This window comes from Burkholderia humptydooensis (assembly GCF_001513745.1).
GTDB lineage: Bacteria > Pseudomonadota > Gammaproteobacteria > Burkholderiales > Burkholderiaceae > Burkholderia > Burkholderia humptydooensis.
In genome coordinates this window covers 2,454,921-2,512,591 of the sequence record NZ_CP013380.1, presented here as the reverse complement: position 1 = coordinate 2,512,591, position 57,671 = coordinate 2,454,921, and the positions used below count along the sequence as shown (strand labels likewise).

At 69.4% G+C, this 57,671-nt stretch carries 46 protein-coding genes (1 of these 46 only partly in view); 26 read left to right on the top strand and 20 right to left on the bottom strand.

Going from position 1 to position 57,671, the window contains the following annotated elements:
• Positions 1-205: 205 nt before the first annotated feature.
• Positions 206-448: a YMGG-like glycine zipper-containing protein gene (locus tag AQ610_RS11245; RefSeq protein ID WP_006026448.1), complete on the top strand. Its 243-nt coding sequence runs from the start codon at positions 206-208 to the stop codon at positions 446-448.
• Between the two features lie 325 nt (positions 449-773).
• On the opposite strand, the gene AQ610_RS11240 is transcribed toward AQ610_RS11245, so the two are convergent.
• From AQ610_RS11240 to AQ610_RS11225, 3 genes are all read right to left on the bottom strand, one after another.
• Positions 774-1,580 (bottom strand): hypothetical protein, encoded by an 807-nt coding sequence (locus AQ610_RS11240; RefSeq protein ID WP_006026449.1) that lies wholly within the window; start codon positions 1,578-1,580, stop codon positions 774-776.
• A 194-nt stretch (positions 1,581-1,774) separates the two neighbouring features.
• Positions 1,775-2,995, bottom strand: a complete 1,221-nt coding sequence (locus tag AQ610_RS11230) for a CaiB/BaiF CoA transferase family protein (RefSeq protein ID WP_043282559.1) — start codon at positions 2,993-2,995, stop codon at positions 1,775-1,777.
• A gap of 379 nt (positions 2,996-3,374) precedes the next feature.
• Positions 3,375-4,490, bottom strand: coding sequence for an ISAs1 family transposase (locus AQ610_RS11225; protein ID WP_006029871.1), 1,116 nt, complete (start codon positions 4,488-4,490; stop codon positions 3,375-3,377).
• A gap of 238 nt (positions 4,491-4,728) precedes the next feature.
• Between AQ610_RS11225 and alaS the strand changes: the two genes are divergently transcribed.
• Complete coding sequence (alaS, locus tag AQ610_RS11220) at positions 4,729-7,353, top strand: alanine--tRNA ligase (protein ID WP_006026452.1); 2,625 nt, start codon at positions 4,729-4,731, stop codon at positions 7,351-7,353.
• A 236-nt stretch (positions 7,354-7,589) separates the two neighbouring features.
• Here alaS and AQ610_RS11215 read toward each other — a convergent pair whose 3' ends face one another.
• A complete protein-coding gene (locus AQ610_RS11215) occupies positions 7,590-8,555 on the bottom strand; it encodes a LysR substrate-binding domain-containing protein (RefSeq protein WP_043282561.1) in 966 nt (321 codons plus the stop codon).
• Positions 8,556-8,703: 148 nt separating this feature from the next.
• Here AQ610_RS11215 and AQ610_RS11210 point away from each other — a divergent pair, with 148 nt between their 5' ends.
• The 3 genes from AQ610_RS11210 to AQ610_RS11200 all read left to right on the top strand — a co-directional run bounded on the left by AQ610_RS11210 (position 8,704) and on the right by AQ610_RS11200 (position 12,844).
• Positions 8,704-10,104 carry a YbfB/YjiJ family MFS transporter gene (locus AQ610_RS11210; protein ID WP_043282659.1) on the top strand — a complete coding sequence of 467 codons (1,401 nt, stop codon included), beginning with the start codon at positions 8,704-8,706 and terminating at the stop codon, positions 10,102-10,104.
• A gap of 413 nt (positions 10,105-10,517) precedes the next feature.
• Entirely contained in the window at positions 10,518-12,071 is a 1,554-nt protein-coding gene (locus tag AQ610_RS11205) for a trypsin-like peptidase domain-containing protein (protein WP_043282563.1), read from the top strand.
• Positions 12,072-12,292: 221 nt separating this feature from the next.
• On the top strand, positions 12,293-12,844 hold the full coding sequence (locus tag AQ610_RS11200) for an NUDIX domain-containing protein (RefSeq protein ID WP_006026456.1): 552 nt from the start codon (positions 12,293-12,295) through the stop codon (positions 12,842-12,844).
• A gap of 81 nt (positions 12,845-12,925) precedes the next feature.
• Here AQ610_RS11200 and AQ610_RS11195 read toward each other — a convergent pair whose 3' ends face one another.
• The gene (locus AQ610_RS11195) at positions 12,926-13,261 is read right to left on the bottom strand and encodes a YbjQ family protein (protein WP_006026457.1); all 336 of its coding nucleotides are present in this window, start codon (positions 13,259-13,261) and stop codon (positions 12,926-12,928) included.
• A gap of 214 nt (positions 13,262-13,475) precedes the next feature.
• Here AQ610_RS11195 and gbd point away from each other — a divergent pair, with 214 nt between their 5' ends.
• The 5 genes from gbd (at position 13,476) to AQ610_RS11170 (ending at position 19,014) form a co-directional block, all read left to right on the top strand.
• Positions 13,476-14,624, top strand: coding sequence for a 4-hydroxybutyrate dehydrogenase (gene gbd, locus AQ610_RS11190; protein ID WP_006026458.1), 1,149 nt, complete (start codon positions 13,476-13,478; stop codon positions 14,622-14,624).
• A gap of 111 nt (positions 14,625-14,735) precedes the next feature.
• Positions 14,736-15,185: an acyl-CoA thioesterase gene (locus AQ610_RS11185; protein WP_006026459.1), complete on the top strand. Its 450-nt coding sequence runs from the start codon at positions 14,736-14,738 to the stop codon at positions 15,183-15,185.
• A 4-nt stretch (positions 15,186-15,189) separates the two neighbouring features.
• Positions 15,190-16,125 carry a branched-chain amino acid ABC transporter permease gene (locus tag AQ610_RS11180; protein WP_015601720.1) on the top strand — a complete coding sequence of 312 codons (936 nt, stop codon included), beginning with the start codon at positions 15,190-15,192 and terminating at the stop codon, positions 16,123-16,125.
• Positions 16,118-18,313, top strand: coding sequence for a branched-chain amino acid ABC transporter ATP-binding protein/permease (locus AQ610_RS11175; RefSeq protein ID WP_045554853.1), 2,196 nt, complete (start codon positions 16,118-16,120; stop codon positions 18,311-18,313). Before AQ610_RS11180 ends, AQ610_RS11175 begins: the two co-directional genes overlap by 8 nt.
• The gene (locus AQ610_RS11170) at positions 18,310-19,014 is read left to right on the top strand and encodes an ABC transporter ATP-binding protein (protein ID WP_006026462.1); all 705 of its coding nucleotides are present in this window, start codon (positions 18,310-18,312) and stop codon (positions 19,012-19,014) included. Before AQ610_RS11175 ends, AQ610_RS11170 begins: the two co-directional genes overlap by 4 nt.
• A 39-nt stretch (positions 19,015-19,053) precedes the next feature.
• Here the strand turns inward: AQ610_RS11170 and iolB are convergent, their stop codons facing one another.
• From iolB to AQ610_RS11135, 7 genes are all read right to left on the bottom strand, one after another.
• Positions 19,054-19,857 carry a 5-deoxy-glucuronate isomerase gene (gene iolB, locus AQ610_RS11165; protein WP_006026463.1) on the bottom strand — a complete coding sequence of 268 codons (804 nt, stop codon included), beginning with the start codon at positions 19,855-19,857 and terminating at the stop codon, positions 19,054-19,056.
• A complete protein-coding gene (gene iolE / locus AQ610_RS11160; RefSeq protein WP_006026464.1) occupies positions 19,858-20,778 on the bottom strand; it encodes a myo-inosose-2 dehydratase in 921 nt (306 codons plus the stop codon).
• Positions 20,775-22,781: a 3D-(3,5/4)-trihydroxycyclohexane-1,2-dione acylhydrolase (decyclizing) gene (gene iolD / locus AQ610_RS11155; protein ID WP_006026465.1), complete on the bottom strand. Its 2,007-nt coding sequence runs from the start codon at positions 22,779-22,781 to the stop codon at positions 20,775-20,777. Before iolD ends, iolE begins: the two co-directional genes overlap by 4 nt.
• A gap of 10 nt (positions 22,782-22,791) precedes the next feature.
• The gene (locus tag AQ610_RS11150) at positions 22,792-24,789 is read right to left on the bottom strand and encodes a bifunctional 5-dehydro-2-deoxygluconokinase/5-dehydro-2-deoxyphosphogluconate aldolase (protein WP_043282566.1); all 1,998 of its coding nucleotides are present in this window, start codon (positions 24,787-24,789) and stop codon (positions 22,792-22,794) included.
• A gap of 13 nt (positions 24,790-24,802) precedes the next feature.
• Positions 24,803-25,603, bottom strand: coding sequence for an ATP-binding cassette domain-containing protein (locus AQ610_RS11145; RefSeq protein WP_006026467.1), 801 nt, complete (start codon positions 25,601-25,603; stop codon positions 24,803-24,805).
• Positions 25,604-25,615: 12 nt separating this feature from the next.
• Positions 25,616-26,761 (bottom strand): ABC transporter permease, encoded by a 1,146-nt coding sequence (locus AQ610_RS11140; protein ID WP_006026468.1) that lies wholly within the window; start codon positions 26,759-26,761, stop codon positions 25,616-25,618.
• 101 nt (positions 26,762-26,862) lie between these two features.
• Entirely contained in the window at positions 26,863-27,912 is a 1,050-nt protein-coding gene (locus tag AQ610_RS11135; protein WP_006026469.1) for a sugar ABC transporter substrate-binding protein, read from the bottom strand.
• 247 nt (positions 27,913-28,159) lie between these two features.
• On the opposite strand from AQ610_RS11135, the gene AQ610_RS11130 reads away from it, so the two are divergent.
• The 11 genes from AQ610_RS11130 to AQ610_RS11080 all read left to right on the top strand — a co-directional run bounded on the left by AQ610_RS11130 (position 28,160) and on the right by AQ610_RS11080 (position 40,312).
• A complete protein-coding gene (locus tag AQ610_RS11130; protein ID WP_006026470.1) occupies positions 28,160-29,041 on the top strand; it encodes a MurR/RpiR family transcriptional regulator in 882 nt (293 codons plus the stop codon).
• Entirely contained in the window at positions 29,034-30,053 is a 1,020-nt protein-coding gene (iolG, locus tag AQ610_RS11125; protein ID WP_043282567.1) for an inositol 2-dehydrogenase, read from the top strand. Before AQ610_RS11130 ends, iolG begins: the two co-directional genes overlap by 8 nt.
• 12 nt (positions 30,054-30,065) lie before the next feature.
• Positions 30,066-31,103, top strand: a complete 1,038-nt coding sequence (locus AQ610_RS11120) for a Gfo/Idh/MocA family oxidoreductase (RefSeq protein ID WP_006026472.1) — start codon at positions 30,066-30,068, stop codon at positions 31,101-31,103.
• A 128-nt stretch (positions 31,104-31,231) separates the two neighbouring features.
• Positions 31,232-31,462: a sulfurtransferase TusA family protein gene (locus tag AQ610_RS11115; protein ID WP_006026473.1), complete on the top strand. Its 231-nt coding sequence runs from the start codon at positions 31,232-31,234 to the stop codon at positions 31,460-31,462.
• Positions 31,463-32,039: 577 nt separating this feature from the next.
• Positions 32,040-32,240: an ISAs1 family transposase gene (locus AQ610_RS37295; RefSeq protein ID WP_006026474.1), complete on the top strand. Its 201-nt coding sequence runs from the start codon at positions 32,040-32,042 to the stop codon at positions 32,238-32,240.
• Between the two features lie 192 nt (positions 32,241-32,432).
• Entirely contained in the window at positions 32,433-32,819 is a 387-nt protein-coding gene (locus AQ610_RS11105) for a hypothetical protein (protein WP_006026475.1), read from the top strand.
• Positions 32,820-33,139: 320 nt separating this feature from the next.
• On the top strand, positions 33,140-33,844 hold the full coding sequence (locus AQ610_RS11100; RefSeq protein WP_004193573.1) for a response regulator transcription factor: 705 nt from the start codon (positions 33,140-33,142) through the stop codon (positions 33,842-33,844).
• On the top strand, positions 33,841-35,205 hold the full coding sequence (locus tag AQ610_RS11095) for a FecR family protein (RefSeq protein WP_009912703.1): 1,365 nt from the start codon (positions 33,841-33,843) through the stop codon (positions 35,203-35,205). Before AQ610_RS11100 ends, AQ610_RS11095 begins: the two co-directional genes overlap by 4 nt.
• A 10-nt stretch (positions 35,206-35,215) precedes the next feature.
• Entirely contained in the window at positions 35,216-37,609 is a 2,394-nt protein-coding gene (locus AQ610_RS11090; RefSeq protein ID WP_006026477.1) for a CHASE2 domain-containing protein, read from the top strand.
• A gap of 89 nt (positions 37,610-37,698) precedes the next feature.
• Entirely contained in the window at positions 37,699-38,316 is a 618-nt protein-coding gene (locus tag AQ610_RS11085) for a DUF4136 domain-containing protein (RefSeq protein WP_009912702.1), read from the top strand.
• Positions 38,317-38,647: 331 nt separating this feature from the next.
• Positions 38,648-40,312 (top strand): hypothetical protein, encoded by a 1,665-nt coding sequence (locus AQ610_RS11080; RefSeq protein WP_231748911.1) that lies wholly within the window; start codon positions 38,648-38,650, stop codon positions 40,310-40,312.
• A gap of 82 nt (positions 40,313-40,394) precedes the next feature.
• Here the strand turns inward: AQ610_RS11080 and galU are convergent, their stop codons facing one another.
• Both galU and AQ610_RS11070 read right to left on the bottom strand, forming a co-directional pair.
• Positions 40,395-41,279: a UTP--glucose-1-phosphate uridylyltransferase GalU gene (gene galU / locus AQ610_RS11075; RefSeq protein WP_006026480.1), complete on the bottom strand. Its 885-nt coding sequence runs from the start codon at positions 41,277-41,279 to the stop codon at positions 40,395-40,397.
• Between the two features lie 86 nt (positions 41,280-41,365).
• Positions 41,366-44,233: a valine--tRNA ligase gene (locus AQ610_RS11070; protein WP_006026481.1), complete on the bottom strand. Its 2,868-nt coding sequence runs from the start codon at positions 44,231-44,233 to the stop codon at positions 41,366-41,368.
• 140 nt (positions 44,234-44,373) lie between these two features.
• Here AQ610_RS11070 and AQ610_RS11065 point away from each other — a divergent pair, with 140 nt between their 5' ends.
• Positions 44,374-46,746 (top strand): UvrD-helicase domain-containing protein, encoded by a 2,373-nt coding sequence (locus tag AQ610_RS11065; protein ID WP_006026482.1) that lies wholly within the window; start codon positions 44,374-44,376, stop codon positions 46,744-46,746.
• On the top strand, positions 46,743-47,531 hold the full coding sequence (locus tag AQ610_RS11060; protein WP_006026483.1) for a 5'-methylthioadenosine/adenosylhomocysteine nucleosidase: 789 nt from the start codon (positions 46,743-46,745) through the stop codon (positions 47,529-47,531). The genes AQ610_RS11065 and AQ610_RS11060 overlap by 4 nt, the downstream gene beginning before the upstream one ends.
• A gap of 75 nt (positions 47,532-47,606) precedes the next feature.
• Here the strand turns inward: AQ610_RS11060 and AQ610_RS11055 are convergent, their stop codons facing one another.
• The gene (locus AQ610_RS11055; protein WP_006026484.1) at positions 47,607-48,860 is read right to left on the bottom strand and encodes an MFS transporter; all 1,254 of its coding nucleotides are present in this window, start codon (positions 48,858-48,860) and stop codon (positions 47,607-47,609) included.
• Positions 48,861-49,205: 345 nt separating this feature from the next.
• Here AQ610_RS11055 and AQ610_RS11050 point away from each other — a divergent pair, with 345 nt between their 5' ends.
• Positions 49,206-50,891, top strand: a complete 1,686-nt coding sequence (locus tag AQ610_RS11050) for a methyl-accepting chemotaxis protein (protein WP_043282568.1) — start codon at positions 49,206-49,208, stop codon at positions 50,889-50,891.
• A 71-nt stretch (positions 50,892-50,962) separates the two neighbouring features.
• On the opposite strand, the gene AQ610_RS11045 is transcribed toward AQ610_RS11050, so the two are convergent.
• From AQ610_RS11045 to AQ610_RS11030, 4 genes are read right to left on the bottom strand one after another with little or no spacing between them, the layout of a single operon-like run.
• The gene (locus tag AQ610_RS11045; protein ID WP_009912687.1) at positions 50,963-51,841 is read right to left on the bottom strand and encodes an efflux RND transporter periplasmic adaptor subunit; all 879 of its coding nucleotides are present in this window, start codon (positions 51,839-51,841) and stop codon (positions 50,963-50,965) included.
• 13 nt (positions 51,842-51,854) lie between these two features.
• Positions 51,855-52,058, bottom strand: coding sequence for a DUF1656 domain-containing protein (locus AQ610_RS11040; protein WP_004191885.1), 204 nt, complete (start codon positions 52,056-52,058; stop codon positions 51,855-51,857).
• Complete coding sequence (locus tag AQ610_RS11035) at positions 52,055-54,256, bottom strand: FUSC family protein (protein WP_006026487.1); 2,202 nt, start codon at positions 54,254-54,256, stop codon at positions 52,055-52,057. Before AQ610_RS11035 ends, AQ610_RS11040 begins: the two co-directional genes overlap by 4 nt.
• Positions 54,257-54,270: 14 nt before the next feature.
• Entirely contained in the window at positions 54,271-55,749 is a 1,479-nt protein-coding gene (locus AQ610_RS11030) for an efflux transporter outer membrane subunit (RefSeq protein WP_144411942.1), read from the bottom strand.
• A gap of 218 nt (positions 55,750-55,967) precedes the next feature.
• Between AQ610_RS11030 and AQ610_RS11025 the strand changes: the two genes are divergently transcribed.
• Complete coding sequence (locus AQ610_RS11025) at positions 55,968-56,909, top strand: LysR family transcriptional regulator (RefSeq protein ID WP_009912680.1); 942 nt, start codon at positions 55,968-55,970, stop codon at positions 56,907-56,909.
• A 134-nt stretch (positions 56,910-57,043) separates the two neighbouring features.
• Entirely contained in the window at positions 57,044-57,217 is a 174-nt protein-coding gene (locus AQ610_RS36805) for a hypothetical protein (RefSeq protein WP_009912679.1), read from the top strand.
• Between the two features lie 49 nt (positions 57,218-57,266).
• On the opposite strand, the gene AQ610_RS11020 is transcribed toward AQ610_RS36805, so the two are convergent.
• Positions 57,267-57,671 carry the 3' portion of a metallophosphoesterase gene (locus tag AQ610_RS11020; RefSeq protein ID WP_009912678.1) on the bottom strand. The gene runs 480 nt beyond the window's last position, so the window shows 405 of its 885 coding nt (coding positions 481-885); its start codon lies off the right edge, out of view — the gene reads right to left on this strand; it ends in the stop codon at positions 57,267-57,269.

The window sequence follows — 57,671 nt, the reverse complement described above, 5'->3', positions numbered from 1 at the left end:
CCCGAATTCGTCAATTCTACCTGACGGACGACCGTCCTGAGGAGCGCCGCCCCTTGCGGCGGGCGGTGCGGCGCGTTTTTCCGGCATTTGTGCGGCATGTGTTGCCGCTGTAACGGGAGGTAAATCGCCTTGCCGGCCCGATTGCGCTTTTTTAAGATGCGCTCACCCGGATTCTTGCCCGGATTTCATGCCGCCGCGCCGTGCCATGCGCGGCAACGCTCTCGAAGACTGCATCATGATGATGAAGAAGACCCGCTTTCTCGTTCGCACCACCGTCATCGCCGTCGCGCTCGCCAGCCTCAGCGCGTGCGCGATGACCCATACGCAGCGCAACGCCGGCATCGGCGCGGCGGCGGGCGGCGCGCTCGGCTACCTGATCACGGGCGGGCCGATCGGCACGGTCGCGGGTGCGGCGGCAGGCGGCCTCGTCGGCGCCGGCGTGCGCTGAAGCGGCGCGTCGGTTGCGTTTTCGCCGCTCCGCCGCTTCACTGCTTCGCCGTTCGCTGCGTCCTTTGCGAACCTGACTCGTCATTCCGTCCGCTACGGTCGGGCAGCGGGGCGCGCCACAGGCGCGCCCCGTTTCGTTTTACGGCAGGGCGTGTTCGTCCGGCCGCCTGGCTTCACGGCGGGGCGCTCGCCGTCGCGTCGGCGTCCTCGTGAGCCGGGTTTCAGGACGTTGCGTTTTGGGCGCATGACGGTCCTGAGTGCGTTCGAGCGTCTTGATGCCTTGACTCCCTTGGTGCCCCCCGCGCGTTCGGGCGAGCGCTGAAGAATCAGCCGTTCGGGTAGGCCGCCGCGATCAGGTTCGCGCGCAGCGTCGCGAGCTGCGCATACATGTCGTGGACGAGGTAGAGGTCGCGGCGGCGCGTCCAGGCCTGGCCGGACTGCGGATCGTACAGCGTCGGCAGCGGGACTTCCGCGGCCGCAGCCGCCTTCATGCCGCGCGCCCGCGAGGTCTGGATGCAGCGCTTCGCATGATCGCGGTGGCCGACGACCGCGACGTTGCCCATCGCCGCGCCGCTTCCTTCCAGCGCGACGATCGCGGCGGCGACGCCGTCGGTGCTCAGGTACGTGATCGAGCCGTTCGCGGCGACGACGGGCTCGATCGAGCGGACGTCGGCCATCTGATACTTCGACGCGAGAAAGCGCGCGATTTCCCACTGCGCGTAGACCTTGACGGGCTTCAACTGGCGAATCCGGTAGACCGCATCCGCGAGCGCCTCGTTGACGGGGCCGGGGTCGGGCAGCGCGGTCTGGTTCGTGCCGTTCGTCGGCGTGTTGCCGCTCGCCGCGTTCGCGCGGTTGCCGAAGCTGTATGCGACGATGCGGTCGATCTGCGCGGCGGCGATCGTCGGCAGATCCCACGTGAAGCCGACGTCCATCAGGTACGGCTCGACGGCGGCGGCGGTCGACGCGTCGTTCAGCTCGGCCGTCAGCTTGCCGACCATCTGGCGCGCGAGTTCGGCATCGCCGATCGCGGGCTCGGCGATGCTGTCGTTGCAAGCGGTGAGGACTGCGCTGACGAGCGGCAGCGTCGCGGCGGCGGATGTGGACAGCAGGAACTTGCGACGTGACGGCATGCGCAACCTCGGCGGAAAAAAGCGGGAAAGCCCACTTTGTACCGTTTGGTGATGACAGCGCGATGTCGTCGCGCGTTCGCGCGACAGGCCGCGGATCGCCGGATCGGCGAAGAGGGCGCCGCGGGGCGCCGCGACAACCTCGGCACGGCAAGCGGACGTGCGGCCGAACGCAGCCGCGCGCCCGCTTGTCGCGTTCAGACGATGCGCTTGTCCCTGAGCGCCGCGATCGCCGCGTCGCCGTAGCCGAGCATGTCGCGCAGCACCGCTTCCGTATGCTCGCCGAGCAGCGGCGGCGCGCTGCGCGCATCGGGCGGCGTCTCGCTCATCCGGATCGGGTTGCGCACGAGCTTCACGGTCGCCCCGCTCGGATGCGGCAGCTCGACCTGCATGCCGCGCGCGCGCACCTGCTCGTCGTCGAACACTTCGGCGAGATCGTTGATCGGCCCGCACGGCACGCCGAGCGCCTCGAGCGCGTCGAGCCACTCGCGCTTCGTGCGCGTCTTCGTCATCTCGGCGATGATCGGCACGAGCGTGTCGCGGTGGCGCACGCGCGCCGGATTCGTCGCGAAGCGCGCATCGTCGGCGAGCGCCGCCCGCCCGCCCGCCTCGACGAACTTGCGGAACTGGCCGTCGTTGCCGACCGCGACGATGATCCAGCCGTCGCTCGTCTCGAACGTCTGGTACGGCACGATGTTCGGATGCGCGTTGCCCCAGCGCACGGGCGGCTTGCCGCTCGCGAGGAAGTTCGTGTTCATGTTCGCGAGGAGCGCGACCTGCACGTCGAGGAGCGCCATGTCGATGTGCTGGCCTTCGCCCGTGCGGTCGCGGTGCGCGAGCGCGGCGAGGATCGCGATCGTCGAGTAGAGGCCCGTCGCGAGATCAGCGATCGCGACGCCCGCCTTCTGCGGGCCGCCGCCCGGCAGGCCGTAGCGCTCGCCCGTGATGCTCATGAAGCCGCCCATCCCCTGGATGATGAAGTCGTAGCCGGCGCGGTGCGCATACGGGCCCGTCTGGCCGAAGCCCGTCACCGAGCAGTAGACGAGGCCGGGCTTCACGGCCGCGAGCGACGCATAGTCGAGCCCGTATTTCGCGAGCTGGCCGACCTTGTAGTTCTCGAGCACGACGTCGCATTGCGCGGCGAGCTCGCGAACGATCCGCTGGCCCTCGGGCGTCGCGATGTCGACCGTCACCGAGCGCTTGTTGCGGTTCGCGGCGAGGTAGTACGCGGCCTCGCGGGTGTCGGCGCCGTCCGGCGTCTTCAGGTAGGGCGGGCCCCAGTGCCGGGTGTCGTCGCCGAGCTCCGGGCGCTCGACCTTGATCACGTCGGCGCCGAGATCGGCAAGCGTCTGCGCGCACCACGGGCCCGCGAGCACGCGGCTCAGGTCCAGGACGCGGATATGGCTGAGGGCTCCCATCTTCGATCAGTCTCCTCTGTTGGCTGCGCTGTCGGCCGGCCTGCGCCCGCGGGCGTCGCGCCGGGCATGGCGCGATCGCGCGGGGCGAGGCCCGGTTGTGTCTCCCGCCGCATCTTAAAGCGATTCGTGCGCGGCTGTCGCGCGAGCGGGGCGGCGCAGGCGCGGCGGCGGTTCGACACAGGCGCGCGGATCGCGGCGCGATCCGCGCGAATTGATCGGATCGGGCGGAACCTGCGCGGCGCGACGACGTGAGCGCGACGTGCTCCGACGAAATGCCGGCGAGACGTTTCTCAGAAGTCTCGCTGAACCGCCGCCCGGCCCGTCGCCCCGGGCGGGCCGCCGTCCGCCCGGGACCAGGGCTTCCGCATGAAGAGGCATGTCAGGCAAGGCCGAGGATGGAGTCACGCATAGCGGTATCCCATGCGGCGAGGTTACGGATGTTCTTCAGGCTCACCTTCTTGGGCTGCCGACTCTGAGCCAGCCGGGCGAGATTGAGTGTGATCTTGCGCAGACTGGCCATGTTGCGGGCGGCCAGGGTGTCGCGGATCAGGCTGGCATCCTCGCCCCACGAGACATCGAGGACCCAGTGCAGTTGGTTTTCGATGCCCCAATGAGCACGGATGATCGGAGCCATCTCAGTTGCTTTCACCGCTTTCGAGCTGATGTAGTAACAGCGCTCGGTCGTCACTTTCTCGCCAATCTGGCGTGTGCGCTCAAGCATCACCAGCCGCTGGAGACCCGCCCAGTGCTGTCCTGTCCCGCTCAGCCACGCCACATCATCGCTGACCCGGCAAACCCGGGTCTCCAGCCGCCCGTGGCCTTTGTCATGTTCGGTGTGCTCCCAGTACGAGCTTTCGAGCTTGCCGTCCTGGGCAGCCGCAAACCACTGGCGCACGCCTTCGGCCAGTCGCGGCTGATTGTCCTTGACCGCCAGAACGTAGTCGGCCCCGGCCTCCACGATCGTGCGTGCGATCTCGTGCTGCGTGCCGATCGCGTCGATCGTTATCGTCGCGCCCTGCAAATCGAGCGCGGCCAGCAATTCCGGGATCGCCGTGATCTCATTGCTCTTATCGGCCGTGCTCACTTGCCCGAGGCTCAAGCCGTTGTTCGAGCACCATGCCGACACCAAATGCAGCGCCGCATGCGTGCCGCTACGGTTGCCGCGCACCGCCTTGCCGTCAATCGCCACATGCTGGCCAGCCAGCGCCGGACACAGTTGCCCGACCCAGTCGATGAAGCAGCGCTCAAACGCTTTCGCACTGAGCGCGCCGAATACCCGCCGGAACGTATCGGGCGACGGCACGCCGTTCTCATACGCCAGATGGCTACGCAGCCAAGCAAGCTGCGTGCGGCCCCACAGTGTCATCGTTTCCCAGTCCTCGACGCCGCATAAAACCGCGCACAGGGCGGCAAACAGGATTTCCTGCAACGGATAACGGCAGGCGCGGCAGCGCGGGTCTCGCAGTTCGGCAAACGCGTCCATGATCGTTGGCATCTCTCGTCCGGCAAAAATCGAGAGTAAACCTGAGACGCCAAATGTTTACAACAACCTTTTCCGCTCTCAGCCTTGATTCATGGGGGCCTTCATGCGGAAGCCCTGCGCCCGGGACGCCCGCCGGCCGCGACGGCGGATCTATCCCGTATAATCGATCGTTTCAGAAACCCGCCGCCGCCCGCTTGAGCCGGAGCGGCCGGCGCTCAACCCAGTTTTGGCCCGACCGTCCCCGCACGCTATGAAAGCCGCCGAAATCCGCGAGAAATTCCTCAAGTTCTTCGAATCGAAGGGCCACACGATCGTCCGCTCGTCGAGCCTCGTGCCCGGCAACGACCCCACGCTGCTCTTCACCAATTCGGGGATGGTGCAGTTCAAGGACGTGTTCCTCGGCGCGGAGACGCGCCCGTACTCCCGCGCCACCACCGCGCAGCGCAGCGTGCGCGCGGGCGGCAAGCACAACGATCTCGAGAACGTGGGCTACACCGCGCGCCACCACACGTTCTTCGAGATGCTCGGCAACTTCTCGTTCGGCGATTACTTCAAGCGCGACGCGATCCACTACGCCTGGGAGCTGCTGACGGCCGTCTACAAGCTGCCCGCCGACAAGCTCTGGGTCACCGTCTACCACGACGACGACGAGGCCTACGACATCTGGGCGAAGGAAGTCGGCGTGCCCGCCGAGCGGATCATCCGGATCGGCGACAACAAGGGCGCGCGCTACGCGTCGGACAACTTCTGGCAGATGGGCGACACGGGCCCCTGCGGCCCGTGCTCGGAAATCTTCTACGATCACGGCCCGGACGTGTGGGGCGGCCCGCCGGGGTCGCCGCAGGAAGACGGCGACCGCTACATCGAGATCTGGAACCTCGTGTTCATGCAGTTCAACCGCGACGCGCAGGGCAACATGACGCGCCTGCCGAAGCCGTGCGTCGACACCGGCATGGGCCTCGAGCGGATCGCGGCCGTGCTGCAGCACGTGCACAGCAACTACGAGATCGACCTGTTCCAGAACCTGATCAAGGCGTCGGCGCGCGAAACGGGCGTCGCCGACCTCGCGAACAACTCGCTGAAGGTGATCGCCGATCACATCCGCGCGTGCTCGTTCCTGATCGTCGACGGCGTGATTCCCGGCAACGAGGGCCGCGGCTACGTGCTGCGCCGGATCGTGCGCCGCGCGATCCGCCACGGCTACAAGCTCGGCCGCAAGGGGCCGTTCTTCCACCGGCTCGTGGCGGACCTCGTCGCCGAGATGGGCGCCGCCTATCCGGAGCTGAAGGAAGCCGAGCCGCGCGTGACCGACGTGCTGCGCCAGGAGGAAGAGCGCTTCTTCGAGACGATCGAGCACGGGATGTCGATCCTCGAGGCGGCGCTGGCCGATCTCGAGGCCGCGGGCGGCAAGACGCTCGACGGCGAACTCGCGTTCAAGCTGCACGACACGTACGGCTTCCCGCTCGATCTGACGGCTGACGTGTGCCGCGAGCGCGGCGTGACGGTCGACGAGCCCGCGTTCGACGACGCGATGGCGCGCCAGCGCGAGCAGGCGCGCGCGGCGGGCAAGTTCAGGGCGACGCAGGGCCTCGAATACACGGGCGCGAAGACGACGTTCCACGGCTACGAGGAAATCGCGTTCGACGACGCGAAGGTCGTCGCGCTGTATGTCGAAGGCGCGTCGGTCGGCGAGGTGAAGGCGGGCGAGAGCGCGGTCGTCGTGCTCGACCACACGCCGTTCTACGCGGAATCGGGCGGCCAGGTCGGCGATCAGGGCGTGCTCGCGAACGCGGCCACGCGTTTCGCGGTCGCCGATACGCTGAAGGTCCAGGCCGACGTGATCGGCCACCACGGCGAGCTCGAGCAGGGCGTGCTGAAGGTCGGCGACGTGGTTCGCGGGGAGATCGACGCCGGGCGCCGCGCGCGCACCGCGCGCAACCATTCGGCGACGCACCTGATGCACAAGGCGCTGCGCGACGTGCTCGGCTCGCACGTGCAGCAGAAGGGCTCGCTCGTCGACGCGGACAAGACCCGCTTCGACTTCGCGCACAACGCGCCGTTGACCGACGATGAAATCCGCCGCGTCGAGGACATCGTCAACGAGCAGGTGCTCGCGAACGCGCCGGGCATCGTGCGCGTGATGCCGTACGACGACGCGGTGAAGGGCGGCGCGATGGCGCTCTTCGGCGAGAAGTACGGCGACGAGGTGCGCGTGCTCGATCTCGGCTTCTCGCGCGAGCTGTGCGGCGGCACGCACGTGCACCGCACGGGCGATATCGGCCTCTTCAAGATCGTCGCCGAAGGCGGCGTGGCGGCGGGCATTCGCCGCGTCGAGGCGATCACGGGCGACAACGCGGTGCGCTACGTGCAGGCGCTCGACGCGCGCGTGAACGCGGCGGCGGCCGCGCTGAAGGCGCAGCCGTCCGAGCTGCTGCAGCGGATCGGCCAGGTGCAGGATCAGGTCAAGTCGCTAGAGAAGGAGCTTGCCGCGCTGAAATCGAAGCTCGCGTCGAGCCAGGGCGACGAGCTCGCGCAGCAGGCGGTCGAGGTGGGCGGCGTGCATGTGCTCGCCGCGACGCTCGACGGCGCCGATGCGAAGACGCTGCGCGAAACCGTCGACAAGCTGAAGGACAAGCTCAAGAGCGCGGCGATCGTGCTCGCGGCGGTCGACGGCGGCAAGGTGAGCCTGATCGCCGGCGTCACCGCGGACGCAAGCAAGAAGGTGAAGGCGGGCGAACTCGTCAACTTCGTCGCGCAGCAGGTGGGCGGCAAGGGCGGCGGCCGGCCGGACATGGCGCAGGCGGGCGGCACGGAGCCGGCGAACCTGCCGGCGGCGCTCGCGGGCGTCAAGGGCTGGGTCGAGGCGCGGCTGTAACGCGGCCGGGCGGCGCGCCGGGAATCGGCGTGCCGTTTTCGTGCCGTTCGCGGCGGGGGCACGGCATCGCGTGGCCCGCGGCGCGCTTCGCAGGCCGCGCGTTTGCGCCACAGGAGGGCCGAATCGATCGGCGCGGCGGTGACAGGCCGACCGCACGCAGTGGTCTCGGCGATTTTTGCTTCGACGAGGTTTGCGGCGATTCGCGACGCGAACGATGCATCCGCGCATGCCGCGCGTCAGGCGGGCAGCGCCTCGTGCGCCGTGCCGCGCCGCGCGCGCCGGCGCGCGACCTTCGCCGCTTCGTTCGCCGTGACGTCGGTCGCGTTCGCCGCCGCGGCGGCGTCGCGCAGTGCGTCGCGCAGCGCGGCGAGCGCCGCCGAGAAATGCCCTTGACGCCAGACGAGCATCGTATCGATCGGCGGCATGCCGACGATCGGATGCACGCCGAGGCTGGCCGGCTCGCGCTGGACGGCGAGCACCGAGCGCGGCGCGACCGCGACGCCCGCGCCCGCCGCGACGCACGCGACGATCGCGTGGTACGAGCCGAGTTCGAGCACGCGCTCGGGCTTCAAGCCGTATGCCGCGTACCAGCGCTCGACGCAGCCGCGGTACGCGCAGCCGCGCTCGAACGCGACGAGCGTCGGCAGCAGCACGTCGCGCGGCGTGCGCACGCGCGGGTGGCCGCGCGGCGTCAGCAGCACGAGTTCCTCGGTGAACGCGGCAGCGGTCTCGAACGGCTCGCCGAACGCTTCGGAGCCGGCCGGCGTCGCGACGAGCGCGGCATCGAGCTCGAAATCGCGCACGAGACTGATCAGCTTGCCGGTCGTGCCGGTGACGAGCTCGAGCGTGACGTCGGGCCATGCCTGGTGGTAGCGGGCGAGAAAAGCGGGCAGGCGGCTTGCCGCGGTGCTTTCCATCGCGCCGAGCCGCAGCCGGCCGCGCGGCCTGTTTTCGGTGACCGCATGGCGCGCCTCGTCGGCGAGCGCGAGCAGGCGCTCCGCGTACGGCAGCAGCGTCTCGCCGGCGGGCGTGAGCACGAGCCGGCGGCCGTCGCGCACGAAAAGCGGCGCGCCGAGCTGTTCCTCCAGTTGCTTGATGCGGGTCGTGACGTTCGATTGCACGCGATTGAGCTTCGCCGCCGCGCGCGTCACGCCGTTCTCGCGCACGACCGCGCGAAAGATCGCCAGGGCCGCCAGATCCATGATTCTCTCCGTGGGATGAATCGAATCTGAATTATTCATTTTTCGAGAACGGTTGGTCAAGTTAGCATCGAGTCGACTTTGGCCATGACCTTGACCTTGCCGCGACGCTTCCGGCCCGATGGGGGGCGGCCGCATCGCCCTCGAAACGATGAGCTCCCTTCCTTCTTCCCGCGGCGAGGCCGGTGCGCCGAACCATCCGTTGTCCGGCGAACGCGCGGCGCGCGACGCGGCGCTTGCGGGCGCGGCGGCGCTCGCGGTCGCGCTCGGCGTCGGGCGTTTTGCATTCACGCCGCTGCTGCCGCTGATGCTCGCGGGCGGCGAGCTCGACATCCGGCACGGCGGCTGGCTCGCGTCTGCGAATTACGCCGGCTATTTCGTCGGCGCGATGGCATGCGCGCGCATCGCCGTCGATCCGGCGCGGATGGTGCGCATCGGGCTCGCGGCGACGGTCGCGCTGACGCTCGCGATGGGAATCGCAAGCCCGTTCTGGCTGTGGGCGCTCGTGCGCTTCGTCGGCGGCGCGGTCAGCGCGTGCACGTTCGTATTCGCGTCGCAGTGGGGGTTGCGGCGCGTCGTCGAGCACGGCGCGCCCGCGTGGGGCGGCGTGATCTATACCGGGCCGGGGATCGGGATCGTCGCGACCGGGCTGATCGGCTTCGCATTGGCGGGGCGGCATGCGGCGCTCGGGTGGATCGGGTTCGCGGCGGCGTCGGCGGTGCTGTCGGTGCTCGTGTGGCGCGCATTCGCGCCGGCGGCGCGCGAGTGGAGGCGAGATGCGGGCGGCCCGCATGCCGGCGGCGATGCGGGTGCCGCAGCCGGTGGGCGCGGCGCGGCAAATGCGGGGCGTGCGGCGGACTCGGCCAACGCAGTCGACGAAGCGACAGCGGCAACCCCAAGAAATTCCACGCCGGCGGGCATCGGCGGCCAGCGCGGAGCGGTCGCCGCGCCGGACGCATCGCCGGCCGCCAGCCGTCGCGATGCGTTCTGGCTCGTGCTCCTCTACGGCCTGCCGGGCTTCGGCTACATCATCACCGCGACTTTCCTGCCGGTGATCGCCCGCGCGGCGCTGCCCGCGCATTCGCCTTGGCCCGATCTGTTCTGGCCGATGTTCGGCGCGGCGCTGATCGTCGGCGCGCTGGCCGGCGCGCGGCTGCCGAGCCGCTGGGACAACCGTCTGCTGCTCGCCGCATGTTGCGTCGTGCAGGCGGTTGGCGTCGCGCTCGGCATCGTCTGGCCGACGGCGCCCGGATTCGCGCTCGGCAGCGCGCTCGTCGGCTTGCCGTTCAACGCGATCACGCTGTTCGCGATGCGCGAAGCGCGCCGCCTGCGCGGCGAGCGCGCAGCGGGCCTGATGGGCTATGCGACGGCGTCATACGGCGTCGGACAGATCGTCGGGCCGCTCGCGGCCGTACCGCTCGCCGCGCACGCGGGATCGTTCACGCCGGCGCTCTGGCTTGCATCGGCGGTGCTGGCGGCGGGGGCGGCGGGGTTCGCAGCCGTTGCGTCGAGCGCCTCGCGTACGGCGACGCGCGACCGCGGGATCGGATGAGCGCTCGACGGACGGCCGGATCGCGAAGCGGCCGCGGGCTGTGAGCGTGCCGGCCGAGTCGATGCCGACTGCACGTCGACGTGTCGAACTTTGCGTCGGGCGAGCCGACACGCCGCACGCGCCGCCGCGCTTTCGTTTCGAATGCGCGGATCGCCGACACGGCACGGCGGCGTTTCGCGATCCTCCACGATGACGATGCCGGCCGACCTCCGGCGCGGACCGCCAGGTCGTCGCCGGGCGCGCGCCGTGTCGGTCGACGCGCGCCGCGCGCACCGAAGCGATGCGGCGTATTTCGTGAAAGCACGGACTTCCGGTCGTCGGCCGCTATGCAATAATTGATTCATCAGTGCGTGCTAGTCCTTCGCGCGTCGCGCGACGAGCCCCTGGCATAACGACTGCCTTGGAGGTGCACTGTGTTTCGTCAAACGCTTGGCCGCGCCCTGATTCACGCTGCAGCGCTCGGGGCAGTGCTTGCCGGCTTCGCCTGCCTGCAGCCGACGCAGATCGCAGCGGGCACGCTGTCGCCGTCCGCGAAGGCGAAGCGAATCGCGCAGACCGGTCCCGCGGGGCCGATCGATTTTCCCACGCTCGTCGAACGATACGGACCCGCGGTCGTCAGCGTGAGCGTGCCTGCGCAGGAGCCGCAGATGTCGGCGTCCGGTCTCGAGGCGCTCGATCCCGACGATCCGTTCTTCGCGTACTTCAAGTTCGCCGCGCAGCCGCCCGTGTCGCTGGACAACGGGCCGCGCGCGATGGCGGGCGCCGGGTCCGGTTTCATCGTCAGCGCCGACGGGATCATCCTGACGACCGCCTACGTGGTCGGCCAGGCGAGCGAAGCGACGGTCCGGCTGATCGACCGGCGCGAATTCAAGGCGCGGGTGCTCGCAGTTGACGACCAGAGCGACGTGGCCGTCCTGCAGATCGACGCGACGAGGCTGCCGACCGTGCGGCTCGGCAATTCGTCCCGGGTGCGCGCGGGCGAGCCGGTGCTGACGATCGGCACGCCAGCCGGCTCGGCGAACACGGTGACGACGGGCATCGTCAGCGCGACGTCGCGCACGCTGCCCGACGGCGGCAGCTTCCCGTTCTTCCAGACCGACGTGACCGGCAACCTCGATAACTCGGGGGGGCCGGTGTTCAACCGCGCGGGCGAGGTGGTCGGCATCGACGTGCAAATCTACGGAAGCGGCGATCGCAATCCGGCCGTGACGTTCGCGATTCCGATCGACATGGCGGCCAAGGTGCGCGCGCAGGTGCTGCAAGCACAGCAACAAGCGCAGCAACAAGCGCGGCAGCAGGCGCAGCCGCCGGTTCCGCCGGCGCCGCGGACGCAGCCGGCGCAGCGCGCGGCGGCGCAGAACGGGCTCGGCGTCGACGTGCAGGACGTCGGCCCCGGGCTCGCGGCGGCGTTCGGCTTGCCGCGGCCGGCGGGCGCGCTCGTCAACGCGGTCGAGCCGGGGTCGCCCGCGGCCGTGGCCGGCCTGAAGCCGGGCGACGTGATCGTGCAGATCGGCGACAGGCCCGTCGGCGGCTCGTCCGAGCTCACCGGCGACGTGGCGGCGCTGCCGCCCGCGGCGAGCACGCCGATCACGCTGATCCGCAACCGGATGCCGATGACGGTGATGCTCGGTGCGAGTGCGGCGGCGGGCGTGTCGTCGGCGGCGGGGAACGCGCGCGCGGGCCGCAGCGAGGCGGGTGGCGCGGACCGCCTCGGCCTGACGATGCATCCGCTGACGGACGACGAGCGCCGCTCGACGGGATTGCCTGTCGGCATGGTGGTCGACGCGGTGCGCGGGCCGGCGGCGAGCGCGGGCATTCGGCCGGGCGACGTCGTGCTGGAATTCGACGATACGCTGATCGAGACGCCGGACATGGTGCCGGCGTTGGAGGCGAAGGCGGGGAAAACAGTCGCGGTGTTGATTCAGCGGGGGAGCGAGCGGAAGTTCGTATCGGTGAAGGCGCGCTGAAGAGGGGGCGCGAGTGGGCGCCGGCGGGGAGCGATCGCGCGATGGTCGGCGCCGGGTTGCCGGGTTGCCGGGCTGTGGCCGGGGGCGCCGTCAAGGCCGGAACGCGGTTCGCCGCCCGCGTCCGTGCCGTTCGAACTCGCTAGAATGAGGTCTTCACGACCCGAACAGCCGGCCGGATTCGCCCGACGCGTTCGGAAGAACGAATCGACTCGTCCCCGACAATGACCACCGCAGACTACCGTTTCTGTCCTCGCTGCGCGCGAGCGCTCGCCGAGCGCGCCGATCCCGTCGAGGAGGGCGGCCGCGTGCGCCGCGCGTGTCCCGACGCAACCTGCGGCTACGTCCACTGGAACAACCCGGTGCCCGTCGTCGCGGCGATCGTCGAGTACGAAGGCAGGATTCTGCTCGCGCGCAACGCCGCATGGCCCGAGGGAATGTTCGCGCTCATCACCGGCTTCCTCGAGCACAGCGAGACGCCCGAGGCGGGCATCGCGCGCGAAGTGCGCGAGGAGACGTCGCTCGAGGCCGAATCGGTGACGCTCGTCGGCGTCTACGAATTCATCCGCAAGAACGAACTGATCATCGCGTATCACGTGCGTGCGAACGGGACGATTCGCCTGTCGCCCGAGTTGCTCGAGTATCGGCTCATCGACCCGCCGAAGCTGCGCCCGTGGCGCGCGGGCACCGGCCAGGCGGTCGCCGACTGGATGCGCGCGCGCGGCCTCGAGTTCGAATTCGTCGATTTCCCTGGGGCCGCCGCGAACAACGGATAACGAACGATAACGGATGACGGCGGGAACCCGCCATGACGACGTAGCAACGCGTCGCGCCGCCCGCTGCCCGCGATGCCCGCGTCAGCCGGCGCGCGCCGCCTGCACTGCGGTGCCGTAGCACAGCACCTCGGTCACGCCTGACGCGATCTCGGTCGCGTCGTAGCGCATCCCGACGATCGCGTTGCCGCCCAGCCGCCGCGCCTCGTCGACCATCCGCTCGTAAGCGTCCTGCCGCGCGCGCTCGCACAGCGACGTGTAGAGCGAGATGTTGCCGCCGAACAGCGTTTGAATCGATGCGCCGAACGTGCCGACGATCGAGCGCGAACGCACGACGATGCCGCGCGCGACGCCGAGCGAGCGTTCGATCCGGTAGCCCGGGAGGTCGAAAGCGGTCGTGATGAGCTGCGGATCTGCCATGATGTGTCCTCGTCGATGTGAAAATGTCCTTGCGCCGCGCCTCTTGGAATTTGCCGCAATCTATGCTTTTCTGTGCGGCACGCCCCGCGTGCGCCGCGCCCGGCGTCGCATGTTCGCCCGGACGGCGGCCGCTTGTCCAGCGCCGGGCCGCGCGCCGGCCGCGCTTGCGCGGCGGCGGGGCGATTCGAACGAGCGCGATCGAAGGAGACTTCCCGTGGCCTACATCCATTACCTGACGCACATCCATCTCGGCGACGACGCGCTCGCGATGCTCGGCGCCGAGTGCGCGCGCAGCGGCATCGCGCGGCCGCTCGTCGTGACGGACAAGGGCGTCGCGGCGGCGGGGCTCGTCGATCGCGCGCTCGAGGCGCTCGGGGCGGGCGCGCTGCCGGTGTTCGACGACACGCCGTCGAACCCGACGGAGGCGGCCGTGCTCGCCGCCGCGGCGCGCTATCGCGACGAAGGCTGCGACGGGCTCGTCGCGGTCGGCGGCGGCTCGGCGATCGATCTTGCGAAGGGCGTCGCGATCGCGGCGACGCATCCGGCGCCGCTCACGCAATACGCGACGATCGAGGGCGGCAGCGACCGGATCGGCGCGGGCGTCGCGCCGCTCATCGCGGTGCCGACGACATCGGGCACGGGCAGCGAGGTCGCGCGCGGCGCGATCCTGATCCTTACCGACGGCCGCAAGCTCGGCTTCCATTCGTGGCATCTGCTGCCGAAGGCGGCGATCTGCGATCCGTCGCTCACGCTCGGCCTGCCGCCGGGGCTCACGGCCGCGACCGGCATGGACGCGATTGCGCACTGCATCGAGACCTTCCTCGCGCCGGCGTTCAATCCGCCCGCCGACGGCATCGCGCTCGACGGTCTCGAGCGCGCGTGGGCGCACATCGAGCGCGCGACGCGCGACGGGGGCGACCGCGCCGCGCGCCTCGCGATGATGAGCGCATCGATGCAGGGCGCGATGGCGTTCCAGAAAGGGCTCGGCTGCGTGCATTCGCTGTCGCATCCGCTGGGCGGCGTGAAGGTGAACGGCAGGACGTCGCTGCATCACGGCACGCTGAACGCGGTCGTGCTGCCCGCGGTGCTGCGCTTCAACGAAAGCGCGCCGACCGTCGTCGCCGAGCGCCGCTATGCGCGGATGCGCCGCGTGATGAACCTGCCGGAGAATGCGGACCTGCCGCAGGCGCTGCACGACATGACCGCGCGCCTCGGCCTGCCGACGGGCCTCGCGCAAATGGGCGTCGACGCGCGCGTGTTCGACCACGTGATCGAAGGCGCGCTCGCCGATCATTGCCACAAGACGAATCCGCGCATCGCGTCGGCCGACGATTATCGGCGCATGCTCGTCGAATCGCTGTGACGGCGGCGGGCGCGCCGCCGCCATCGCCGCTATCATCGTCGCCATCGCCGCGCGACCGGCCGGCCATTCTCAACCCATCGTCAAGCAACCGTTTCTTCGCATCGCGCCGACATGTCCTCGACCAAACCCGTTCCGCTGCCGCGCAGCGCCTATCGCCACTTCCTGCCGATCACGACGCGCTGGATGGACAACGATGTCTACGGGCACGTGAACAACGTCGTCTACTACAGCTACTTCGATACGGTCGTCAACGAATACCTGATCCGCCGCGGCGTGCTCGACGTCGAGCGCGGCGAGACGATCGGCCTCGTCGTCGAGACGCAGTGCAGCTACTTCGCGCCGCTCGTGTTCCCGCAGCGCGTCGAGGCGGGGCTGCGGGTCGCGCGGCTCGGCTCGTCGAGCGTGCGCTACGAGGTCGGCCTCTTTGCCCACGGCGAAGCGTCGGCCGCCGCGCAAGGGCACTTCGTGCACGTATACGTCGATCGCGCGACGCGCCGTCCGGTGCCGCTGCCCGAGCCGTTGCGGGCCGCGCTCGCGCCGCTCGCCGGGCAGGCGGCCTGACGCGGTGCAGTCGATCGTTCTCGATTTGCTGAACGGCCTGAGCTACGGGCTGTTGCTGTTCATGCTCTGCGCGGGGCTCACGCTCATCTTCAGCATGCTCGGCGTGCTCAATTTCGCGCATGCGAGCTTCTACATGCTCGGCGCATACGCAGGCTACGCGATCGCCGCGCGCACGAGCTTCTGGGTCGCGCTCGTCGCCGCGCCGCTCGTCGTCGGCGCGTTCGGCGCGCTGTGCGAGCGCACGCTGCTCAGGCGGGTGAGGGCGAGCGGCCATCTCGACGAATTGCTGCTCACGTTCGGGCTCGCGTATCTGATCGCCGAAGGCGTGAAGCTCGTCTGGGGGCTCGCGCCGCTCGCCGCGCCCGTGCCCGCCGTGCTCGACGGCGCGGCGTTCACCGTCTACGGCGCCGTTTTCCCGCGTTATCGCGCGTTCATGATGATCGTGTCGATCGCGATGCTCGGCGCGCTGTGGGCGGTGCTGCGCGTGTCGCAGACGGGGCTCGTCGTGCGCGCGGCGCTCACGCATCGCGCGGCCGTCGAGGCGCTCGGCCATGACGTGCCGCGCGTGATGACGCTCGTGTTCGCCGCGGGCACCGCGCTCGCCGCGCTCGCCGGCGTGATCGGCGCGCCGCTCGCGGTGATCGAGCCCGCGATGGCGCAGACGCTCGGCTCGGTCGTGTTCGCGGTGGTCGTGATCGGCGGGCTCGGCTCGCTCGCGGGCGCGCTCGTCGCGTCGCTCGCGGTCGGCTGCGCGCAGACGTTCGCGACGGCGAGCCGCGCATCGCTCGGCGACGCGGCGCAGTGGGCGGGCATCGCGCTGCCCGGCGCGTGGCGCGCGCTGACGCTCGCACAGCTCGCGCCGCTGATTCCGTATCTGCTGCTCGTCGCGGTGCTCGCGTGCCGCGCGCGCGGCCTGCTCGGCGAGCGCGCCGATGTCTAGCGGCGCGCTCGCCGTGAGAAGCCGCTTGCCGGAAGCGCTGTCGTGGCTCGCGCTCGTCGCGCTGCTCGTCGTGCCCGCGCTCGCGTGGCCGCACGGCTGGATGCTCGGCTATCTCGCGCAGACGGCCGCGATGATCGTGCTCGCGCTGTCGTACAACCTGCTGCTCGGCACGACGGGGCTGCTGTCGTTCGGGCACGCGGCGTTTGCGGGGCTCGGCGCGTTCGCCGCCGCGCACGGCTTCAATCGCTACGGCCTGCCGCTGCCGTTCGTGCCGCTCGCGGGCGGCGTCGCGGGCGCGGCGTTCGGCGCGCTGCTCGGCTTCGTCGCGACGCGCCGCGCGGGCACCGCGTTCGCGATGATCACGCTCGGGCTCGGCGAGCTCGTCGCGGCCGCCGCGTGGAGCATGCCCGACTGGTTCGGCGGCGCGGGCGGCGTGTCGATCGACCGCGCGGCCGGCCCCGCGCTTGCCGCGTGGGATTTCGGCAAGCCGATGCATGCGTATGCGTTGATCGCCGCCTGGTGCGTCGCGGCGGCGGTCGCGATGCGCATGCTCGTGCGCACGCCATTCGCGCGGCTCGCGAACGCGGTGCGCGACAATCCGGCGCGCGTCGCCGCGCTCGGCACCGATCCGCGCCGCGTGCGCTACGCGATGGCGATCGCGGCCGCGTTCTTCGCCGGCGTGTCGGGCGCGCTGACGCTGATCGACGTCGAGGTCGCGACGTCGGAGAGCGTCGGGATGCTGCGCTCGGGCGCGGTGCTGTTCGCAACGGTGATCGGCGGCGCGACGGCGTTCTTCGGGCCCGTCGTCGGCGCGGTGCTGCTGACCTTCTTCAGCGTGTTCGTCGCGAGCGTGTCGCGCGCGTGGCTGCTGTATCTCGGGCTGCTGTTCGTCGCCGTCGTGCTCGCCGCGCCGGGCGGCGCGAGCGGCTGGTGGCGCGCGCGACGGCGGCGCGCGGCGCGCCTCGGCGGGCGATGCGAGCCTGTCGGCGCGCTCTTCGGCGCGGGCGCGGCGCTCGCCGGCGGCGTCGCGATCGTGTTCGTCGTCGAGCTCGCGTATGCGTTGCAGTTCGCGCAGGACGACGGGCGGCGCGCCGTGATCGGACCTTGGCGATTCGATGCGCTCGCGCCGCTCGGCTGGGGGATCGCGGCGGTCGCGGCGGCGCTCGCCGCAGGCCTCGCTTATGCGGCGCGGCGGCGCGGCGCGCATCGCGCGAATCCGTCGGCCGCCGATGGGACGGACACGAGCGGCGTGTCAGGCGGATCGGTTGCGCCGGGCGCATGCAACAGGGCCGATGCGGCAAGTGCGGCCGACGTGACGAGCGCGCGTCGTGCGGCGGGCGTGCGCGACGACGCGTCATCGCCATCGTTCGCGACGATCGCCGCCGCGGGAGCCGCCGCAGCCGTTCCCGGCCGCGACGGCGTGCACGCGGCGAGCGCGCCGCCCGCGTTGCGCGTGACGAACGTCGGCAAGTCGTTCGGCGCGACGCGGGTGCTCGCCGGCATCGATCTGACGATCCGCTGCGGCGAGCGCCATGCGCTGATCGGCCCGAACGGCGCCGGCAAGTCGACGCTCTTCAATCTGATCGCGGGCGCGCTTGCGCCGACGCGCGGCCGCATCGCGCTGAACGGCGTCGAGCTCGGGCGGCGGCCGCCGCACGCGGTCGCGCGCCTCGGGCTTGCGCGCAGCTTCCAGCAGACGAGCGTGTTCGCGCGGATGACCGTGCTCGACAACCTGCGATGCGCGGCGCTGCACGCGCCGCGCGAGCGCCGCCGCTGGCGCAGCCGGCTTGCCGGCGCCGCCGCGCTCGATTGCGCGGCCGACGCGGCGCTTGCGTCGATCGGCCTCGCCGCGCGCCGCGACGCGCTCGCGGGCAGTCTGAGCTACGCGGAGCAGCGCGCGCTCGACGTCGGGCTCGCGCTCGCGAGCGGCGCGTCGGTGTTCCTGTTCGACGAGCCGACGGCGGGAATGAGCCGCGAGCAGGCGCGCGAGACGATCGAGCTGATCCGCCGCGCGACGGCGGGCAAGACGGTGCTGATGATCGAGCACGACATGGACGCGGTGTTCGGCTTCGCCGATCGCGTATCGGTGCTCGTGCGCGGCGAGCTGGTCGCGACCGGCTCGCCCGCGGCGATCCGCGCGAACGCGGCCGTGCGCGCCGCGTATCTCGGCGAGGCGTTCGAGCGATGAGCGCGCTCCTCGAATTGCGCGGCGTGCGCGCCGGATACGGCGCGCTGCCGGTGCTCGACGGCGTGGACTTGCGGATCGCGGCGGGCGAGGCCGTCGCGCTCGTCGGCCGCAACGGCTCGGGCCGCTCGACGCTCGCGAAGGCGATCATGGGAATGGTGCCGGTGGCGGGGACGGTGCGCATCGACGGCATCGACGTCGCGGGCGCGCCGACGTTCGCGATCGCGCGGCGTCGCGTCGGCTATGTGGCCGAGAGCCGCGACGTGTTCGCGCTCCTGAGCGTCGAGGACAATCTGCGGCTCGGCCTGCGCGGCGTGTCGGGCGCGGCCGCGCGCGCGGCGCTCGCCGCCGCGCGCGAGCGCCATCCGATGCTCGCCGAGCGCTGGCGCACGAAGGCGGGCGTGCTGTCGGGCGGCGAGCAGCAGATGCTCGCGCTCGCGCGCGCGTTGATCGGCGCGCCGCGCGTGCTGATCGTCGACGAGCCGGCCGAAGGGCTCGCGCCGCTCGCCGTCGAGCAGATCCGCGCGTGTCTCGCCGGCGCGAAGGCGCAAGGCGTCGCGCTGCTGCTGATCGAGCAGCGGATGCGGCTCGCGCCGGCGCTGGCGTCGCGGGTCGCGGTAATGGGGCGGGGGAGGATCGTCTACGACGGCGCGGCGAACGCGCTCGATGCGGGCGTCGTCGAGCGTTGGCTCAGCGTCGGCTGACGGGCGAGCCGGCCTCCGCCGTCGCCGCCATGACTGCCATTACCGCCCGCCGCTCAGCATCCACTCGTGCGCCGGATCGTTCTTGAAGTGCCACACGCGGGTCGGCCCGGCCATCACGTTCAGATAGTACGACTCATACCCGTAAGGCACGACGACCGGGTGATAGCCGCGCGGCACGAGCACGACGTCGTGGTCGCAGGCGGCCATCGATTCGTCGAGGTCGCGCGAATCGGTGTACACGCGCTGGAACACGAAGCCCTGCGGCGGATGCACGCGATGGTAGTACGTCTCCTCGAGCGAGCTTTCGGCGGGCACGTTGTCGGTGTCGTGCTTGTGCGGCGGATAGCTCGACGAGTGTCCGGACGGCGTGCGCACCTCGACGACGAGCAGCGACTCCGCGGGCTCGGTCTGCGGCAGGATATCGCAGACGTAGCGCGTGTTCGCGCCGCTGCCGCGCACCGAGCGCTGCATCTGCGACGGCTTGATGAGCCGCGCCGGGTAGCGGCCGGTCGCGGGCGCGCTCGCGACGCCGAGCTCCGCGTCGCGCGACGCGCGCACGGTAACGGCGAGCTTCGGCGGCAGGTACAGCGCATACGGCGCGACGCCGTCGAACACGCTGTCGCGCGAGCCGAGCCCGGTCCAGCGCGTGCCGTCGCCCGCTTCGATATCGACGGTGCCCGTCAGCACGACGATGCACATTTCGCGCGCGGCCTCGGCGAGCTCGAGCGCCTCGCCTGCCTTCAGCCGATACGCGGCGAAGCCGACGTGTTTCCAGTGCGCCGATTCCGGCGTGACGCGCGCGATCGACGTGCCGTCGCCCGCGCCCTTGACGAGCAGACTCATTTAAGCCGCCTCCTGATGACCGACGGGCGAAAGCGGCGCGTCGACGAGCGCGCGCAGCGTCCGGTAGCCCTTTTGCGCATACGCGTAGCTCGGCGCGACGGCCGGGTCCTGCTCGGCCTCGACGACGAGCCAGCCGCGATAGCCGTGGCGCTTGAGCATGTCGACGATCGTCGGGAAATCGATCGAGCCGTCGCCCGGCACCGTGAACGCACCCGCGATCACCGCGTCGAGAAAGCTCCAGTTGCGGTTGCGCGCGAGCCGGATCACGGCCGGGCGCACGTCCTTGCAGTGGACGTGGCACACGCGGCCGATGTGCTTCGCGAGCTCGGCCGCCGGATCGCCGCCGCCGAACGTCATGTGGCCGGCGTCGAACAGCAGGCCCACCGCATCGCTCGTGCTCGCCATCAGGCGGTCGACGTCGGCGGGGGATTCGACGTACGCGCCCATGTGATGGTGATAGGCGAGCCGCACGCCCCGCGCGAGCGTATGGCGCGCGAACGCATCGACGCGCTCGGCGTATGCGTCCCATTGCGCGCCGTCGACGAAGCGCGGGCGCTGGTAGAGCGGCGCGGGCGAGCCCTGGATCGATCCGGCCACTTCGCCGTAGACCATCACCGTCGCGCCGTTCTTCGCGAGCAGCTCGAGATGCGGGCCGACCGCGTCGATCTCTTCCTGTACGCCGCGCTCGGCGAGCCGGCCCGAGTACCAGCCGGACACGAGCGACAGATCGTATTGCGCGAGGAGCGCCTTCAGCGCCTGAGGCTCGCGCGGGAATTTGTTGCCGAGCTCGAAGCCTTCGTAGCCGATCTCGCGGCCCTCGGTCAGCGCGACGGCGAGCGGCGTCTCGCCGCCGAGCGACGGCAGGTCGTCGTTCATCCACGACAGCGGATTGATGCCGATACGGATCTCGGGTGCGCTCATGTCGATGATTCCGGGGTAGAGGTTGAAGACGAAGCGGAAGCGGCGCCCGCGCGCGCGGCGACGTGCCGCTCGTAGTCCGCGCGCGCGCCGCGCACCGCGTCGCGCGGCGAGACTTCGGGCACCGCGACTTCCCACCACCAGCCGCCGTCGGGCGTCGTGCGGGCGGGATCGGTGTCGATGCAGATCACGTACGTGCGATCGGACGCGCGGGCGCGCGCCATCGCCGCTTCGAGCGCGGCGACGTCGGCGACGTGCTCCGCGTGCGCGCCGAGCGCGCGCGCGTGCGCGGCGAAATCGATGCGCGGCGCGCCGAGCGGGCCTTGCGCGCAATCGTCGAACAGGTTGTTGAACGGCGCGCCGCCGCACGCCTGCTGCAGCCGGTTGATGCAGCCGTAGCCGCGGTTGTCGAGCACGACGACGATCAGCTTCGCGCCGAGCATCACCGACGTCGCGATCTCGCTGTTCATCATCAGATAGCTGCCGTCGCCGACCATCACGATCACGTCGCGTTCGGGCTTCGCGAGCTTCGCGCCGAGCCCGCCCGCGATCTCGTAGCCCATGCACGAATAGCCGTATTCGACGTGGTAGCCGCCCGGCACCGCCGCGCGCCAGAGCTTGTGCAACTCGGCGGGCAGTGTGCCCGCCGCGCACACGGCGATGTCGCGCGCGGCCGAATCGGGCGCCGAGCGCTGGACGGCGCCGATCACGTCGGCGTCGTACGGCAGCGCGCCCGCGCGCGGCGGCGCGTGCGTGACGGCCGTCACGGCGTCGCGCCAGTTGCCGGCGAGCGCCTGCGCACGCGCGGTCCACGCGGCGTCGGCGCGCCAGCCTTCGAGGCGTGCGCCCAGCGCGTCGAGCGCGAGCCGCGCGTCGGCCTGCACGACCGACGCGCGGTGTTTCAGCGCGTCGAACGCATTCGCATTGATGCCGACGACGCGCGCGTGCGCGAACAGCGTGTTCGAGCCCGTCGTGAAATCCTGCAACCGCGTGCCGACCGCGATCACGCAGTCGGCGTCGTGCGCGAGCGCGTTCGCGGCGGGCGAGCCCGTCACGCCGATCGCGCCCGCGTTCAGCGGATGATCCCACGGCAGCGCGCTCTTGCCGGCCTGCGTCTCGCCGACCGGAATGCCGTGGCGCGCGGCGAACGCGGCGAGCGCGGCCGCGCCGCCTTCGCTGTACAGCGCGCCGCCGCCCGCGACGATGAACGGCCGCCTGGCCGCGCGCAACCGCGCGAGCGCCGCGTCGAGCTCCGCCTCGACGGGCGCGGGCGCATGAAACGTGACGACGCGCGGCGCGAAGAACTCGGCCGGGTAGTCGTGCGCCATCGCCTGCACGTCCTGCGGCAGCGCGAGCGTGACGGGGCCGCAGAGCGCCGCGTCGGTGAGCACGCGCAGCGCGCGCGGCAGCGCGGTGAGCAACTGCGCCGGATGCACGATCCGGTCGAAGTAGCGCGATACGGCCTTGAACGCGTCGTTCGCCGAGATCCCGCCGTCGTGGAAATCCTCGATCTGCTGCAGCACCGGGTCCGGCGCGCGCGACACGAACACGTCGCCCGGCAGCAGCAGCACCGGCAGCCGGTTCACGTGCGCGAGCGCGGCCGCGGTGACGAGGTTCGTCGCGCCGGGGCCGATCGACGTCGTCACGGCCATCATCCGGCGGCGCATGTGCGCCTTCGCGTACGCGATCGCGCTGTGCGCCATCGCCTGCTCGTTGTGCGCGCGGTAGGTCGGCAGCGCGTCGCGGTATTGATGCAGCGCTTCGCCCAGGCCCGCGACATTGCCGTGCCCGAAGATCGCGAACACGCCGCCGAACAGGGGCGCGCTGCTGTCGGCTGTGTCGCTGCCGCCGCCGCCCGCCGCGACGCGCTGCGCGGCCAGATAGCGCACGAGCGCCTGCGCGGCGGTCAGGCGGACGGTGCCGCGGATGTTCGCGGCCGGATCGTCGATGAGGTCGTTCACGCTCGGGTTCCGTAGGATTTCGTCATCCATTGCTCTGCGGTTCATGCGCGCGCTCCTAGGCGGCCACGCGCGGCGCGGCCGCGTGCCGGCCGTGCGCGCGGGCGTCCGCGCGGGCCGCGCGCCACGCGCCGATCAGCGTCTCGAACGTCTGCCGCACGCGCGCGATCAGCCCGGCGTCGTCGATCTCGCCCGCGAGCCACGCGCGGCTCGGCTCGTGAAAGATCGTGCGGCCGACCGTGAAGCCGCGGCACGTCGCGGACGCGGCCGCCGCCCTGAAGCCGTCGGCGAGCTCGCCGACGGGCGCCGACAGCCCGAGCAGCACGACGCCGCGGCAGTACGGATCGCGCTCGGCGATCAGCGCGTCGATCGCCTGCCATTGGGCCGCGTCGAGCGGCGCGAGCTTCCACCATTCCGGATGGATGCCGAGGTTGTACAGGCGCTTGAGCGCGCGGTACACGGTGTCGGCCGCCTGCGGCAGATCCGCGCGGTGCGGCGGAATCACTTCGAGCAGCAGCTCGTGACCGCTCGCCTGCACCGCGTCATACAGCGCGCGCAACTGCGTTTCCTGCTCGATCCGCGGCTCGGCGGCCTCGTCCGGATGGTATTGGACGAGGCACTTCGCGACGTGCTCCTGCGGCCACGACACGAGCGTCGTGCCGATCGAGCGGCCGTGATCGAATTCGAGCGGGAGCGACCCCGGCAGTTCGACCGGTCGGCCGATCCACCAGCCGCGGCCCGTCGCGTCGTTGAGCGCGTCCTGGCCGTAGCGGTCGTCGATCAGCACGCCGATCCGGCCGGCGAGTCCGAGCTGCGCCTCCGTCTGCGCGACCGCCTCGACGAACAGGCGCTTGAGCGCATCGATGCGCGCGACGCTCGCGCCCGTTTGCCGCGCGAGCTCGAAGAACTGGTTGCGGTGATCGAACGCGAAGCCGAGCACCTCGTCGCGCGGCGTGCGCGCGGGCGTCACCCGATGCAGCCGCGCGAGCGTCGGGTCGAGATCGGGGCGGCGCATCCGCGCGGGATCGCGCCTCGCCTCGGCGAGGAAATACGCGAGCTCGGCGGGCGTCGGCATCGCGGGCGAGCAGCCGTGCCGCGACACGACGAGCGCGCCGCACGCGTTCGCCGCGCGCGCGGCGTCGGCGAACGGCCGGCCGCGCAGCCATTGCGACAGGAATCCCGACGCGAACGCATCGCCCGCGCCGAGCACGTTCATCACGTCGACCTCGACGCCGCCGATGATCGGCAGCGCGCCGAGCGCCGCGGGCGCGTCGCCGTCGACGATCGAGCAGCCGAGCGGCCCGCGCTTGACGATGAGCGTCGCGCTCGTCGCCGCGCGCACCATCGCGAGCGCATCGGGGAGCGCGTCCTTGCCGCCTGCGATGCGGAATTCCTCCTCGGTGCCGATCACCAGGTCGAAGAGCGGCAGGATCCGCTGCAGGTGCGCGGTCACGCCTTCGTTCGCGATGAAGCGCGTCTCGCCGTCGGCCTTGCCGGTCAGGCCCCACAGCACGGGGCGATAGTCGATGTCGAGCACCGTGCGCACCTGGTTGCGGCGCGCGTAGTCGAGCGCTCGGCGGCTCGCCCGCATCACCTGCTCGGTCGAGAAGTGCGTGCCGGTGATGAGGAGCGCCTTCGACGACGCGATGAACGCCTCGTCGAAATCGTCTTCGTCGAGCGCCATGTCCGCGCAGTTCTCGCGATGGAAGACGAGCGGGAACGTGTCGCGGTCCTTCAGGCCGAGCAGCACGAGCGCGGTCAGGCGCTCGGGATCGGTGCGCAGGCGGCTCGTGTCGCAGCCTTCGCGCGCGAGCGTCTCGCGCACGAAGCGGCCCATGTGGTCGTGGCCGACGCGCGAGAGCATCGCCGATTTCAGGCCGAGCCGCGCGCAGCCGAACGCGATGTTGCCCGAGGAGCCGCCGAGATATTTCGCGAAGCTCGACGCATCCTCGAGCCGCGCGCCGATCTGCTGCGCGTAGAGATCGACGGCGACGCGGCCGATGCAGATCACGTCGAGCGGGCGGTTCTGCGCAAAGGGGAGAGTAGGGAAAGTCATCGCGAGTCCTGGATCAAATGGTCGCGCCGTCGAGTTCGGCGATCATCTTCTGCATCTCGGCGCCGCCCGCCATCATGTCGAGCACCTCGTTCTTGCTGATCGTGTCCTTCGTGAACGTGCCGAGCGAGCGGCCGCGGTTGAGCAGCGTGAACGAATCGCCGATCGGGTACGCGTGATGCACGTTGTGCGTGATGAAGATCACCGAGATTCCCTTCGCGCGCGCGGTGTGGATCAGCTTCAGCACGTTGAAGCTCTGCTTGACGCCGAGCGCGGCGGTCGGCTCGTCGAGGATCAGCACGCGCGCGCCGAAGTGGATCGCGCGCGCGATCGCGAGGCACTGGCGCTCGCCGCCCGACATCGTGCCGATCGGCTGGTGCGCGTCGCGCACATTGATGCCCATCTCGGCGAGCTTCGTGCGGGCGATCTGCGCGCTCGAATCGAGATCCATCACGTTCACGAGGCCGAACAGCTTCTTCTGCGGCTCGCGGCCCATGAAGAAGTTGCGCGCGACGGACAAAAGCGGCACGAGCGCGAGGTCCTGGTAGACGGTCGCGATGCCGAGGTCGAGCGCGTCCTTCGGCGAATCGAACAGCACCGGCTTGCCGTCGACGAGATACTGCCCGTCGGACGGCTGGTGCACGCCCGCGAGCGTCTTGATGAGCGTCGACTTGCCGGCGCCGTTGTCGCCGAGCAGGCAATGCACCTCGCCGCGCTTGACGCGCAGCGTGACGCCCGACAGCGCGATCACCTTGCCGAAATACTTGCTGACGTTCTCGAGCGAGAGAATCGTATCGTTGGATGCTGGCGTGGACATGCTTGAACTCCGTTACGACTGCGACACGCGGCGGCGCACGTAGTGGTTGAACAGCACGGCGACGAGCAGCATCACGCCGAGGAACACGCGGAACCAGTCCGAGCTGATGTTCGTGTAGGTGATGCCGATCTGCACGACGCCGAAGATCAGCGCGCCGAACGCGGCGCCGATCACCGAGCCGTAGCCGCCCGTGAGCAGCGTGCCGCCGATCACCGCGGCGATGATCGCCTCGAATTCCTTCTGCAGCCCGCGGTCGGCCGCGGCCGAGCCGATGTCGGCCACCTGCAGCACGGCGAACAGGCACGCGCAGAACGCGGTCAGCACGAACAGCGAGATCTTCACGCGGCGCACCGGCACGCCGACGTTCTTCGCCGCGTGCGCGTCGCCGCCCGCCGCGAGGATCCAGTTGCCGTAGCGCGTCTTCGCGAGCACGAACGCGCCGATCGCGGTGACGGCGAACCACCACAGGATCACCTTCGGCACGCCGGGCACGAGCGGCTCGCCGTTGTCGAGCAACTGGCCGACGCCTGCGTGCGCGAGCCAGCGGAACAGCTCGTGGAACGCGACGCCCTGAAACAGGAAGTGCACGACGGCGTCGGCGTGCGCGTAGTCGCCGAGGCCCGAGACGATCGTGCGGTCGGCGAACATGATGGACAGCGCGAGCGTCAGGCCGCGCAGGATGAACAGGAACGCGAGCGTGACGATGAACGACGGCAGCTTCGTGCGCATCACGAGATAGCCGTTCAGCGCGCCGAGCGCCATCGAGCCCGCGAACGCGAACAGCACCGCGAGCCAGATCGGCCAGTGGAAGTAGACGGTCGGGATCGCGACCATCATCCCGGCGAAGCCGATCATCGAGCCGATCGACAGGTCGAACTCGCCCGCGACCATCAGCAGGCACGCGCCGACGGCGAGAATGCCGAGGTAGGCCGCGACCTGCGACCAGTTCATGATCCCGTCGAGGTTGAACATCCCGGAGCCGCCCGCGCCGAACGCGAACACCGCGAACACGAGCACGGCGCCGGAAATCGCGGCGAACTCGGGACGGTTGAGAAAGCGCTGGAACCACGCTTCGCCGCGCAGCCGCTCGTCGGACGCCGCGCCCGGCTGCGGTTTTTCGTGTGCGTGCGCTGACATGTGCTTGCCGACTACACCCATGATGTCTCCTTGATGCCCGGCGCGCGGCGCGTTCGGCTCCGCTTCGCCGGTAAAGCGCGCGGGCGTGCGCCCGCGCGTCGTGCGAATCGATGCGATGGACGTTAGCGGTACTGGCCCGCGTACTTGATCACCTTGTCGAGGTTCTCCTTCGTGATGAAGCCCGGGCCCGAGCGGATGTTCTTCGGCCCGTACGACGGCTGCAGCCCGTAGGTCGAGAGCCGCGCCTGGAATTTCGGGTTCGCCTCGAGGATCTGGCGGATCTTCGCGGGATCGGTGGTCTTGTTCTGCTTCGCGATCGCGAGCACGGCCACCGGGATGTAGCCCTGCAGGTACGGCTGCTGGTCGATCGCGAACTTGATCGCGCCGCTCTGGATCGCCTTCGCGATGTCGTCGGAGAAGTCGAACGTCGCGAAGAACAGCTTGTTCGCGAGGCCCATCTGCTGGACCGCCTTCAGCGACGCCGCGGCGGGCACCGGGCCGAGCGTGAGGATCGCCTGCGTGTTCGGGTGGTTGCGCAGATACGCGCTCACCTTCGACTGGATCTCGGTCGGGTCCTGGCCGGAGTCGATCGTCGAGCTCTTGTAGTCGGCGCCGATCGCGTCGGCGAAGCCGCGGCAGCGGTCGAACGACACGCTGTTGGTCGCGATGTGGTTCACGCAGACGAAGCTCTTCACGCCGGCCGCCTTCGCCTTCTCGCCCGCCGCGCGGCCCGCGACGTACTCGGGCTGGCCGACGTGCATGATCGCGCCCAGTTGCGCGCTCTGTTCCTCGGTGCCGGAGTTGATCGTCACGAGCGGGATCTTCTTCGCGGTGACTTTCTTCAGCGAATTCTTCAGCACGTCGTAATCGGCGATCGTCGTGATCACGCCGTCGTAGTCGCGCGCGGCCGATTGCTCGATCAGGCGCGCCATGTCGGCGATGTCGCCGTTCGGCGGATTGCGGTAGTCGGTCGTGACGTCGAAGTCCTCGTCCGCCTGCTTGATCGCGTTCTTGATCGTGTTCCACCACGAATCGGAATCGGGCGCGTGGCTGATCAGCGCGAAGCGCGCGCCTGCCGCCTGGGCGGCCGGGGCCGCGCCGCCCACGCCCGCCGCGACGGCGATCGCGGCGACGCATGCGCGCAGGACGGCCTTGCCGGTGCAAAGTCTCATGTCTCCACCTTTCTCTATCTGTCGTTTTCGGGCGAACGCAGATCGGGCCGCGTTCACGAGCAAGGTTAGGTCAACTCGCCGTGAATTGCAAAGAAAATTTTATTTATTGGTATGTTGGAAAATTTGTTCCATTTTGTGGGCGCAGTGCCTATACTCGGTGCACGACGACAAGACAACGGACAAGGCGTCCGGCGCCTGGCCGCCACGCGCGCGATGCGCGTGGCCGGGCGCGCCGGACGGAACGCACATGGACGATACGACACAACCGGAGACGCCCGCCGTCGACGATCTGCTGCAACGGATCGCCGACGCCTTCGACACGCTGCCGCGCCAGTTGAAGCGCATCGCGTCGTATATCGACGAGCACCGCTCGAGCGTGATGATGGACCGCACGAGCGACATCGCCGAGCGCTGCGGCGTGCATCCGTCCGCCGTCGTGCGCTTCGCGCAGCGCTTCGGCTTTTCGGGTTTTTCCGATTTGCAGGCGGTGTTCAAGGATGCCTATACGGGCCAGAACCCGACCGTGCAGAGCTACCAGCAGCGCATTCGCAACCTGATCGACGGCAAGTCGGGCCAGATGACGGGCGGCGCGGTCGCGCGGCAGTTCATCGACGCGTCGCGCGCGGGGCTCGACGAACTCGCGGCGGGCCTCGACGACGACCAGTTCGACGCGGCCGTCACGATGCTCGAGCGCGCGGAGAACATCTACGTGGTTGGCGTGCGCCGTTCGTTTCCGGTCGCGAGCTACATCGTCTACGCGCTCCAGCATACGGCCAAGCGCGTGCATCTCGTGTCCGGCCTCGGCGGGATGTACCGCGAGCAGATTCGCAGCGTGAAGAAGGGCGACGTCGTGATCGCGATCAGCTTCGCGCCGTACGGCAAGGAAACGCAGTACTGCCTGCGCGCCGCGCGCCACAACCATGCGCAGACGCTCGTCATCACCGACAGCCGTCTGTCGCCGCTCGCGCGCGACGCGAGCGCCCATTTGCTCGTGAAGGAGGGGAGTGCGTTCGCGTTCCGCTCGCTCACGAGCACGATCTGCCTGTGCCAGGCGCTCTTCATCGCGCTCGCGTACCGGCTGGAGTTGAACGTGGAAGAAGTCAAGGACACTGGAGGATACGATGACTAATGCAGTACCGACGATCGACGTCGCCGTGTTCGGCGCCGGGCGCATCGGCCGCATTCATGCGGGCAATCTCGCGCGCCGGCCCGGCGTGCGGCTGAAGTACGTGGTCGACGTGAACCGCGACGCGGCGGCCGCGCTCGCCGCGCAGCACGGCGCGCAGGTTGCCGACGTCGAGGGCGCGCTCGGCGACGCGTCGATCGGCGCATCGGTGATCTGCTCGAGCACCGACACGCACGCCGATCTGATCGTCGGCTCCGCGCGCGCGGGCAAGCACGTGTTCTGCGAGAAGCCCGTCGACCTGACGCTCGCGCGGGCGCGCGTATGCGAGGCGGCCGTCGCGCGGGCGGGCGTCGTCTGCATGATCGGCTTCCAGCGCCGTTTCGATCCGACGTTCGAGGCACTCAAGCGCCGCGTCGACGCGGGCGAGATCGGCACGCCGGAGATGCTCGTCGTGACGAGCCGCGATCCGGGCGCGCCGCCTCTCGACTACATCAGGCATTCGGGCGGGATCTTCAAGGACATGCTGATCCACGATTTCGACATCTTCCGCTGGGTCCTCGGCGACGACGCCGACACGCTGCACGCGACGGGCAGTTGCCTCACCGACCCGGCGATCGCGGACGCGGGCGACGTCGATTCGACCGCGGTCACGATCCGCACGAAGCGCGGCCGGCTCTGCCAGATCAACACGTCGCGCCGCGCCGCGTACGGCTACGACCAGCGCTTCGAAGTGCTCGGCAGCGCCGGGATGCTGCAGGCGGGCAACGTGCGGCCGACCGAGGTGACGGGCTACTCGGCGCAGGCGGTGTCGACGGACCTGCCCGAGGCGTTCTTCCTCGAACGCTATCGCGCGGCGTACGCGCGTGAGATCGAGCACTTCTTCGCGGCGGTGACGAGCGGCGAGCCGGTGCGCACGACGATCGCCGACGGCGTGAAGGCGCTCGAGCTCGCCGAGGCGGCGACGCTGTCGTGGCGGGAAGGGCGCGCGGTGAAGCTCGATGAAACGGCGGCCTGAAGGAGCGATGCGATGACAATCAGCCACCGCGCCGCACCCGTGCGGATCGGCATCGCGGGGCTCGGGCGGCTCGGCCGGCGCCATGCGGAGAACCTCGCGCGGCGTGTCGCGGGCGCGCGGCTCGCGGCCGCGTGCAGTCCCGTCGCCGACGAATGCGCGTGGGCGCGCGATGCGCTCGGCGTGCCGCGCGTCTACGAGGATTTCGATGCGCTCGCGGCCGACCCCGAGCTCGACGCGCTCTGGCTCGTCACGCCGTCGGCGCTGCATGCGGACCAGATCGTCGCGGCGCTCGTCGCGGGCAAGCACGTGTTCTGCGAGAAGCCGCTGTCGCTCGATCTCGGCGAATGCGAGCGGGTGCTCGCCGAGGCGCGCGCGCGGCCGCATCTCGTCGCGACGATCGGCTTCATGCGCCGCTTCGATCCGAGCTATCGCGACGCATACGCGCGCGTTGCGGCGGGCGAGATCGGCCGGCCGTTCCTCGTGCGCTCGCAGACTTGCGACCGGAACGATCCGGAAGGCTTCTTCGTGCGCTTCGCGCCGACCTCGGGCGGCATCTTCCTCGACTGCACGGTGCATGACATCGACGTCGCGCGCTGGCTCCTCGGCGCGCCGCGCGCGACGCGCGTGTACGCGGCGGGCGCGGTCGCGCTGCACGAGGGCCTGCGCGCGTGCGGCGACGTCGACAACGGCGTCGCGATCTGCGAGTTCGAAGGCGGCCGGCTTGCGATGTTCTACGCATCGCGCACGATGGCGCACGGCAACGACACGCACTCGGAAGTGATCGGCACGGCGGGCGGGCTCGCGATCGGCCGCAACCCGCGCGCGAACCGCGTCGAGATCTACGATGCGGCGGGCATTCGCAACACCTGCACGCCGACGTTCTTCGACCGCTTCGAGGAGGCGTTCCTGATCGAGGCGCAGGCGTTCGTCGCGGCGGTGCGCGGCGAGGGCGGCACGGGCGGCGCGACGCTCGCGGACGCGCTCGAGGCGACGAGAATCGGCCATGCGCTGCGCGAATCGCTGCGGACCGGGCGGGCGATCGAGCTGTAGCCCGACGCACGCGCGCCGCATGGCGGGCGGCGCGCGTGCGCTCGCGCGGGGGCGGACGGGAGCGCATGCGGTAGAATCTGTCGTTCCGATAGCGCCGCGACGGCGCGCCATTCGAAGGTCGAAAGCCGATGCTCATTCACAAGGAAGTGGACGCGCGCGGGCTCAATTGCCCGCTGCCGATCCTGCGCGCGAAGAAAGCGCTCGCCGACATGGAAAGCGGCCAGATTCTGAAGGTGCTCGCCACCGATCCCGGCTCGCAGCGCGATTTCGCCGCGTTTGCGAAGCAGACGGGCAACGAAATCGTCGAATCGTCGACGACGCAGGACAGGACGTTCGTCTTCCTGATGCGCCGCCGCTGACGCGCGCGGGCGCCGGAAGCGGCCGTCCGCCGGCTCGCGCCGCGCAGGGCAATCGCATGAATGGGCGTTAACAATCAAGGAGTGACGAGCGGGGTTGTAAACCGAGGCGAATCAAGCGTTTACTACCATCTTTTGCGGAGGCATCAGATGACGGAAACGCAAGCCTTGAGCATCGAAGACGCGTTCGGCGAGTTGCGCGATCCGCGTAGCCGGACGCCGGCCCACGATTGTTGGCGGTCAAGGAGAACCAGCCGACGCTGCTCGTGGAGATTCGCACAACGCTCGACGCGCTCGACCGTCTTCCGCCCGGCGAGCGCTGGGACGGTTCGAATGAGCATCGAGCCGTCGAAAAGGACCACGGCCGGATCGAAACGCGTCGCTGCCTCGTCAGCGACGTGATGAGCACATGGCGCGCGGCGGCGCTGTGGCCGGGCATGCGCTCGATCGCAATGGTCGAGGCCACACGCGAGATCGGCGGCACGGTGTCGGTTGAACGCCGGTATTACGTGACGAGCTACCGCCCGATGCGGTGCGCGTGGCGCACGCCGTGCGTTCCCACTGGGGCATCGAGAATTCGATGCATTGGGCGCTCGACGTGGCATTCGGTGAAGACCAGTGCCGGGTGCGGGTCGAGAATGCGGCGCAGAACTTTGCCATCCTGCGGCGCATCACGATGAACCTGCTGCGCAAAGATACTCAGACCAAGGCCGGCCTCAAAATCCGTCGACTCAAGGCCGCCACCAGCGACAACTACCGGGCTCAACTCCTTGGCTGGTAAGGACCTTCATGCGATTGCCCTGGCGCGCCGCGTCGTGTCTGACAATCCTTAAACCACCTTCCTGCGCGCGTTGCCTATACTGCGCTGTCGAGTCTCGTCTGCGGAATCGCGCCGTGTCGCACGGCGGCTGCGAGCGGGACGTATCGCAAAGAACAGGCTCGTGCGTGTCGCCGCGGCTAACTGGGGGAGGTCATGCTGTTCAGGTCGGGAACGATTCGAATACCGTTCGAGCCGAACGGCAGGGCGCGCGAGCGGGCGCGGCCGATCCAGCGCGTCGAGCTCGATCCCGAGCATGACCGCCATGCGCGCGCCGCGCTGGAAGCGTATGCGGATTCGAGCGCGAACGAGATGCCGTGGCTCGCCGAATGGATGCGCGAAGCGCTCGGCGGCCCGCAGCCGGATCTGACGCGGTGCGCCGCCACCATCGAGCGCGTGTTCGACCTCGCGCACGCGTGGGCGGCCGGACAGCCGGATTACGCGGGCGCCTCATGGGAGCACGTGCGCGGCCGTCTGCATGAAGCATTGCAGCACGCGCCGCGTGCGATCGCACCCGATGCGCTCGAAACCGATCCTGTCTGACGATTGTTTCGTTTCGCCGCGCTGCCGGCCGCGCGTGCGGCCGGCAGCGCGGTCATCGCGTTGACATAATTACGCGGCGATACGCACATTTCTCCGGGCGTTTTCATACTACCATCATGAAAACGCCGATCAGGCGTGCCCCGTTTTTGAGATATGGGGTGATCGATCACATAGAATACCGGTTCGCGTGTGGCGCGCCGGACAACCTTCACCATTCAGCCGATAATGGCGAGTTACAACGAATCGGGGGCTCGTGCGGGCCTGCCCATTGCCGCTCGGCGGTTGCGGGAGCCTGAATGGATTTCGTTTTGCGGGGTGCTATGAGAATTGCTGTACTGGATGACGATCAGGCTCAGACGGACTTTGTCAGTCAGACGCTGACGGCCGCGGGCCATACATGCTATGCCTTCAAGGAAGGCAAGGCGCTGAAGAAGCGGCTGCAGCGCGAGACCTTCGACCTGCTCGTGCTCGACTGGAACGTGCCGGACATGTCCGGCGAGGAAGTGCTCAAGTGGGTGCGGGCGAACCAGGTCGAACATCGCCTGCCGATCATCTTCATGACGAGCCGCGACGACGAGGCGGGCATCACGCAGATCCTGAACGCGGGCGCCGACGACTACGTCGTGAAGCCCGTGTCCGGTCCGATCCTGCGCGCGCGGATCGGCTCGCTGCTGCGCCGCGCGTATCCTGTCAACGCGGAGTCGTCGATCCGCGAGTTCGACAACTACAAGTTCGACGCGAACCTGAAGCAGGCATACGTCGGCGACAAGCCGGTGAGCCTCACGCAGAAGGAGTTCGAGCTCGCGCTGCTGCTGTTCCAGCATCTCGACCGGCCGCTGTCGCGCGCGCACATCCTCGATCTCGTCTGGAAGCAGGCGACCGACATCCCGTCGCGCACGATGGACACGCACATCTCGATGCTGCGCACGAAGCTCGGCCTGCGTCCGGAGAACGGCTACCGGCTCGCGCCGATCTACGGCTACGGCTACCGCCTCGAGCGCGTGATGCAGGGGGACGCCGAGTGAGCGCACGCGGGATCGTGACGCAGTCCGTGCTGACGGCGTGCTGCGCCGCAGCCGCGGCTCTCGCGGCGCAGCACGCCGCCGCGCAGTCGCCGAAGAATCCGTCCGCGCAGACCGTCGATTACACGACGCGCGGCGGCGACACGCTGTACGACGTCGCGGCCCGCTATCTGCAAGGGTCGGACGACTGGCCGCTCGTCGCGCAACTGAACGACGTGCCGGTGCCGAAGCACCTGCGGCCGGGCATCGTGCTGAAGCTGCCCGCCGCGCGGCTGCGCAAGGAGCCGCTGTCGGCGCGCGTGATCGCCGCGCACGGCGCGGTCGAGAGCGCGGGGCGCGGTGCCGTGCAATTCGCGCCCGTGGCCGTCGATGCGACGCTGACGGAAGGCGACCGCCTGCGCACGGGCGCGAACGCGTTCGTCACGCTCGAGCTCTCGGACGGCACGCACCTGAGCCTGCCGCCCGACAGCCAGATCGATCTCGCGACGCTGCGCCGCACGGTGCTCACGGGCACGCTCGAGCGCGTGATCGATCTGCGCCGCGGCTCGGTCGACAGTGAAGTCACCCATCTGAAGAAGAAGGACGACCGCTTCCAGATCCGCTCGCCGTCGGTCGTCGCCGGCGTGCGCGGCACGCGCTTTCGCGTGAATTACGACAAGGACGGCCATGCGTCGACGACGGTCGAAGTGCTCGACGGCACCGTCGGCGTCGCGCCGAGCGCGAAGCGCGCGACCGACACGCTCGTCCACGCGAACTTCGGCAACGTGACGAGTGCGAGCGGCGTCGTCGGCAACCCGATCGCGCTGCTCGACGCGCCGCGGCTCGTCAACCCGGCGAAGGTCCAGGACGATCCGCAGGTCGCGTTCGATCTCGTGCCGCTCGGCGGCGCACAGTACTACCACGTGCAGATCGCGCGCGACGCGGGCCTGTACGACCTCTTCAAGGAAGTGCAAGTGACGGCGCCGCACGCGACGTTCGCCGACGTGCCGGACGGCACCTATTTCGTGCGGATCTCGGCGACCGATTCGCATGGCCTCGAAGGCCAGCCGCGCATCTATGCGTTCGAGCGGCGCCGCTTCGGCATCGATGCGTCGGCGGCGCCCGCCGACGGCGGCTATGCGTTCCGTTGGTCGACGACGGAAGGCGGCCCGTCGGCCGGCAAGACGCGCTTTCGCTTCGTGTTGTCGCGCTCGAAGGACCTGGGCAACCCGATCGTCGACCAGGTCGACGCGCAGGGCGGGCGGATCGCCGTGGCGAACCTGAAGCCGGGCGACTACTACTGGACCGTGATCGCAGAGCGCTACGAAGGCGGCCGTTTCTACGAAAAGGCCGGCGCGGTCAACACGTTCACGATCGCGCGCTGATGGGCGGCGGATGAGATTCGACCGCGCGCAACGGCGGCGGCTGCTCGGCCGCCGCTTTCTCGTCGAGTGGATCGCGATCGGTTGTCTCGGGGTCGCGGTGATCCTCTCGGGCGTCGCGGGGCAGATGACGGCGAGCGTCGACCGGATCATCTACGACCGTCTGCTCACGCTGCGCAAGCTGCCGATCGAGTCGAACATCGTGATCGTCGAGATCGACAATCGCAGCCTCGACACGCTCGGCCGCTGGCCGTGGCAGCGCAGCATCCACGCGGAATTCCTCGACGCGCTCGCGAAGACGCATCCGGCGGCCGTCGTCTACGACGTGCTGTTCACCGAGCCGTCCGCCGACGACCGGGCGCTCGCGAAGGCGCTCGACCTCGCGCCGACGTTCCTTCCCGTGCTGCTGAGCCCGGAGGAGCGCGACGGCACGCGCACCGTCAATCTGCCCGTGCCGGTGCTCGCGCGGCATGTCGCGGGCGCGGGCCACATCAATCTCGAAGTCGATCCGGACGGCATCGTGCGCAGCGTCGCGCTCTTCGAGAGCGACGGCCGGCACCGCTGGCCGCAGTTGATGGTGCACGTGTTTCACGCGCTCGAGAACGGCCAGTTGAAGCTCGCGCAGCCGGCGCCGATCGCGCGACGCGCGCACGACATCGCACAGGACGACAACGGCGAGTCCCGCTATTTCATCCCGTTCAGCCGCGCGTCGCAGAACTATCCGGCGATCTCGTTTGTCGACGTGCTCGCGGGCCGCGTGAACCCCGACGAGCTGCGCGGCAAGATCGTGATCGTCGGCGCGACCGCGTCGGGGCTCTACGACCGTTTCGCGACGCCGATCTCGGGCGAGTTCGGCCCGCTGCCGGGCGTCTACATCCATGCGAGCGTGCTCGACACGCTGATGACGGGCCGCGCGATCTCGCCCGTGTCCGGCTGGCTCGTGTTCAGCGCGTCGCTGCTGCCGCTCGTCGTGCTGCTCGCGGGCTTCCTGATGCTGTCGCCGTGGCGCTCGCTGCTCCTCACGCTGAGCCTCGCCGGGCTCGCGGTGGCGTCGAGCGCGGCGCTCCTCTACGAGGCGCGGCTGTGGCTGTCGCCCGCGCCGGCGATTTTCGGGCTGATCGCCGCGTATCCGATCTGGAACTGGCGGCGTCTCGAGATGACGATGTCGTACCTGCGCTACGAACTGCAGCGCCTTGCCGACGAGCCGCATCTGCTGCCCGAGGCGCCGCGCGAGCGCAACGAATTCGGCGGCGACGTGCTCGAGCGGCAGATGGCGCTGATGGCGCAGGCCGCGCAGCGCGTGCAGGACATGAAGCGCTTCGTCTGGGACAGCCTCGACAGCATGCCGGAGCCCGTCGTCGTGACCGATCTCGCTGGCACCGTGCTGATCGCCAATCACGCGGCGAAGCGCTACTGCGCGCGGCTGAACGCGCCCGCGCCGGAAGGGCGGCCGCTGCGCGTCGCGTTCGGCGAGCTGGCGTTCACGAAAACGGTCGACGGCAACGCCGAGCAGGACGTCGAGATCCGCACGCACTGGCCGGCCGCGCTCGACCCGACGCGCGACTACGGGAACGACGTGATGGAGCGCGGCATCGAGGTCCGCGACCGCAGCGGCCTCGACCATCTGCTACGCTACGCGCCGTGCACGAACGCGCAGGGCAACGTGACGGGCTGGATCGCCGGCCTCGTCGACGTGACCGCGCTGCACGCGGCCGAGCGGCAGCGCGAGGAGGCGCTGCATCTGCTGTCGCACGACATGCGCTCGCCGCAGTCGTCGATTCTCGCGCTCGTCGAGATCGAGCGGCAGCGGGCCGAATCCGAGCACACGCGCGGGCTGCTCGCGCGCATCGAGCGCTACGCGCAGCGCGCGCTGATGCTCGCCGACGAGTTCGTTCAGCTCGCGCGCGCGGAATCGCAGACGTATCAGCTCGAAGCGGTGAGCTTCGCCGACCTACTGATCGACGCGAGCGACGAAGTCTGGCCGCAGGCGCAGGCGAAGCGCATCCGCATCGACACGTTGTTCGGCGACGAGCCGTGCTGGGTCGGCGCCGACCGCTCGCTGATGACCCGCGCGCTCGTGAATCTGTTGAACAATGCGGTCAAATACAGTCCGACGGACACGGTGATCGCGTGTACGCTATCGGTCGAACCGGGCACGAAGCGCATGCGTTGCACGATCCGCGACCAGGGCTACGGCATTTCGCTCGACGATCAGCGGCATCTGTTCGAGCGCTTCAAGCGGTTTCACACGAACGAGCGGCCGGAGGTCGCCGGCTCCGGGCTCGGCATGGCGTTCGTCAAGACCGTGGTCGTGCGGCATGGCGGCGGCATCGGCGTGGACAGCACGCCGGGCGTCGGCACCGCGATCACCGTGTCGCTGCCGACGCTCGACGAGCCGTCGGCGTGACGACGCAGGCATTCGACCGCCCGGCGCGAGTGGGGCTCGCGCGCGGGCGGATGGCTAGGACGGGGGCGAACAGCGATATGGGAGAAGCTATGAAAGTCTTGTGGACGGGGGCGGCGCTGGCGGCCGCACTGTTGTCCGGGTGCGCGTCGGTGACGACGGGCGTCAGCGCATCGGCGGCGCCGGGGGCGCTGGCGGGCGCGCGAACCTACGATTTCGCGCGCACGGCCACGCAGGCCGACAACGCGGATTACCGGCAGGTGGAGACGCTCGTGCGCCGCGAGCTCGCGCAGCGCGGCTTCGACGAAGCGGACGGCGCGCAGGCCCGCTACCGCGTGACGATCGCCTATGCGACGCAGCCGGCGTCCGTCGCGCTGACGATGCCGGGCTGCGGCGGCGCGCAGCAGCCGGCGTGCGTCGCGGTCGACGGGCCGGCGCCGTTCGCGCTGCCGTTCGCGGGCACGGTCTACCGGCACGTGCTGACGCTGCGCTTCGTCGAGCGCAGCAGCGGCAACGACGCGTATCGCGTGTCGGCGGCCGTGCAGGACCGCCATCCCGACGCGCTGCGGGCGACGCCCGTGCTCGTGAAAAGCGCGCTTGCGCGCGTGCCGTTTTCGGACGGCGGCGGCTGGCTCGTGAAGACGAAGCAGGGCGAAGCGGGGGCGACGCCGGGCGTCGTGTCCGTGAAACCCGCCAGCGCCAAGCCGTAACGCGCGACCGTCACGCATCAGGCATCGCCCTTCCGTTTCCTTCGCGCCTCTTCATTCGCGTTTCGTGCGCCCGCTTCGCGTCCGCGGGCGGCGCGCACGACCGGTCTTCCCATACTGCCGACACAGTGCCGACATGGATCGTTTTCATGCGGCGGTCACGATTTCCTAACCCTTGAAAGGAAACACCATGGACGGTCCGGGATCGATTTCATCGAATACGCACGGCTTGGGCGCGCAGCGCATGGAGGCGGAGGAGCCGGTTGCCGGCCCGTCGACACGGACAGCGCCGCATGCGCGCGATACGCGTCGCACGCCATCGATCCTGGCGCGCATGCCTGGCTCGCCATCGTTGCACCAGCCGCCCGCACTGCGCAGTAGCTCGCAGACGACGAACCCCGGCGCGTTGCGGACGTTCCTGCGGCAGGGCAGACGGGCGGGTGTCGAGTCGTCGTCGGTGGCTGAAGAGATCGAACTGCGGGAGCGCGAAACGCAGAGCGAGACCGTCTCCCAGCAGGATGCGATCATGCCGGTTCGGCCGCAGGCGACCGAATCGGTGCCGTATATCGCGATACAAATCGATCCGCTTGAAACAAGACCGGATCGCGACGCGCCCGCGCCGACCCCGCAGCAAATGGCGGCGGTGGTGAATACGTTGCAGCAGGCGAGCCAGGGACGGATAACGGCCGCGGAGGTCGCGAACAGCCTGGTCAATGCGATCGGCGGTTGGGGAACGGCAGCGTCCAGGCAGGCCAGTGCGTTCGGCAACTCGGTCGCGAGCGGCGCGCAGGACGCGTTGAGCGCCGGCTCCCGATTCGCGCGGACGACGTACGCGCAGGCAAGCACGGGATTGAGCACCGTGTACGACCGGACGAGCGCCGGATTGAGCCATGCATACGGGCAGGCGAGCGCCGGACTCGGTCGTGCGAAGGACGCGGCGCTCGAAGAGGGCGGGCGAATCGTCACCAACGCCTACGGCGACAATCAGGCCGTGATGGGATGGGTGGCCAATTTCATCAACGCGGCCAGCCACGAGCTCGCCGGAACGGGTGGCGCGACCATCCTGCGCGAGCTCGCGGGCGCCTGCACCGAGGCGTTGTTGCAGCACTACGAGGTATCGCCGGAGAGCCGCGCGCTCGGCGTCGCGGTGCTGTACACGGCCGCGGGCGCGGGCAACCTGATGGCGATGATTCACAAGCACCACAAGGGCGTCGCGACGAGCGACACCTACAAGGGCCATGCGATGCAGATGCTGACGCTGCTCGGCACGGTGGTCGCCGCCGGCGCATTGGGCCGCGGCCAGAACGGCAACGGCCAGTTCGGCCTGCTGGCGACGCAGTTGCCGAACGCGGTGAAGTCGTTCGTCTACACCGCGCGCGACCTGTTCAATCTGGAGCTGCCGCTCGAAAGCAACCATGACGACGACTACGAACACCCCGTTCGGGCGCAGGCGCTCAATAACATCCCCTACGTGCCGAACCAGTATCTCGTCAACGACGGTCAGGGTTTTTTCGGGACGTCCGGCGCGGGCTTCGTCGATGCGCTGCGTGACGGGAAGCTGACCCTCCCAGAGGGGATGCGCGAGTTGACCGGATATGTCGGCTCCAACGTTGCCGGCGAAGCTACCGATGCGATCGGTTCGCGGCTCGTCAACGAACTGACGACGCATGGCCTCACGCAGCACGCGTTCCACCAGATCCGCGATCTGCGCATTCGCTGGTCGAAGATCGACACGTCGGAACAGAGCTTCACTTCGCAACTGGCGGACAAGGCAGCGGGCGCCGGCATCGCGCGCGCCAGTCTGTTTCTCAACGTCTATGGATTGAGCGCGGTCGCCACGCATCTGCTGTCGCAGACGTCGCTCGACGATACGGCGAAGAGCCATCTCGAGAACGTGCTCGGCGCGCTGCTGGTCGGCGCGGGATGTGTGCAATTCGCGATGAGCACGAGCAGCCAGCCGGCGCAGCCGCACGCAGCGACGCATGCCGCCGAGGCTTGAAGCAAGCTGCCGATGAAGCGGTGAAGAGGCCGGCCGTCGGTAGCCGGTGCGGCGGGCGAAACCGTTCGCCGTGCCCGCCGGTTCAGGACTGTGCCGCGCTGCCGTCGCGTGCGCGCAGATACGCTTCGAACTCGGTCCTCACTTCCGGGTGGCGCAGCGCGAACTCGACCGTCGCCTTCAGATAGCCGAGCTTGCTGCCGCAGTCGAAGCGGGTGCCGCGATACTTGTACGCGAGCACCTGTTCGTCCGCGAGGAGCGCCTGGATCGCGTCCGTCAACTGCAGCTCGCCGCCCGCGCCCGGCTTGAGCGCGCGCAGATGATCGAAGATCCGCGGCTTGAGCACGTAGCGGCCGACGACGCCGAGGTTCGACGGCGCGACGTCGGGCTCGGGCTTCTCGACGATCGCCGACATCTTGATGATCGAGTCTTCCCATTCCTTGCCGTCGACGATCCCGTACGACTTCGTGTCCGTGGGCGGGATCTCCTCGACGCCGATCACCGAGCTGTGATAGTGGTCGAACACGTCGACCATCTGCTTCATCACGGGCGGATTGCCGTCGAGCAGGTCGTCGGCGAGGATCACCGCGAACGGGTTGTCCGCGACGAGCTTCTCCGCGCACAGCACCGCGTGGCCGAGGCCGAGCGCTTCCGGCTGGCGCACGTAGAAGCAGTCGACGTGGCTCGGCTTGATGTTGCGCACGAGATCGAGCAGCTTTTCCTTGCCGCGCGCTTCCAGTTCCGCCTCGACTTCATACGATTTGTCGAAGTGATCCTCGATCGCGCGCTTGCTGCGGCCCGTCACGAAGATCATCTCGGTGATGCCCGCTGCAATCGCTTCTTCCACCGCGTACTGGATCAACGGTTTGTCGACGACGGGCAGCATTTCCTTCGGGCTCGCCTTGGTGGCGGGCAGGAACCGCGTGCCCAGGCCCGCGACCGGGAAAACCGCCTTGGTGACTTTCAACATGATTGAACCCTTGCTCCTCGTATCGATTCGATCGAAACAAATGGTGATTGCAGCATTATAGTGAACGCAAGATTCCTTACGGACTGTTACGCCGGCAGCCGCGCGAGCTGCGCGCGGAGTTTCGCCAACGTGCCCTGAAACTCCGCGAGCCGCTTTTGCTCCTGTTCGACCACCGCGGGCGGCGCCTTCGCGACGAACGCCTCGTTGCCGAGCTTCGCGTTGCACTTGACGATTTCGCCTTCGAGGCGCGCGATCTCCTTCGACAGGCGCTCGCGTTCCGCCGCGACGTCGATCTCGACCTTCAGCACCAGCTTGTTGCCTCCGACGATCGCGATCGGCGCGCCGTGAGCGTCGGCGTCGAGCGCCGCCTCGTCCGGCAGCACGCGCACTTCGGACAGGCGCGCGAGCGCCTGCACGTAAGGCGCGAACGCCTGCAGCTTCGCCGCGTCGCCGGCCGCGAGGAGCGGCACCTTGGTCGCCGGAGACAGGTTCATCTCGCCACGCAGATTACGGCATGCGTCGACCACCGCCTTCAGTTCGGCCGCCCACTGTTCGGCCGCCTCGTCGAGCTTCTTCGGCTCGGCGACCGGATAGGCCTGCACCATCAGCGACGCTTCGCCGTCCGCGTGGCCCGCCGGATAGCGGCCGGCGAGCGGCGCGACCTTCTGCCACAGCGCCTCGGTGATGAACGGAATGATCGGGTGCGCGAGGCGCAGCACCGTTTCCAGCACGCGCAGCAGCGTGCGGCGCGTCGCGCGCTGCTGCTCGGGCGCGCCGTTCTGGATCTGCACCTTCGCGAGCTCCAGATACCAGTCGCAGTATTCGTCCCAGACGAACTTGTAGATCGCGTTCGCGATGTTGTCGAAGCGATAGTCGGCGAAGCCCTTCGCGATGTCCGCTTCGACGCGCTGCATGAGCGACACGATCCAGCGATCCGCCTGCGAGAAATCGAGATGGCCGCCCGGGCCGCAATCGCCCGCGCCGCAGACTTCCGGCTTGTCGAAGCCGCAGTCGTGGCCTTCGCAGTTCATCAGCACGAAGCGCGTCGCGTTCCACAGCTTGTTGCAGAAGTTGCGGTAGCCTTCGCAGCGCGCGAGATCGAAGTTCACGTTGCGGCCGAGCGTCGCCATCGACGCCATCGTGAAGCGCAGCGCGTCGGTGCCGAACGCGGGGATGCCGTCCGGGAATTCCTTGCGCGTCTTCTTCTCGATCGTCGCCGCCTGCTTCGGATTCATCAGGCCCGTCGTGCGCTTCGCGACGAGCGCGTCGAGGCCGATGCCGTCGACGATGTCGATCGGGTCGAGCGTGTTGCCCTTGCTCTTCGACATCTTCTGGCCTTCGGCGTCGCGCACGAGGCCGTGTACGTAGACCGTCTCGAACGGCACCTTGCCCGTGAAGTGCGTTGTCATCATCACCATCCGGGCGACCCAGAAGAAGATGATGTCGAAGCCGGTGACGAGCACCGACGACGGCAGGAAGTGCTTCAGCTCAGGCGTCTCGTCCGGCCAGCCGAGCGATGAGAACGGCACGAGCGCGGACGAGAACCACGTGTCGAGCACGTCGTCGTCGCGCTTCAATGCGCCTGCGTAGCCCTTCGCGGCGGCCTGCGCGCGCGCGTCTTCCTCGCTGCGCGCGACGAAGATCTCGCCGTTCTCGCCGTACCACGCGGGAATCTGATGGCCCCACCATAGCTGGCGCGAGATGCACCAGTCCTGGATGTTCTCGAGCCATTGGTAGTAGGTGGTCGTCCAGTTCTCCGGCACGAACCTGATCTGGCCGCGGCGCACGACGTCGAGCGACACCTCGGTGATCGACTTGCCCGGATGGAACGTGCCTTCCGGCGCGGGCTTCGTCATCGCGACGAACCACTGGTCGGTCAGCATCGGCTCGATCACGACGCCCGTGCGGTCGCCGCGCGGCACCATCAGCTTGTGCGGCTTCACCGATTCGAGGAAGCCCTGCGCGTCGAGCTCGTCGACGATGGCCTTGCGCGCGTCGAAGCGGTCGAGGCCGCGGTACGCCGCGGGCGCGTTGTCGTTGATCTTCGCGTCGAGCGTGAGGATCTCGATCGGCGCGAGCTGGTGGCGCAGGCCGACCTGATAGTCGTTGAAGTCGTGCGCGGGCGTGACCTTCACGACGCCCGTGCCGAATTCGCGATCGACGTAGTCGTCCGCGATGATCGGAATCTCGCGGTCGCAAAGCGGCAGCTTCACATGCCGGCCGACGAGGTGCCTGTAGCGCTCGTCTTCCGGATGCACCATCACCGCGACGTCGCCGAGCATCGTCTCGGGGCGCGTCGTCGCGACGCTCAGGTGGCCCGGGCCGTCCGCGAGCGGGTACCGGATGTGCCACAGGTGGCCGTTTTCCTCTTCGCTCGCGACTTCGAGATCGGACACCGCGGTGAGCAGCACGGGGTCCCAGTTCACGAGGCGCTTGCCGCGATAGATGAGCCCCTGTTCATAGAGGCGGACGAACACTTCGCGCACGACTTCCGACATCCTGTCGTTCATCGTGAAGTATTCGCGCGACCAGTCGGGCGACGCGCCGATGCGGCGAACCTGGCCCGTGATCGTCGAGCCGGATTGCTCCTTCCATTCCCATACGCGCTCGACGAATTTCTCGCGGCCGAGATCGTGGCGCGACACGCCCTGCGCATCGAGCTGGCGCTCGACGACGATCTGCGTCGCGATGCCCGCGTGGTCGGTGCCGGGCACCCACAGCGTGTTGTGGCCGAGCATCCGGTGGTAGCGCACGAGGCCGTCCATGATCGTCTGATTGAACGCGTGGCCCATGTGCAGCGTGCCCGTCACGTTCGGGGGCGGCAACTGGATCGAGAAGTCGGGCCGGCTCGGGTCGAGCGCGGGGGTCGCGTAGCCGCGCTTTTCCCATTCCGGCCCCCATTGGGATTCGATGGTCTGGGGCTCGAAACTCTTCGCAAGCGTGGTGTCGCTCATGGTAGGAAATTCGCCGAAAGATGGGGTGATTGATGCGGAAACCGTCAATTATAAATGGATGCGCATCCGCCCGGGCGGCGCCGGCCGCGCGCGATTTATAATGTCGGGTCCGCGTCCACCCGCTCGACCGCTTTCTCTCCATGCCCGATCTGCTCGCGAACCTGAACCCCGAACAACTCGCCGCCGTCACGTTGCCGAACGAGCCGGCGCTGATCCTCGCCGGGGCGGGCAGCGGCAAGACCCGCGTGCTCATCACGCGGATCGCGTGGCTGATCCGGCAGGGCTATGCGTCGCCCGCGACGGTGCTCGCCGTCACGTTCACGAACAAGGCCGCGCGCGAGATGATGGCGCGCCTGTCCGCGATGATGCCGATCGACACGCGCGGCATGTGGATCGGCACGTTCCACGGCCTCTGCAACCGGATGCTGCGCGCGCACTACCGCGACGCGGGGCTGCCGCAGACATTCCAGATCCTCGACACGGCCGACCAGCTCTCCGCGATCAAGCGGCTGATGAAGGCGGCGAACGTCGACGACGAGAAGTACCCGCCGAAGAACGTCCAGTACTTCATCAACAACGCGAAGGAGCAGGGGCTGCGCCCCGACAAGGTCGACGCGACCGACAGCTTCAACCGCAAGTTCGTCGAGCTGTACCAGGCGTACGAGCAGCAGTGCCAGCGCGAGGGCGTCGTCGATTTCCCCGAGCTGCTGCTGCGCTGCCACGAGCTGCTCGCGCACAACCCGCCGCTGCGCGCGCACTACCAGGCGCGCTTCAAGCACATCCTCGTCGACGAGTTCCAGGACACGAACAAGCTGCAGTACGCGTGGCTCAAGCTCCTCGCGGGCGGCCACAACGCGATCTTCGCGGTCGGCGACGACGACCAGTCGATCTATGCGTTCCGCGGCGCGAACGTCGGCAACATGCGCGACTTCGAGAACGAATTCCGCGTGCGCAACCTGATCAAGCTCGAGCAGAACTACCGCTCGCACGGCAACATCCTCGATGCGGCGAACCACCTTATCGCGAACAACGCGCACCGGCTCGGCAAGAACCTGCGCACCGACGCGGGCCACGGCGAGCCCGTGCGCGTCTACGAAGCGGCCACCGACGCGCAGGAGGCGGCGTGGATCGTCGAGGAGATCCGCTCGCTCGTGAATACGGGCCTCGCGCGCAGCGAGGTCGCGGTGCTGTACCGGAGCAACGCGCAGTCGCGCTCGATCGAGCACACGCTGATGACGGCGGGCATTCCGTACCGCGTGTACGGCGGCCTGCGCTTCTTCGAGCGCCAGGAAGTGAAGCACGCGCTCGCGTATCTGCGCCTCATCGACAATCCGAACGACGACACCGCGTTCGCGCGCGTCGTCAACTTCCCGACGCGCGGCATCGGCGCGCGCTCGATCGAGCAGCTCGCCGACGCCGCGCGGCTGTACGACTGCTCGATGGCGGCCGCGATTCCGTACGTGACGGGCAAGGCGGGCTCGAGCCTTTCGTCGTTCGCGAACCTGATCGCGAAGATGCGCGCGGAAACCGCGCAGATGAGCCTGCCCGAGACGGTCGAGCACGTCGTGCGCGCGAGCGGCCTCGCCGATTTCTATCAAGGCGAGCGCGAGGGCCAGGATCGCCTCGAGAACTTGCAGGAACTGGTGAACGCGGCCACCGCGTTCGTCTCCGAGGAAGGCTACGGGCTCGATACGCCCGCACGCTCGATTCCGCTGCATGCGCGCGCGAGCGCGGCGCCGGAGCTCGCGGCGGGCGGCGCCGATCCGGCCGATGCGGTGCTCGCGCCCGCGAACCTCGCCGATCCCGCGCAGAACCCGGATGCAATGACGCCGCTTGCCGGCTTCCTGTCGCACGCGTCGCTCGAGGCGGGCGACAACCAGGCGCAGGCGGGCCAGGACGCGGTGCAACTGATGACGGTCCACGCGGCGAAGGGGCTCGAGTTCGCCGCGGTGTTCATCACCGGGCTCGAGGAAGGGCTCTTTCCGCACGAGAACAGCGCGCTCGAATCCGACGGCCTCGAGGAAGAGCGCCGGCTGATGTACGTCGCGATCACGCGCGCGAAGGAGCGGCTCTACCTGTCGTTCGCGCAGAGCCGGATGCTGCACGGCCAGACCCGCTACAACATCCGCTCGCGCTTCTTCGACGAGCTGCCGCAGCACGTGCTCAAGTGGCTCACGCCGAAGGTCGAGGCGGGCGCGCGCTGGGGCGGCCGCTCGGACAATGCCGGGTGGGGCCGCGACTGGTTCGCGCGGCCGGGCGGCGGTGGCGGCGGCGCGCGCGCGGGCGTCGTCGACGCGGCGGTGTCCGCGCCGCTGCCCGCGTTCGCGAACCAGCAGCGCGAGGCCGAAAACGGCTTTCGGATCGGCCAGCAGGTATTCCACACGAAGTTCGGCGAAGGCACGGTGACGGCGCTCGAAGGCAGTGGCACCGACGCGAAGGCGCAAGTCAAATTCAAGCGGCACGGCGAGAAATGGCTCGCGCTCGCGGTCGCGAAACTGCAGGCGGTCGAATGAATCAGCAGACGTTTTTCGACCGGCCGCTCGGCATCCTCGCCGCGCTGCCGGAGGAGTTGGGCGACCTTGTCGCCGCGATGCGCGACGGCGGGCCCGTCGACACGATCACGCTCGGCCAGCGCGACTACCACGTCGGCGTCGCGCACGGCGTGCCGTGCGTCGTCACGCTCGCGCGGGTCGGCAAGGTCGCGGCGGCCGCGACGGCGAGCGCGCTCATTCATCGCTTCGACGTGCGCGCGATCGTGTTCACGGGCGTCGCGGGCGGCGTCGCGAGCGAGGTGAGCATCGGCGACGTGGTCGTCGCCGATGCGCTGCTGCAACACGATCTCGATGCGTCGCCGCTCTTTCCGCGCTTCGAGGTGCCGCTGCTCGGGCTCACACGCTTCGCCGCCGACACGGCGCTCGCCGCGCAGTTGAAGGCGGCCTGCGTGCGCTTCGTCGACGACGAGGGCGCGACGCTGAACGCGCGCTTCCGGTTGCACGGCGCGCGCGTACACGAAGGCCTCATCGTCAGCGGCGACCGCTTCGTGTCGAGCGAACGCGAGGTGACCGCGCTGCGCGACACGCTGCCGGACGCGCTCGCGGTCGAGATGGAAGGCGCCGCGCTCGCGCAGGTGTGCCACGAGTATGGCGTGCCGTGCGCGATCGTCCGCACGATCTCCGACACCGCCGACGACCACGCGAGCACGTCGTTCACGACGTTCCTCACCGACATCGCCGGCGCCTATTCGTCGGGCATCCTGAAGCGGTTTCTGGCCGCGCACGCGAAGGCGAACGCGGCCTGATCCGAAGCATGGCGTTCGGCGCGGCCGGCGCGCGCTCGCGCGTCGCCCGTCGGCTGCTTCGGTCTTGTCGATCCCTCAGGCGCCTTGCCTGCCGAGCTTCTTCCTGCCCTCGACGTTCGGCAGGAACACTGTCAGCACGCCGATCAGCGGCAGGAACGAGCAGACCTTGTAGACGAACGCGATGCTCGTCGCGTCGGCGAGCTGGCCGAGCACCGCCGCGCCGACGCCGCCGAGGCCGAACGACAGCCCGAAAAAGAGCCCGGCGACCGTGCCGACCTTGCCCGGAATCAGCTCCTGCCCGTAGACGATGATCGCCGCGAACGCGGACGCGAGCACGACGCCGATCACGATGGTCAGCACCGTGGTCCAGAACAGGTTCGCATACGGCAGCAGCAGCGTGAACGGCGCGACGCCGAGGATCGACGCCCAGATCACGTACTTGCGCCCGATCCGGTCGCCGACCGGCCCGCCGATGATCGTGCCCGCCGCGACGGCCGCGAGGAACACGAACAGATGGATCTGCGCGGCCTGCACCGACAGGTGGAACTTGTCGATCAGATAAAACGTGAAATAGCTGTTGATGCTGGCGAGATAGAAGTACTTCGAGAACACGAGCAGCACGAGCACGCCGAGCGCGAGCCCGACCTGGCGGCGCGACAGCGTCGGATGCGCGGCGTGCGCGGCCTTCTTCTTCGCGGCCGGATGACGCTGATACCAGCGGCCGATCTGCACGAGCACGAAGATCGCGACGAGCGCTGCGACCGAGAACCACGCGATGCTGCGCTGGCCGTGCGGGATCACGATCAGCGCGGCGAGCAGCGGCCCGAGCGACGAGCCGGCGTTGCCGCCGACCTGGAACAGCGACTGCGCGAGCCCGTGCTGGCCGCCCGACGCCATTCGCGCGACGCGCGACGATTCGGGGTGAAACACCGACGAGCCGCAGCCGACGAGGGCCGCCGCGGCGAGCAGGAACGGGAACGTCGGCGCGAACGACATCAGCAGCAGGCCCGCGAGCGTGAAGCCCATGCCGACGGGCAGCGAGAACGGCTGCGGACGCTTGTCCGTATACAGGCCGATCACGGGCTGCAGCAGCGACGCGGTGATCTGGTACGTGAGCGTGATGAGGCCGATCTGCGCGAACGACAGCGCGAATTCCGCTTTCAGCATCGGGTAGATCGCGAGGATCAGCGACTGGATCATGTCGTTGAGCAGATGCGAGAAGCTGATCGCGCCGAGCACCGGGTAGACGGTGCGCGAGACGGCGGCGGCCGGCGCGGGCGATGCGGCGGGACGGGCAACGGGCGGGCGGTTGTCGAGGCTGGTTTCCATACGGATGCGAGTGTCTCGGAAGGGGCGCGGCGTGCCCGTAAGGGCGCGGCACGTGTTTTTCTTTGATGGGTCAACGAAGTGTAATGTGTCGCTTCGGCAATGTCCGGCCAACTTTTGTTGCAAATCGGACAACCCCGCGCGCGACCGTTGCGCGCGTTCGCACGCCGGCCGCGTGTTTAGCGTTTGCGCGGCCGGCGGCCGGGCGTTGCGTCCGGAACGACGGGTAATACCCCACTCAAGAAAAAAAAGCGCCTGCCGTAGATGCTGTCGAGACGTATCGCGCGAGCGCCGACGGTCAAGCCGAAACCGCCTTTTCGGCCGCAGCATCAGAACGGGGATCCATCGATGAAAGGAGTATCGCTGCCCGGCAAGCACTTCTTGGCCGACGACGCGACGGGGAACCCCGGGCGCCCGCCCGAGCCCGGCAAGCCCCATCGCCCGCGCCGCGCATGGTCGGTGAAGACGACGCTGCGCGCCGCGTTCGCGATGCTGCTCGTCGGCACGCTGGCCGTCGGCCTGTTTTCGCTTGCGCAGATCAGCCGGCTCAACAGCTCGATCAAGTCCGTGTACGAGCAGGGGCACGTCGCGAGCCGCGCGGCCGAGGAGGTGCGCGCGTCGGTGCTGCGCGCGAGCCGCGCGCAGAAGATGCTGATCACCGCGACGACGGCGAAGGAGCGCGACGATCTCGGCGCGGACATCGACACGGGGCTCGCGGTGATCGGCGCCGAGCTCGCGACGCTGCAGCGCCACGCGGACGGCGCGGCCGACGGCGCTGCGCGCCTGAAGGCGTTCGGCGCGGCCGTGGCCGCGTGGAGCGCGCATCTGCGCGACTTCGTGAAGCTCGTGCGCGAGCAGCCGCTCGACCTGTCGCAGATGAGCTGGCAGGTCGGCTCGCAGGACGTGTCGCTGCTCGTCGAGACGGGCAAGCTCGAGAAGCTCGTCGACGGGCTCGTCGACGCGCGCGGCGATGCGTCGAAGGCGACGCTCGATGCGTCCGGCGCGATATTCCGCGAATCGTTCGCGATGCTCGCCGCGATGACGGCGGCGCTCGTCGTGCTCGCGTTCGCGATCGCCGCGTGGGTCGTGCGGCGGCTCGGCGCGCAACTGGGCGGCGAGCCCGCGTATGCGAAGGACATCGCGGTCAGCATCGCGCGCGGCGATCTGTCGAACGCGATCCGGCTCGACGCGCGCGACCACGACAGCATGCTGCATGCGCTGCGCGACATGCAGGAGGGCCTGGCCGGCACCGTGCGCGAGATTTCCGCGAGCGCCGAGGCGATCGCGTCCGCGGCGGGCGAGATCGCGATGGGCAATCTCGATCTGTCGCAACGCACCGAGCAGCAGGCGGTCGCGCTCGAGCGCACCGCGTCGAGCATGGGGCAACTGACGTCGACTGTCCACCAGAACGCGGAGAACGCGCGGCAGGCGAGCGCGCTCGCGGCGAACGCGTCGTCGGTCGCCGAGGCGGGCGGCACGGTGGTCGGCCGCGTGGTTGCGACGATGAACGAGATCGACGAGAGCGCGAAGAGCATCCGCGACATCATCGGCGTGATCGAGAGCATCGCGTTCCAGACCAACATCCTCGCGCTGAACGCGGCCGTCGAGGCGGCTCGCGCGGGCGAGGAAGGACGCGGATTCTCGGTCGTCGCGAGCGAGGTGCGCTCGCTCGCGCAACGCTCGGCGACGGCCGCCAGGGAGATCAAGGGGCTGATCGGCGCATCGGTCGAGCGGGTCGCGAACGGCGCGGTGCTTGCGCAGGACGCCGGGCGCACGATGGACGACGTCGTGCGCGCGGTGAAGCGCGTGACCGACATCATGGGCGAGATCTCGGCTGCGTCGAACGAGCAGAGCTCGGGCATCGACGCGATCGAGCGCGCGGTCACGCAGATGGACGCCGGCACGCAGCAGAACGCGGCGCTCGTCGAGGAGGCGGCCGCCGCCGCGCGCTCGCTCGACGAGCAGGCGCAGATGCTCAAGGCGATGGTCGGGCGCTTCCACTTGCCCGCGCGCGCGGTGGGCGCGGTGGATTGAGCGCGCGCGATCCGGATTGCACCGCCCGCGGTTCGGCGCGCCCGCGCCCGCGCCCGCATCCGCGTCGCGAGCTACGATTTGCGCTTGCCGCCGTCGGGCTCGACGATCACCGTGCAGGTCGTGCCCGCCGACAGCACGAGTTCCTTCGGCACCTCGTCGATATGGATGCGCACCGGCACGCGCTGCGCGAGCCGCACCCAGTTGAACGTCGGGTTCACGTCGGCGACGAGGTCGCGGCTCTGCGGATTGTCGCGATCGTAGATGCCGCGCGAGATGCTCTCGACATGGCCTTTCAGCACGCCGCCGCTCATCAGCCGCATCTCGGCCTTCGCGCCGATCTTCACGCGCGGCAGCTTCGTTTCCTCGAAATAGCCGTAGACCCAGAACGAATGGCTGTCGACGATCGCGAGCTTCGCCTGGCCGGCACTCGCGTAGTCGCCCTTGAAGACCTGCAGGTTCGTCACGTAGCCGTCGACGGGCGCGACCACGCGCGTGCGCTCGAGATTGAGCCGCGCGGCGTCGAGCGCGGCGAGCGCCTGCTGGTACTGCGCCTCGGCGCTCGACGCGGTCTGCGCCGAATTCTCGCGGCTTTCCTTCGACACGACGAGCGCGTCGAGATCCGCGCGGCGCGCGGCGTCGGCGCGGCGCATCTGCAGCTCCGCGCGGCGGGCGGCGACGGCCGCCTGCGCTTGCTCGACCGCGATCTGGTAATGCGACGGATCGATCTGCAGCACGAGGTCGCCTTTCTTCACCAACTGGTTGTCGCGCACCGGCAAGTCGACCACCGCGCCCGACACGTCCGGCGCGACGTTGACGATCTCCGCGCGCACGCGGCCGTCGCGGGTCCAGGGCTCGTCCATGTAGTGGACCCACAGCGTGCGCCCGATCAGGATCGCGACGATCAGGATGGCGGCTGTCGCGACGAAGCCGAAAAGTTTTCGCAAGAGCATGGTTCGATTCATATCAACGGTAGACGGCGAGGCTCAGCCCGCCGCAAATGCACACGAGAAGGCTTGCCCGGAACAGCGACGGGTGCCAGACGACGCGATAGAGGCCCGTGTACGCGAGCAGGCGGTCGATCAGCCAGGTCGCGAACGCGCCGATGACGAACATCAGCACGACGGTCGGCACGTATGCGTCGAGAATCGCGAGGTCGCGCGGCATCATGATGAAACTCCTTGTCGGTCGGGCGGCACGCGCGCGCCGTTCAGCGCGGCGAGCGGAGATTCCGGATCGAGCAGCGCGGTGCGCACGAAATGCAGGTGCGACAGGATCCGCTGCATCTGGTGGCGCTCCTCGCGCGGCGGCGCGAACGTGACGAGCGCCTGCTGCGTCGACGCGATCGCGTCGACCGCGGCGGCGAGCGCCGCGTGAAAGCGCGCGGGCGCCGGCTTGCCGAACAGCGCGGCGAGCGCGTCGCGCGCCGCTTCGATCTTGCGCCGCCACGGCATCGTCGCCGCATAGCGCGGATCGCGCGGCAGCGCCGCGAGCTCGTCGCGCAGATCGATCACCGCGTTGCCGGTCTCGAGCACGGCGAACATCCAGCGCAGCGCGTCGCGTTGCGCGTCGGGCTGGTCGGCGGATAGGCCGTGCGCCTGGAACATCAGATCGCGCGCGCCGCTCTCGAAGCGCGTGCGCAGCCCCGGCAGCCTCGCGTGGCACGCGGCGACCGCCTGATGGCGCAGGTCGGCGAACAGGCGCTTCTTGAGCCACGGCGCGCTCGGCGGGAACAGCACGGCGAACGCGATCGCCGACACGATCATCGACAGCACGAGCGCGAGCGCATCGTTCATGAAGCCGATCGGGTCGTAATGCGTGAGGTTCTCCGGGCCGGCGAGCGTGCAGAAGAAGATCAGGTAGCCCGCACCGCAGCCCGCGTACTTCGGCTTCAGCGACATGAACACGCCGGGCGCGAGGAACGGCGCGAGCGCCGCGCACAGCAGCGCGAAGCCGTCGATGTGCGGATAGACGCCGAACATCAGCACGAAGCCCGTGACGACCGCGAACGCGGTGCCGAGCGCCATCTGCGCGGCCATCCTGGTCGGCTGCGGCGACGACGACGCGAGCGCGCACACGGCCGCCGCGTTCAGCACGAGCATCACGCCGCTCGGCCATGCGCTGCAGATCCAGAACACGCTCAGCAGCAGCATCACGCTCGCGGTGCGGATGCCCGCGATCAGCGCGGCCGTCGCGTTCGTGCGCGGCTCGTAGCGCTCGATCCAGCGTTCGCGCTCGTGCGTGCTCGCGGCGAGCGACGCGTAGGTCGCCGCGTACGCGTGCAGATCGGTGATGAAGCGGTACAGCAGCTCGGAGGCGGTGTCGAAGTCGAGGAGCGGGAAGTCCGGCTGCGTCTCGTGCTCGGCGCGCGTCGCGCGGATCCGGCGCGGCAGCGCGTCGCGATACGCGAGCAACTGCTCGGCCGCGCGCGCCGCGTCGGCGGACGTGCGCACGTGCTCGCCGTCGTTCGACAACAGCGGCGCGATCTCGCGGAAATACGGTTCGAGCGCGTCCACGGCCTGCGCGCTCGTCGCGTGCAGCCGGTTCATCAACTGGTGCAGCGCGTGAAAGCGGCTCGACGCGGTCATGAACTCGCTGTTCAGCCGCGACAGCCGGCCGCTGCGCATCCGCGTGTCCGGGTTCTCGAACACGGCCATGCTGCGCGCGGCCTCGAAGCCGACGACGTCCGCGACGAAGCGCGTGTGCACGCTCTCGATCTTCGAGCGGTCGAGCGCGCCCGCGAGCGCGTCCGCGACGTAATCGACGAACGCGCCGAAGCGCCGGCGCACGGTCGTGCGCATCTGCTCGCCCGTGTATTGCGGGAAGATCAACGCGCTCACGACGCCCGCCGACAGGATGCCGACCGAGATCTCGGAGACGCGCGTCATCGCGGTCATGAACGCGTCGTTCGGCGCCTGCGACGCGGGCAGTCCGATCAGCGCGGCCGTGTAGCCGGCGAGCAGGAAGCCGTAGCTGCGGAAGTTGCGGTTGCGCGCGGCGCCCGCCGTGCATGCGGCCACCCACAGCGCGACCGCGAGCAGGAACAGCACCGGCTGCTGCGGGAACAGGCCGACGAGCGCGAGCGTCGCGGTCAGGCCGACGAACGTGCCGATGAGCCGGTAGAAGCTCTTCGCGAACACCGCGCCGCTTTGCGGCTGCATCACGATGAAGACGGTCGTCATCGCGGTCTTCGGCGCGGGCAGGTCGAGCACCATCGATACGCCGAGCGCGAGGAACGCGGCGGCGAGTGCCTTCGCGAGATAGAGCCACGCGGCGCCGTCGGTGCGCGCCCAGTCGCTCATCGACGCGACGAATGCGGCGCCGGCCGACTGCGGCGGCGGCGCGGAAGCGGGGGAGGCGGCGGACATGATCGGCTCCTTGGTTAGCGGACGGCGCTCGCCGATGCGGGCGAAGCGCCCGAAGCACCCGAAGCACCCGCACGCCGCGCATCGCCTGCAGGCGCATCATGCGGCGCGTCGTCCGCGGTTTCGAGCCCGCCGCCGAGCGCGACCATCAGCGACGCATGCGCGGCGAGACGCGCGGCCTCGACGCGCGTCTGGCTCTCCTGCGCGCTCAGCAACTGGCTCTGCGCGATGAGCACGTTCACGTAGTCGGTGAGCCCGCGGCTGAAGCCCGTGTGCGACAGATCATACGAGCGCCGCGTGAGCGAGACCGCGCGCGCCGCGTCCTTCTGCTGCGAGTCGAGCGAGTGCAGGCGCACGACGTTGTCGGCGATGTCCTTGAGCGCGCCGACGATCGTCTGGTTGTAGTGCTCGACCGCCTCGTCGTAGCCCGCCGACGCGACGCCCAGTTGCGCGCGCAGCCGGCCGCCCTCGAAGATCGGCAGCGTGAGCGCGGGGCCCGCCGACCAGCCGCCGTTCATCGCGCGCAGGAACGTCGCGAACGGCGCGCTGACCGCGAAGCCGCCGAGCGACGCGATCAGGTCGACGTTCGGATAGAACGCGGCCTTCGCGACGTCGATGCCGCGCGTCTGCGCGTCGACCGTCCAGCGCGCGGCGACGATGTCCGGCCGGCGGCCGATCAGCTCGGCGGGCAGCGCGGACGGCAGGCCGGCGTTCGCGTCGAGCGCGAGCTTCGGCCGCGCGAGCGACGCGCCCGCGCCCGGCCCCTTGCCGGCGAGCGCGGCGAGCTGATGCCGGCCGAGCTGGATCGCCTCTTCGTACGAATCGATCTGCTGCGAATAATCGGGCAGAGGCGCCTCGGCCTGGCTGACTTCGAGCTGCGTGCCGATGCCCGCGCGCAAGCGCTTGCGCGCGAGTTCGGCGAGCTCGTTCTGGCGGTCGTAGGTCGCGTGCGCGATGTCGAGGAGCGCGTAATTCTTCGCGAAATCGATGTATGCGCGCACGACGTTCGCCTCGAGCTCGAGCTGCGCGGCGCGCGCGTCGGCCGCGCGGGCGCGCGCCGCGTCGAGCGCGCGCTCGGCGTTGTTCTTGTTCTTGCCCCACAGGTCGAGGTGGTACGACAGGCTCAGCGTGCCCGTGTTGTTCCAGGTGTCGGCGTTGGCGAGCGGGCCCGGGCCGTAGTAGACGTTGTCCGGCCAGTGCTGGCGCATCAGCGACAGGTTGCCGTTCACCTGCGGCAGCTCCTCGGCGTGCGCGATGCGCGCGAGCGATTGCGCCTCGCGCACGCGGGCCTGCGCGGCGGCAAGCGACGGGTTGCCGGCGAGCGACGCGGCGATCCACGCATCGAGCTGCGGATCGCGATACGCGCGCCACCAGTCGGCCGCGGGCCAGCCCGCGTCGCGGTCGGCCGCTGCGATCGCCGCGCCCGCGTCGAGCGACGCCGGATCGATCTGCTTGGCTTGCGGTGCAACATCGCCCATGCTTGCGCATCCGGCCATTATTGATGAGATTGCAAGAACCGCGAGTGCAAACGTCCCTCTTGTTGCCGGAGATTGCACGATTTTCTCCCTTTCGGATAAAGATGAGTCGAATGCGATTATATTTTTTTGCGAATTGCCAAATAAACCGACAATGGTGCAACGCATTCTTACGAGAATTGAGATAATATTGTTGGATATTTGTGCAACAATCCTCCCGGATTCAATAGGGAAACAGCATGGATACGCTCCAAAACATGCGTGTGTTCGCCCGCGTGGTCGATGCGGGCAGCTTCACGGCGGCGGCGCAGCAGCTCAATTCGACGACCGCGTATGCGTCGCGCGCGGTGTCCGATCTCGAGGCGCACCTGCGCACGCGCCTTTTGAACCGGACGACGCGGCGCATCGCGCTCACGGAGGCGGGCGAGCGCTATCTGCAGCGCTGCGAGCAGATCCTCGCGTACGTCGAGCAGGCGGAGGCCGAGGCGAGCGACGCGCACGCGCGCCCGTCCGGCAAGCTGAAGGTGCACTGCATGACGAGCCTCGGCCAGCACTACACGGTGCCCGCGGTGTCGCGCTACCGGAAACGCTATCCGGAAGTCCAGGTCGACCTGACGCTCGCGCAGCGGCTGCCGGACCTGCTCGACGAAGGCTTCGACGTGTCGCTCGTCGTCGGCCGCGAGCTGCCCGATTCGGGGCTCGTGTCGCAGCGGCTCGGCGAGACGTTCAGCGTCGTCTGCGCGTCGCGCGGCTACATCGAGGCGCACGGCGCGCCGCAGCGGCCGCAGGATCTCGCGAGCCACGTGTGCCTCGGGATGGTCGCGCCGGGCCTGTACTGGGACGAATGGAAGCTGATGGGGCCGCACGGCGAGGAGAGCGTGACGCTCGCGCCGCCGCCGTTTCGCGTGAACGTCGCGGAAGCGCTCGCGGCCGGCATCCGCGAGGGAATGGGGATCGGCGTGCTGCCGCTCTATTCGGCGATCGCCGGGCTGCGCAACGGCGACTTCGTGCGCGTGATGCCCGAATACCGGTCGCACGTGATGAACATCTACGCGCTCTATGCGTCGCGCCAGTATCTCGACGCGAAGATCCGCACGTGGGTGGATTTCCTGCGCGACGAGCTGCCGTCGATCCTCGAAGCCGACGAAGCGGCGCTCGAGCGCTTCACCGTGCAGACCTGATGCGCGCGCGGCGAGCGACGGAATTGACGCATTTTGACGCTATCGCAACACTTTCTTACGCTCAGGCCGTGCCGGGTTTGCTACTGTCTTCCCATGCAATCGCTTGATGCAATCGACGGATCGGGGAGCAATCGATGAATACGCCTCTGCTGCTGGGTTTCGGCGCGCTCGCGCTGTTCGGCGCAATCGGAATCGCCGCGTCGCGCGAGCTGCTGCGCGCGATCGACGCGCAACAGCGCCGCGCGCCGGTGCCGGTGCGCGTGCGCACGCACCGGCCGCATCGGGACGGCCGCCGCACCGTGCTCTGAACGCTGCGGACGCGGTACTCCGCTCCACTCGCTTCGTCGCGCGCTCGCGTCACGCGAGCGTGACGACCTTGCCCCATTCGAACGACGGATTTTCCCGCTCGCCGGTGCGCCGCCGAATGTAGCCGTGCGGATTGCAGACGACGTGCGTGCCTTCCGCCGTCGCGTAGTCGAACGACGTGTGCGTGTGCCCGTGAATCCAGAGCGAGACGGGCGGCCGCACGAGCGTGCTCAGGTCGCTGATGAAGCCGGCCGACGCGAGATCGTCGGCGTAGCGCGCGGCGAGGCTCGCGCGAAGCGGCGCGTGGTGCGTGACGACGATCGTCGCGCCCGGCCACGGTTTCGCGAGCTCGCGCTCGAGCCAGGCGCGGGCGGTGCGATGCAGCGCGAGCGCGTCGCGCGGCGCGAAGTTGCGCGGGCCCGGACCGGAGGCCGTGGCGGCGGGCGCGTTCGCGTC

What these genes read in the sequence shown, in the direction of transcription:
- AQ610_RS11090 (WP_006026477.1), top strand. Translation starts at nt 35,216, where the DNA reads ATGAGATTCGACCGCGCGCAACGGCGGCGGCTGCTCGGCCGCCGCTTT.
- AQ610_RS11085 (WP_009912702.1), top strand. Translation starts at nt 37,699, where the DNA reads ATGAAAGTCTTGTGGACGGGGGCGGCGCTGGCGGCCGCACTGTTGTCC.
- AQ610_RS11050 (WP_043282568.1), top strand. Translation starts at nt 49,206, where the DNA reads ATGAAAGGAGTATCGCTGCCCGGCAAGCACTTCTTGGCCGACGACGCG.
- AQ610_RS11170 (WP_006026462.1), top strand. Translation starts at nt 18,310, where the DNA reads ATGAGCGCGCTCCTCGAATTGCGCGGCGTGCGCGCCGGATACGGCGCG.
- AQ610_RS11175 (WP_045554853.1), top strand. Translation starts at nt 16,118, where the DNA reads ATGTCTAGCGGCGCGCTCGCCGTGAGAAGCCGCTTGCCGGAAGCGCTG.
- AQ610_RS11225 (WP_006029871.1), bottom strand. Translation starts at nt 4,490, where the DNA reads ATGCCAACGATCATGGACGCGTTTGCCGAACTGCGAGACCCGCGCTGC.
- AQ610_RS11215 (WP_043282561.1), bottom strand. Translation starts at nt 8,555, where the DNA reads ATGGATCTGGCGGCCCTGGCGATCTTTCGCGCGGTCGTGCGCGAGAAC.
- iolE (WP_006026464.1), bottom strand. Translation starts at nt 20,778, where the DNA reads ATGAGCGCACCCGAGATCCGTATCGGCATCAATCCGCTGTCGTGGATG.
- galU (WP_006026480.1), bottom strand. Translation starts at nt 41,279, where the DNA reads ATGTTGAAAGTCACCAAGGCGGTTTTCCCGGTCGCGGGCCTGGGCACG.
- iolG (WP_043282567.1), top strand. Translation starts at nt 29,034, where the DNA reads ATGACTAATGCAGTACCGACGATCGACGTCGCCGTGTTCGGCGCCGGG.
- AQ610_RS36805 (WP_009912679.1), top strand. Translation starts at nt 57,044, where the DNA reads ATGAATACGCCTCTGCTGCTGGGTTTCGGCGCGCTCGCGCTGTTCGGC.
- AQ610_RS11025 (WP_009912680.1), top strand. Translation starts at nt 55,968, where the DNA reads ATGGATACGCTCCAAAACATGCGTGTGTTCGCCCGCGTGGTCGATGCG.
- AQ610_RS11080 (WP_231748911.1), top strand. Translation starts at nt 38,648, where the DNA reads ATGCCTGGCTCGCCATCGTTGCACCAGCCGCCCGCACTGCGCAGTAGC.
- AQ610_RS11240 (WP_006026449.1), bottom strand. Translation starts at nt 1,580, where the DNA reads ATGCCGTCACGTCGCAAGTTCCTGCTGTCCACATCCGCCGCCGCGACG.
- AQ610_RS11145 (WP_006026467.1), bottom strand. Translation starts at nt 25,603, where the DNA reads ATGTCCACGCCAGCATCCAACGATACGATTCTCTCGCTCGAGAACGTC.
- AQ610_RS11045 (WP_009912687.1), bottom strand. Translation starts at nt 51,841, where the DNA reads ATGCTCTTGCGAAAACTTTTCGGCTTCGTCGCGACAGCCGCCATCCTG.
- AQ610_RS11120 (WP_006026472.1), top strand. Translation starts at nt 30,066, where the DNA reads ATGACAATCAGCCACCGCGCCGCACCCGTGCGGATCGGCATCGCGGGG.
- AQ610_RS11210 (WP_043282659.1), top strand. Translation starts at nt 8,704, where the DNA reads ATGAGCTCCCTTCCTTCTTCCCGCGGCGAGGCCGGTGCGCCGAACCAT.
- AQ610_RS11030 (WP_144411942.1), bottom strand. Translation starts at nt 55,749, where the DNA reads ATGGCCGGATGCGCAAGCATGGGCGATGTTGCACCGCAAGCCAAGCAG.
- AQ610_RS11060 (WP_006026483.1), top strand. Translation starts at nt 46,743, where the DNA reads ATGAATCAGCAGACGTTTTTCGACCGGCCGCTCGGCATCCTCGCCGCG.
- AQ610_RS11055 (WP_006026484.1), bottom strand. Translation starts at nt 48,860, where the DNA reads ATGGAAACCAGCCTCGACAACCGCCCGCCCGTTGCCCGTCCCGCCGCA.
- alaS (WP_006026452.1), top strand. Translation starts at nt 4,729, where the DNA reads ATGAAAGCCGCCGAAATCCGCGAGAAATTCCTCAAGTTCTTCGAATCG.
- AQ610_RS11100 (WP_004193573.1), top strand. Translation starts at nt 33,140, where the DNA reads ATGAGAATTGCTGTACTGGATGACGATCAGGCTCAGACGGACTTTGTC.
- AQ610_RS11230 (WP_043282559.1), bottom strand. Translation starts at nt 2,995, where the DNA reads ATGGGAGCCCTCAGCCATATCCGCGTCCTGGACCTGAGCCGCGTGCTC.
- AQ610_RS11185 (WP_006026459.1), top strand. Translation starts at nt 14,736, where the DNA reads ATGTCCTCGACCAAACCCGTTCCGCTGCCGCGCAGCGCCTATCGCCAC.
- AQ610_RS11150 (WP_043282566.1), bottom strand. Translation starts at nt 24,789, where the DNA reads ATGACTTTCCCTACTCTCCCCTTTGCGCAGAACCGCCCGCTCGACGTG.
- AQ610_RS11070 (WP_006026481.1), bottom strand. Translation starts at nt 44,233, where the DNA reads ATGAGCGACACCACGCTTGCGAAGAGTTTCGAGCCCCAGACCATCGAA.
- AQ610_RS11105 (WP_006026475.1), top strand. Translation starts at nt 32,433, where the DNA reads ATGCTGTTCAGGTCGGGAACGATTCGAATACCGTTCGAGCCGAACGGC.
- AQ610_RS11135 (WP_006026469.1), bottom strand. Translation starts at nt 27,912, where the DNA reads ATGAGACTTTGCACCGGCAAGGCCGTCCTGCGCGCATGCGTCGCCGCG.
- iolD (WP_006026465.1), bottom strand. Translation starts at nt 22,781, where the DNA reads ATGAACCGCAGAGCAATGGATGACGAAATCCTACGGAACCCGAGCGTG.
- iolB (WP_006026463.1), bottom strand. Translation starts at nt 19,857, where the DNA reads ATGAGTCTGCTCGTCAAGGGCGCGGGCGACGGCACGTCGATCGCGCGC.
- AQ610_RS11200 (WP_006026456.1), top strand. Translation starts at nt 12,293, where the DNA reads ATGACCACCGCAGACTACCGTTTCTGTCCTCGCTGCGCGCGAGCGCTC.
- AQ610_RS11065 (WP_006026482.1), top strand. Translation starts at nt 44,374, where the DNA reads ATGCCCGATCTGCTCGCGAACCTGAACCCCGAACAACTCGCCGCCGTC.
- AQ610_RS37295 (WP_006026474.1), top strand. Translation starts at nt 32,040, where the DNA reads ATGCATTGGGCGCTCGACGTGGCATTCGGTGAAGACCAGTGCCGGGTG.
- AQ610_RS11195 (WP_006026457.1), bottom strand. Translation starts at nt 13,261, where the DNA reads ATGGCAGATCCGCAGCTCATCACGACCGCTTTCGACCTCCCGGGCTAC.
- AQ610_RS11245 (WP_006026448.1), top strand. Translation starts at nt 206, where the DNA reads ATGCGCGGCAACGCTCTCGAAGACTGCATCATGATGATGAAGAAGACC.
- AQ610_RS11040 (WP_004191885.1), bottom strand. Translation starts at nt 52,058, where the DNA reads ATGATGCCGCGCGACCTCGCGATTCTCGACGCATACGTGCCGACCGTC.
- AQ610_RS11035 (WP_006026487.1), bottom strand. Translation starts at nt 54,256, where the DNA reads ATGTCCGCCGCCTCCCCCGCTTCCGCGCCGCCGCCGCAGTCGGCCGGC.
- AQ610_RS11115 (WP_006026473.1), top strand. Translation starts at nt 31,232, where the DNA reads ATGCTCATTCACAAGGAAGTGGACGCGCGCGGGCTCAATTGCCCGCTG.
- AQ610_RS11140 (WP_006026468.1), bottom strand. Translation starts at nt 26,761, where the DNA reads ATGGGTGTAGTCGGCAAGCACATGTCAGCGCACGCACACGAAAAACCG.
- AQ610_RS11130 (WP_006026470.1), top strand. Translation starts at nt 28,160, where the DNA reads ATGGACGATACGACACAACCGGAGACGCCCGCCGTCGACGATCTGCTG.